General features: G+C 51.2%; 58 protein-coding genes, 1 rRNA gene, 1 pseudogene and 1 riboswitch (1 of these 61 running past the window's edge). Of the genes and pseudogenes, 7 read left to right on the top strand and 53 right to left on the bottom strand.

Translation table 11 applies throughout. The features are described from left to right. From ftsH to K0T92_RS22115, 5 genes are all read right to left on the bottom strand, one after another. Window positions 1–1,813, bottom strand: the 5' portion of a protein-coding gene (ftsH, locus tag K0T92_RS22135) for an ATP-dependent zinc metalloprotease FtsH (protein WP_219874668.1). It extends 188 nt beyond the left edge of the window; the window shows 1,813 of its 2,001 coding nt (coding positions 1–1,813); the start codon lies at window positions 1,811–1,813; its stop codon lies beyond the left edge, outside the window. 132 nt (window positions 1,814–1,945) lie between these two features. Then, the gene (gene hpt / locus K0T92_RS22130) at window positions 1,946–2,485 is read right to left on the bottom strand and encodes a hypoxanthine phosphoribosyltransferase (protein ID WP_219874667.1); all 540 of its coding nucleotides are present in this window, start codon (window positions 2,483–2,485) and stop codon (window positions 1,946–1,948) included. Window positions 2,486–2,525: 40 nt separating this feature from the next. Further along, a complete protein-coding gene (gene tilS, locus K0T92_RS22125) occupies window positions 2,526–3,983 on the bottom strand; it encodes a tRNA lysidine(34) synthetase TilS (protein ID WP_219874666.1) in 1,458 nt (485 codons plus the stop codon). A 29-nt stretch (window positions 3,984–4,012) separates the two neighbouring features. Then, window positions 4,013–4,942 carry a protein kinase domain-containing protein gene (locus K0T92_RS22120; protein WP_219874665.1) on the bottom strand — a complete coding sequence of 310 codons (930 nt, stop codon included), beginning with the start codon at window positions 4,940–4,942 and terminating at the stop codon, window positions 4,013–4,015. Further along, window positions 4,926–5,651, bottom strand: a complete 726-nt coding sequence (locus tag K0T92_RS22115; protein ID WP_219874664.1) for a vWA domain-containing protein — start codon at window positions 5,649–5,651, stop codon at window positions 4,926–4,928. The genes K0T92_RS22120 and K0T92_RS22115 overlap by 17 nt, the downstream gene beginning before the upstream one ends. A gap of 266 nt (window positions 5,652–5,917) precedes the next feature. On the opposite strand from K0T92_RS22115, the gene K0T92_RS22110 reads away from it, so the two are divergent. Together K0T92_RS22110 and K0T92_RS22105 are read left to right on the top strand one after the other, a co-directional pair. Continuing rightward, window positions 5,918–6,472 (top strand): hypothetical protein, encoded by a 555-nt coding sequence (locus tag K0T92_RS22110; protein ID WP_219874663.1) that lies wholly within the window; start codon window positions 5,918–5,920, stop codon window positions 6,470–6,472. Window positions 6,473–6,503: 31 nt separating this feature from the next. Then, entirely contained in the window at window positions 6,504–6,974 is a 471-nt protein-coding gene (locus K0T92_RS22105) for a DUF600 domain-containing protein (RefSeq protein WP_219874662.1), read from the top strand. A 154-nt stretch (window positions 6,975–7,128) separates the two neighbouring features. On the opposite strand, the gene spoIIE is transcribed toward K0T92_RS22105, so the two are convergent. The 5 genes from spoIIE to yabP form a co-directional block, all read right to left on the bottom strand. Further along, complete coding sequence (gene spoIIE / locus K0T92_RS22100) at window positions 7,129–9,621, bottom strand: stage II sporulation protein E (protein WP_219874693.1); 2,493 nt, start codon at window positions 9,619–9,621, stop codon at window positions 7,129–7,131. 422 nt (window positions 9,622–10,043) lie between these two features. Then, window positions 10,044–10,604 (bottom strand): S1 domain-containing RNA-binding protein, encoded by a 561-nt coding sequence (locus tag K0T92_RS22095; RefSeq protein ID WP_219874661.1) that lies wholly within the window; start codon window positions 10,602–10,604, stop codon window positions 10,044–10,046. Window positions 10,605–10,742: 138 nt separating this feature from the next. Then, window positions 10,743–11,054: an FtsB family cell division protein gene (locus K0T92_RS22090; RefSeq protein WP_219874660.1), complete on the bottom strand. Its 312-nt coding sequence runs from the start codon at window positions 11,052–11,054 to the stop codon at window positions 10,743–10,745. Window positions 11,055–11,086: 32 nt separating this feature from the next. Beyond that, window positions 11,087–11,725, bottom strand: coding sequence for a spore cortex biosynthesis protein YabQ (gene yabQ, locus K0T92_RS22085; RefSeq protein ID WP_219874659.1), 639 nt, complete (start codon window positions 11,723–11,725; stop codon window positions 11,087–11,089). Further along, complete coding sequence (yabP, locus tag K0T92_RS22080; protein ID WP_219874658.1) at window positions 11,722–12,006, bottom strand: sporulation protein YabP; 285 nt, start codon at window positions 12,004–12,006, stop codon at window positions 11,722–11,724. Before yabP ends, yabQ begins: the two co-directional genes overlap by 4 nt. 172 nt (window positions 12,007–12,178) lie before the next feature. On the opposite strand from yabP, the gene K0T92_RS22075 reads away from it, so the two are divergent. After that, window positions 12,179–13,561 carry a stalk domain-containing protein gene (locus K0T92_RS22075; protein WP_219874657.1) on the top strand — a complete coding sequence of 461 codons (1,383 nt, stop codon included), beginning with the start codon at window positions 12,179–12,181 and terminating at the stop codon, window positions 13,559–13,561. Between the two features lie 436 nt (window positions 13,562–13,997). On the opposite strand, the gene K0T92_RS22070 is transcribed toward K0T92_RS22075, so the two are convergent. From K0T92_RS22070 to urtA, 13 genes are all read right to left on the bottom strand, one after another. Beyond that, window positions 13,998–14,279 carry an RNA-binding S4 domain-containing protein gene (locus K0T92_RS22070; protein WP_219874656.1) on the bottom strand — a complete coding sequence of 94 codons (282 nt, stop codon included), beginning with the start codon at window positions 14,277–14,279 and terminating at the stop codon, window positions 13,998–14,000. A 3-nt stretch (window positions 14,280–14,282) separates the two neighbouring features. Beyond that, window positions 14,283–14,555, bottom strand: coding sequence for an HU family DNA-binding protein (locus K0T92_RS22065; protein ID WP_219874655.1), 273 nt, complete (start codon window positions 14,553–14,555; stop codon window positions 14,283–14,285). Window positions 14,556–14,817: 262 nt separating this feature from the next. Beyond that, complete coding sequence (gene yabN, locus K0T92_RS22060; protein WP_219874654.1) at window positions 14,818–16,296, bottom strand: bifunctional methyltransferase/pyrophosphohydrolase YabN; 1,479 nt, start codon at window positions 16,294–16,296, stop codon at window positions 14,818–14,820. A gap of 155 nt (window positions 16,297–16,451) precedes the next feature. Beyond that, complete coding sequence (locus tag K0T92_RS22055) at window positions 16,452–18,206, bottom strand: putative polysaccharide biosynthesis protein (RefSeq protein ID WP_343223775.1); 1,755 nt, start codon at window positions 18,204–18,206, stop codon at window positions 16,452–16,454. A 172-nt stretch (window positions 18,207–18,378) separates the two neighbouring features. Then, on the bottom strand, window positions 18,379–18,921 hold the full coding sequence (spoVT, locus tag K0T92_RS22050; RefSeq protein WP_219874653.1) for a stage V sporulation protein T: 543 nt from the start codon (window positions 18,919–18,921) through the stop codon (window positions 18,379–18,381). A gap of 242 nt (window positions 18,922–19,163) precedes the next feature. After that, window positions 19,164–20,765 carry a cobalt ECF transporter T component CbiQ gene (gene cbiQ / locus K0T92_RS22045; RefSeq protein WP_219874652.1) on the bottom strand — a complete coding sequence of 534 codons (1,602 nt, stop codon included), beginning with the start codon at window positions 20,763–20,765 and terminating at the stop codon, window positions 19,164–19,166. Next, window positions 20,752–21,162, bottom strand: coding sequence for a PDGLE domain-containing protein (locus K0T92_RS22040; RefSeq protein WP_246628357.1), 411 nt, complete (start codon window positions 21,160–21,162; stop codon window positions 20,752–20,754). Before K0T92_RS22040 ends, cbiQ begins: the two co-directional genes overlap by 14 nt. Beyond that, window positions 21,155–21,793: an energy-coupling factor ABC transporter permease gene (locus tag K0T92_RS22035; protein WP_219874651.1), complete on the bottom strand. Its 639-nt coding sequence runs from the start codon at window positions 21,791–21,793 to the stop codon at window positions 21,155–21,157. Before K0T92_RS22035 ends, K0T92_RS22040 begins: the two co-directional genes overlap by 8 nt. 112 nt (window positions 21,794–21,905) lie before the next feature. Continuing rightward, window positions 21,906–22,601 carry an urea ABC transporter ATP-binding subunit UrtE gene (gene urtE, locus K0T92_RS22030; RefSeq protein ID WP_219874650.1) on the bottom strand — a complete coding sequence of 232 codons (696 nt, stop codon included), beginning with the start codon at window positions 22,599–22,601 and terminating at the stop codon, window positions 21,906–21,908. Beyond that, window positions 22,579–23,358 (bottom strand): urea ABC transporter ATP-binding protein UrtD, encoded by a 780-nt coding sequence (urtD, locus tag K0T92_RS22025; RefSeq protein ID WP_219874690.1) that lies wholly within the window; start codon window positions 23,356–23,358, stop codon window positions 22,579–22,581. Before urtD ends, urtE begins: the two co-directional genes overlap by 23 nt. Beyond that, window positions 23,324–24,415: an urea ABC transporter permease subunit UrtC gene (gene urtC / locus K0T92_RS22020; RefSeq protein WP_219874649.1), complete on the bottom strand. Its 1,092-nt coding sequence runs from the start codon at window positions 24,413–24,415 to the stop codon at window positions 23,324–23,326. Before urtC ends, urtD begins: the two co-directional genes overlap by 35 nt. Before the next feature lie 22 nt (window positions 24,416–24,437). Continuing rightward, window positions 24,438–25,343: an urea ABC transporter permease subunit UrtB gene (urtB, locus tag K0T92_RS22015; RefSeq protein ID WP_219874648.1), complete on the bottom strand. Its 906-nt coding sequence runs from the start codon at window positions 25,341–25,343 to the stop codon at window positions 24,438–24,440. A 105-nt stretch (window positions 25,344–25,448) separates the two neighbouring features. Next, window positions 25,449–26,705 carry an urea ABC transporter substrate-binding protein gene (gene urtA, locus K0T92_RS22010; RefSeq protein WP_219874647.1) on the bottom strand — a complete coding sequence of 419 codons (1,257 nt, stop codon included), beginning with the start codon at window positions 26,703–26,705 and terminating at the stop codon, window positions 25,449–25,451. A gap of 332 nt (window positions 26,706–27,037) precedes the next feature. Here urtA and K0T92_RS22005 point away from each other — a divergent pair, with 332 nt between their 5' ends. After that, entirely contained in the window at window positions 27,038–27,403 is a 366-nt protein-coding gene (locus tag K0T92_RS22005; protein ID WP_219874646.1) for a hypothetical protein, read from the top strand. On the opposite strand, the gene K0T92_RS22000 is transcribed toward K0T92_RS22005, so the two are convergent. The 5 genes from K0T92_RS22000 to pth form a co-directional block, all read right to left on the bottom strand. Further along, window positions 27,366–28,415, bottom strand: a complete 1,050-nt coding sequence (locus K0T92_RS22000) for a lactonase family protein (protein WP_219874645.1) — start codon at window positions 28,413–28,415, stop codon at window positions 27,366–27,368. The genes K0T92_RS22005 and K0T92_RS22000 overlap by 38 nt on opposite strands. 174 nt (window positions 28,416–28,589) lie before the next feature. Continuing rightward, the gene (locus K0T92_RS21995; RefSeq protein ID WP_219874644.1) at window positions 28,590–29,618 is read right to left on the bottom strand and encodes a peptidylprolyl isomerase; all 1,029 of its coding nucleotides are present in this window, start codon (window positions 29,616–29,618) and stop codon (window positions 28,590–28,592) included. Then, a complete protein-coding gene (gene mfd, locus K0T92_RS21990) occupies window positions 29,605–33,132 on the bottom strand; it encodes a transcription-repair coupling factor (protein ID WP_219874643.1) in 3,528 nt (1,175 codons plus the stop codon). The genes K0T92_RS21995 and mfd overlap by 14 nt, the downstream gene beginning before the upstream one ends. 134 nt (window positions 33,133–33,266) lie before the next feature. Continuing rightward, window positions 33,267–33,497 (bottom strand): anti-sigma-F factor Fin, encoded by a 231-nt coding sequence (gene fin, locus K0T92_RS21985; protein WP_219874642.1) that lies wholly within the window; start codon window positions 33,495–33,497, stop codon window positions 33,267–33,269. Between the two features lie 55 nt (window positions 33,498–33,552). Further along, window positions 33,553–34,113: an aminoacyl-tRNA hydrolase gene (pth, locus tag K0T92_RS21980; protein WP_219874641.1), complete on the bottom strand. Its 561-nt coding sequence runs from the start codon at window positions 34,111–34,113 to the stop codon at window positions 33,553–33,555. A gap of 63 nt (window positions 34,114–34,176) precedes the next feature. Between pth and K0T92_RS25170 the strand changes: the two genes are divergently transcribed. After that, window positions 34,177–34,584, top strand: a complete 408-nt coding sequence (locus K0T92_RS25170) for a hypothetical protein (RefSeq protein ID WP_246628356.1) — start codon at window positions 34,177–34,179, stop codon at window positions 34,582–34,584. 100 nt (window positions 34,585–34,684) lie between these two features. On the opposite strand, the gene K0T92_RS21970 is transcribed toward K0T92_RS25170, so the two are convergent. The 14 genes and pseudogenes from K0T92_RS21970 to K0T92_RS21905 all read right to left on the bottom strand — a co-directional run bounded on the left by K0T92_RS21970 (window position 34,685) and on the right by K0T92_RS21905 (window position 48,121). Continuing rightward, window positions 34,685–35,335: a 50S ribosomal protein L25 gene (locus tag K0T92_RS21970; RefSeq protein WP_219874640.1), complete on the bottom strand. Its 651-nt coding sequence runs from the start codon at window positions 35,333–35,335 to the stop codon at window positions 34,685–34,687. A 919-nt stretch (window positions 35,336–36,254) separates the two neighbouring features. Then, the gene (gene glmU / locus K0T92_RS21965; RefSeq protein ID WP_281423185.1) at window positions 36,255–37,655 is read right to left on the bottom strand and encodes a bifunctional UDP-N-acetylglucosamine diphosphorylase/glucosamine-1-phosphate N-acetyltransferase GlmU; all 1,401 of its coding nucleotides are present in this window, start codon (window positions 37,653–37,655) and stop codon (window positions 36,255–36,257) included. A 171-nt stretch (window positions 37,656–37,826) separates the two neighbouring features. Then, window positions 37,827–38,111, bottom strand: a complete 285-nt coding sequence (spoVG, locus tag K0T92_RS21960) for a septation regulator SpoVG (RefSeq protein ID WP_018759486.1) — start codon at window positions 38,109–38,111, stop codon at window positions 37,827–37,829. A 140-nt stretch (window positions 38,112–38,251) separates the two neighbouring features. Next, window positions 38,252–38,644 (bottom strand): RidA family protein, encoded by a 393-nt coding sequence (locus K0T92_RS21955; RefSeq protein ID WP_219874639.1) that lies wholly within the window; start codon window positions 38,642–38,644, stop codon window positions 38,252–38,254. Window positions 38,645–38,695: 51 nt separating this feature from the next. Beyond that, window positions 38,696–39,520: a pur operon repressor gene (purR, locus tag K0T92_RS21950; protein ID WP_219874638.1), complete on the bottom strand. Its 825-nt coding sequence runs from the start codon at window positions 39,518–39,520 to the stop codon at window positions 38,696–38,698. A gap of 83 nt (window positions 39,521–39,603) precedes the next feature. Further along, complete coding sequence (gene ispE, locus K0T92_RS21945; RefSeq protein ID WP_219874637.1) at window positions 39,604–40,458, bottom strand: 4-(cytidine 5'-diphospho)-2-C-methyl-D-erythritol kinase; 855 nt, start codon at window positions 40,456–40,458, stop codon at window positions 39,604–39,606. Window positions 40,459–40,817: 359 nt separating this feature from the next. After that, a pseudogene (locus K0T92_RS21940) lies at window positions 40,818–40,994 on the bottom strand (small, acid-soluble spore protein, alpha/beta type); the annotation flags it as partial. Between the two features lie 155 nt (window positions 40,995–41,149). Further along, a complete protein-coding gene (veg, locus tag K0T92_RS21935) occupies window positions 41,150–41,422 on the bottom strand; it encodes a biofilm formation stimulator Veg (RefSeq protein ID WP_219874636.1) in 273 nt (90 codons plus the stop codon). Between the two features lie 151 nt (window positions 41,423–41,573). Then, window positions 41,574–42,461: a sporulation peptidase YabG gene (yabG, locus tag K0T92_RS21930; protein WP_219874635.1), complete on the bottom strand. Its 888-nt coding sequence runs from the start codon at window positions 42,459–42,461 to the stop codon at window positions 41,574–41,576. A gap of 137 nt (window positions 42,462–42,598) precedes the next feature. Then, on the bottom strand, window positions 42,599–43,486 hold the full coding sequence (gene rsmA, locus K0T92_RS21925) for a 16S rRNA (adenine(1518)-N(6)/adenine(1519)-N(6))-dimethyltransferase RsmA (RefSeq protein ID WP_219874687.1): 888 nt from the start codon (window positions 43,484–43,486) through the stop codon (window positions 42,599–42,601). A gap of 62 nt (window positions 43,487–43,548) precedes the next feature. After that, the gene (gene rnmV, locus K0T92_RS21920) at window positions 43,549–44,127 is read right to left on the bottom strand and encodes a ribonuclease M5 (protein WP_219874686.1); all 579 of its coding nucleotides are present in this window, start codon (window positions 44,125–44,127) and stop codon (window positions 43,549–43,551) included. A gap of 116 nt (window positions 44,128–44,243) precedes the next feature. Then, window positions 44,244–45,392 (bottom strand): resuscitation-promoting factor, encoded by a 1,149-nt coding sequence (locus tag K0T92_RS21915; RefSeq protein ID WP_343223774.1) that lies wholly within the window; start codon window positions 45,390–45,392, stop codon window positions 44,244–44,246. A 243-nt stretch (window positions 45,393–45,635) separates the two neighbouring features. Next, a riboswitch (cyclic di-AMP (ydaO/yuaA leader) is annotated at window positions 45,636–45,843 on the bottom strand. 184 nt (window positions 45,844–46,027) lie between these two features. After that, window positions 46,028–46,795 (bottom strand): TatD family hydrolase, encoded by a 768-nt coding sequence (locus tag K0T92_RS21910; protein WP_219874634.1) that lies wholly within the window; start codon window positions 46,793–46,795, stop codon window positions 46,028–46,030. A gap of 18 nt (window positions 46,796–46,813) precedes the next feature. Continuing rightward, entirely contained in the window at window positions 46,814–48,121 is a 1,308-nt protein-coding gene (locus K0T92_RS21905; RefSeq protein ID WP_219874633.1) for an HD domain-containing protein, read from the bottom strand. A 273-nt stretch (window positions 48,122–48,394) separates the two neighbouring features. On the opposite strand from K0T92_RS21905, the gene K0T92_RS21900 reads away from it, so the two are divergent. Beyond that, window positions 48,395–48,649, top strand: coding sequence for an AbrB/MazE/SpoVT family DNA-binding domain-containing protein (locus tag K0T92_RS21900; RefSeq protein WP_219874632.1), 255 nt, complete (start codon window positions 48,395–48,397; stop codon window positions 48,647–48,649). A gap of 115 nt (window positions 48,650–48,764) precedes the next feature. Here the strand turns inward: K0T92_RS21900 and rsmI are convergent, their stop codons facing one another. From rsmI to K0T92_RS21850, 10 genes are all read right to left on the bottom strand, one after another. After that, complete coding sequence (gene rsmI, locus K0T92_RS21895; protein WP_343223773.1) at window positions 48,765–49,676, bottom strand: 16S rRNA (cytidine(1402)-2'-O)-methyltransferase; 912 nt, start codon at window positions 49,674–49,676, stop codon at window positions 48,765–48,767. Further along, the gene (locus K0T92_RS21890) at window positions 49,673–50,437 is read right to left on the bottom strand and encodes a tRNA1(Val) (adenine(37)-N6)-methyltransferase (RefSeq protein WP_425517678.1); all 765 of its coding nucleotides are present in this window, start codon (window positions 50,435–50,437) and stop codon (window positions 49,673–49,675) included. Before K0T92_RS21890 ends, rsmI begins: the two co-directional genes overlap by 4 nt. A 162-nt stretch (window positions 50,438–50,599) precedes the next feature. Then, entirely contained in the window at window positions 50,600–50,998 is a 399-nt protein-coding gene (locus K0T92_RS21885) for an initiation control protein YabA (RefSeq protein ID WP_219874631.1), read from the bottom strand. A gap of 44 nt (window positions 50,999–51,042) precedes the next feature. Then, entirely contained in the window at window positions 51,043–51,843 is an 801-nt protein-coding gene (locus K0T92_RS21880) for a PSP1 domain-containing protein (protein ID WP_219874630.1), read from the bottom strand. A 4-nt stretch (window positions 51,844–51,847) separates the two neighbouring features. Then, complete coding sequence (holB, locus tag K0T92_RS21875; protein ID WP_219874629.1) at window positions 51,848–52,825, bottom strand: DNA polymerase III subunit delta'; 978 nt, start codon at window positions 52,823–52,825, stop codon at window positions 51,848–51,850. Between the two features lie 32 nt (window positions 52,826–52,857). Further along, window positions 52,858–53,301 (bottom strand): YaaR family protein, encoded by a 444-nt coding sequence (locus tag K0T92_RS21870; protein WP_219874627.1) that lies wholly within the window; start codon window positions 53,299–53,301, stop codon window positions 52,858–52,860. 16 nt (window positions 53,302–53,317) lie between these two features. After that, window positions 53,318–53,647, bottom strand: coding sequence for a cyclic-di-AMP receptor (locus K0T92_RS21865; protein WP_219874626.1), 330 nt, complete (start codon window positions 53,645–53,647; stop codon window positions 53,318–53,320). A gap of 29 nt (window positions 53,648–53,676) precedes the next feature. Beyond that, on the bottom strand, window positions 53,677–54,336 hold the full coding sequence (gene tmk / locus K0T92_RS21860; RefSeq protein ID WP_219874624.1) for a dTMP kinase: 660 nt from the start codon (window positions 54,334–54,336) through the stop codon (window positions 53,677–53,679). 63 nt (window positions 54,337–54,399) lie between these two features. Then, window positions 54,400–55,965: an aminotransferase class I/II-fold pyridoxal phosphate-dependent enzyme gene (locus K0T92_RS21855; protein WP_246628355.1), complete on the bottom strand. Its 1,566-nt coding sequence runs from the start codon at window positions 55,963–55,965 to the stop codon at window positions 54,400–54,402. A gap of 228 nt (window positions 55,966–56,193) precedes the next feature. Then, a complete protein-coding gene (locus tag K0T92_RS21850) occupies window positions 56,194–56,382 on the bottom strand; it encodes a sigma factor G inhibitor Gin (protein ID WP_219874623.1) in 189 nt (62 codons plus the stop codon). Window positions 56,383–56,605: 223 nt separating this feature from the next. Between K0T92_RS21850 and K0T92_RS21845 the strand changes: the two genes are divergently transcribed. Next, window positions 56,606–57,136 carry a transposase gene (locus tag K0T92_RS21845; protein WP_219874622.1) on the top strand — a complete coding sequence of 177 codons (531 nt, stop codon included), beginning with the start codon at window positions 56,606–56,608 and terminating at the stop codon, window positions 57,134–57,136. Between the two features lie 427 nt (window positions 57,137–57,563). Here K0T92_RS21845 and rrf read toward each other — a convergent pair. Further along, window positions 57,564–57,671, bottom strand: a 5S ribosomal RNA gene (gene rrf, locus K0T92_RS21840); the annotation flags it as partial.

The raw sequence follows: 57,671 nt of genomic DNA, 5'->3' as shown, positions 1-57,671 counted from the left end.
GCTTGATTTGTTCGATCTCAAGCGTCTCTTCAGTGAGCAGCGTTTGTGCGATGAGATGAACTTCTTTCGTCTTCTCCGTAAGAAGCTCCTTGGCGCGGGCATAACAAGCGCCAATAATATTCTGCATCTCCTGGTCAATCTCATAAGCGATGGCATCAGAGTAATTCTGCTCATGTCCGATATCGCGTCCGAGGAACACCTGACCTTGCGAGCTGCCGAATTGCAATGGTCCGAGCTTGTCGCTCATTCCGTATTCCATGATCATAGCACGAACGATAGCTGTAGCTTGCTTGAAGTCGCTGTAAGCGCCAGTACCGATTTCGCCAATGAAGATCTCTTCTGCTACACGGCCGCCGAGCAGCCCCGTAACTTTATCGAGAAGCTCTTGCTTCGTGTTCAGCATGCGATCGCCATCTTTAGGCAGCATGATGACATATCCGCCTGCGCGTCCGCGCGGGATGATTGTTACTTTATGCACTTGATCAGCATGCTCAAGGAAATAACCGACAATCGTATGGCCTGCCTCATGGTAGGCAACAATCCGTTTCTCCCGGTCGCTAACGACACGGCTGCGTTTCTCCGTACCTACAATGACGCGGTCGATGGCTTCATCTACCTCGATCATTGCGATATCCTTCTTGTTGCGGCGTGCTGCCAGAAGCGCTGCTTCATTCAGCAGGTTCTCCAGATCAGCGCCAGTAAATCCGGTTGTACGCTTCGCAATGACATCAAGCTTGACGTCCTTGGAAAGCGGCTTGTTGCGCGCATGTACCTTCAATACCGCTTCGCGGCCTTTCACATCTGGACGATCGACTGTAATTTGACGGTCGAAACGGCCGGGACGCAGAAGCGCCGGGTCCAGAATATCAGGACGGTTCGTCGCCGCCACGATAATAATTCCTTCATTCGCACCAAAGCCGTCCATCTCAACGAGCAATTGGTTGAGCGTCTGCTCACGCTCGTCATGTCCGCCGCCGAGACCGGCGCCGCGCTGACGGCCCACCGCATCAATCTCATCGATAAAGATGATACAAGGCGCATTCTTCTTCGCATTCTCAAACAAATCACGAACACGGGAAGCCCCGACACCGACGAACATCTCAACGAAGTCCGAACCGGAAATGCTGAAGAATGGCACACCCGCTTCACCTGCAACTGCGCGTGCGAGCAATGTTTTACCTGTACCTGGAGGTCCGTTAAGCAGTACGCCCTTAGGAATACGTGCTCCGACCACCGCGAATTTGCGAGGGTCCTTCAAAAACTCTACAACCTCGACAAGCTCCTGCTTCTCCTCATCGGCACCTGCCACGTCCTCGAAAGTGACGCGCTTCTTCTCTTCATTGTACAAACGCGCCCGGCTCTTGCCAAAGTTCATCACTTTGCCGCCGCCGCCCTGCGCTTGATTAATCAGGAAGAAGAACAGAATGAAGATGATCACGAAAGGGATGATCGATGTTAAGAATGTGAGCCAGATGCTTGGTTCTTCCATTGGCTCGTTCTTGATCTCAACATTGTTCTTGGCCGCGGTCTCATAAATATCCTTGACCACAAATTCTTCTATATTCGTATGAGTATAGAATTGAACGGACTCAGACCCATTGGGCTTCTTATTATATTCACCAGTGACCAAATAGGAGTATCCGTCAAATTGTAGTGAAATCTTCTTTACGTTATTCTCATTGAGCGCTTGTCTCAATTGATCGTATCGAATTTCGACGGTGGTATCATTTTGGCTGCTGATAAATTGGAAGATCCCAACGGTCACCAAAAAAATAATCAAATAAAATCCAGTGTTACGGATGATTCGATTCATCCCCTACCTCCTCTCAAGACGCTTAAATATTTTACCATAGCATGACTTTCCTTCACAAATACACGGCAAGGGAACGACATGATATGGATAATCGCATCATTCAGGAACAAATCCGCGGCTGCGGACATGCTGCTACTTCTCATAAACTTCAGGCTTTAGAACGCCGATAAGCGGCAGATTGCGGTATTTCTCCGCGTAATCAAGCCCGTAACCAACGACAAATGCATCAGGCAGAATAAATCCCTTATGGTCTGCTTCAAGCTCGACCTTTCGCCCTGACGGCTTATCGAACAACGTCACAAGTGTAACCGACTTGGCATTACGCCTCTCCAGCACATCAATCAGATAGCTGAGTGTAAGTCCGCTGTCGATAATATCCTCGACGATAATAATTTCCCGGCCCTGCACAGGTACGTCAAGATCCTTGATAATCTTGACAACCCCGGATGTCTTGGTGGATTGTCCGTAGCTGGATACAGCCATGAAATCAATCTCCAGCGGGATTGTAATCTTCTTCACCAGATCGGCCATAAAGATAAACGCACCCTTCAAGACGCAAATCACGAGCGGGTTGCGTCCTTCAAACTCCCGGCTTATCGTTTCTCCAAGCTCGTCAACCTTCTGCTGAATCTGGTTAACGTCATACAGAACTTCTTGAATGTCATTCAGCAATGCCGGGACCTCCTATGTTTTTACCTATACTATGAATGAATCAGTGCATCTTATTCGAGACAATATTGTCCGATGCCGGATTTTCCATCCGAATATGCAGGACGCGGGTGGTCGATGGCAGTACCTGCGCCGCGTCAGACCGCCTGACGCCAGGAATCCAGAGCACCTTGCCTTCCCCATCCACCAGAAGCGGAAGAATCTCACGCTGTGACGGAGCAATTCGGTCGTCAACGAACATATCTTGTACTTTTTTGGTGCCGTTTAAACCAAGTACCGCCATACGATCGCCGGGACGGCGATTGCGAACGGTTAGCGGGTATTGAAGAAGCGCCGCATCAAAGATCGCTTCCTGTCTGTTCTTAGGCCTGTCAGCACTTGAAGATGGCAGCTCGCTAAAGATCAGCCTTGCATCCGCTTCAGACACTTCCAGCTGTGCTGCACCTTCTGTGACGATATACTCATATCCGCCGCCAGAACGCTCTAACGATCCGCTCTCTGGTTGGGCACGGATGAACCGCAGCACATCATACTCCCGAACGAACCGGATTCCTCTGCCCGCATCAATGCTCCACGTCGAGGCCGCACCTCTGTCGGCCGCATGCCTGATCGTCTCAATGATGTCGAAGGAAGTGGTTTCCATTTCCAGTCCAACACATTTTAATATTAATTTAATCATTCTCCTTTGTAAAGCGACATGCAGGCTCAGCAGCGCTTCGCGATTCATCTGACATCCTACGCTGTTCTGCCGGACATAGCGGTGAAACGCCGCTTGCGTCTCCCCCTCCATCCACTCGTCCTCTTGCGCTGCAAGCAGCGATAATCGGACAAGCGCATTGGCGATCTCTGGATTATATTGAGCCAGAGCCGGCAATAAATCCAGCCTTACTGTATTGCGGAAGTAATATCGCTGCTCATTGCTGCTGTCTTGACTGTATCGAAGCCCGCGATTCTTACAGAAACTTAGAATGTCTGCCTTGTACATACGTAAGAGAGGCCGAATAAGTTCCACGTTTTTTTCAGTACGCCGAATAGGTATGCCTGACAGTCCTCCCGGGCTTGTTCCTCGGACAATCCGCATGAGTACAGTCTCCGCTTGATCGTCCCCATGATGGGCGATTGCGATCCGCTTGGCCTGGTGCTTCTCGGCTACTTCATGCAGATAAGCATACCGCTTCTCCCTCGCAGCCGATTGCGGATTCATTCCCGTTTCTTCTATATAAGCAGGCAGATCGATGTATGTCGATTCGCAGACAATACCCAGCTCGCCAGCCATTTGCTTCACCGACTCTGCTTCAAGCGCCGACTCTTCACCGCGGAATCCATGATCGACATGGGCCGCGATCAGGGTCAGCCCTTCTTTCGGTGCCAGCTCATGCAGAATATGCAGCAGAGCAACCGAATCCGGCCCGCCTGATACAGCTACCACAATCGTGTCTCCTGCCGCCCATAGCCGCTCCTCGGCAGCAGTCTGCGACACTACGTTCAACCAATCCTCCATATATGTACATCCCTCTCCAATTGGTGCCGCTATAACCCATTCTGCAGCAGCCAGTAGATCGTTGTCGCGAGCAGAGCAGCCGATCCGACAAACAAACCCTTCAGCCATCCAGGCGTTGGGGCCGAGGAGCGCTTGGTCCCGGGACGGTGCATCCACTGCTGCCAAGCCGCCGCCGCTTCGCGCGAGCTGCTGAATTCGCCGTACAGTGCCTTGCGCAGCCAGCCGCCTAACGGCTTGAGCGCCGGGATCGTTCCTGCAAGGCGCAGCAGCTCGTCAGGTGTCCGCATCTGCGGAAGCATCGCCCCGATCAAATTAGCTAATCTGCGGCTGTCATGCAATTGGATACAAAGTACGGCGAAAGAGAACAGATCGTAGCCCGGCTCAGCGATACGCGTGCCGGCATTCCAATATCCACGGTCATAAATCTCCGTGAATTGCCGCACACCCTTGCCAGCAGCGGTGACGCCTCCATAGTCGACCAGATCGACACGTCCGTAATCGGCAACCATTACATTCTCCACCTTAAGGTCGCCGAATATCCATCCTGCCTCGTGAAGCTCGCCAAGCTTGCCAAGCAAGCTGTAGCCCACAACCGGGAACCAGTCCATGCCATGACGCGCCAAATATTCGGAGAGCGTAGCTCCCCGAATATACCGCATGACATAGAAAGGGTAGTCCTTCCCGTCCATGCCCCGCAAATCATCGACATCGACAAGGAATGCTTCCGTCCGCGATCCGCGCTGCTGCTTCGCAATCGACTGCAGTACGTTAACCTCTGACTGTAAATCGACCGCATCAGCACCAATTTTCAGCGCATACCAGCCTCGATTCCGTTCTACGAGGAATACTTTTCCATTAGCTCCTTCACCAAGCAGCCGTTCTACTCTATAGCTGCCCTGCTTCCACTTGCCCTTCACGACCGTGCCGCGGGGCAGGCTCCATTCAAACGACGTAGTCACTCATCATCCCGTCCGTTCCGTCATTCTTCCTACTACCATAATCGGCTTTTCGGTAAAAATCAATGACCCCCATCAGCGCCGGACCTGTCGGCGTCGTCCCGCGCATCTGCAAACGCGGAAATAATGACGTCATCCCGTTCACATTGCTCGTCCAATCCAGATCAAGCATGCAATCCTCGCCATAAGCCGTGCCTGGAAAATGGAATACCGCAATCTCGCTGCTGCCCTGTCTGGCTTGCAGGCTCAGCACCAGATCGCGAATCGCTTCTTCGACTGCCTGAAGCTTAGGCTTCATGCTTGCGCTCGCATCGATCAGCAGCGCGACACGCAGCTTGCTTGTTTCCCCCAGTTCATCAATGACGCGCACGACCTCCCCGCGCTTATCAGGCGGCAGCGACTCGATTGATGACGAACCAAACACCTGCTTTAACTCCCGTTGAACGGCATGCTGAATCGTTTGCGCCACCGTTTTGCGTGTCAGCATCTGCACTGTCTGCGACAGTTGCTTCGTATGCGCAAGACGGCTCAGACCGCCGCCCGCCCGGGCGATCTCTTCAATCTCAGCTGATCCAAATTCACCAAGATCTCCTTGATCCACAACTCCGACAACATTGACCGTAATGCCCTCCGCATATGCTTGGGCCGCCGCCACAACCGGGCTGATGCCGACATTGGAGCAGCCGTCTGTAATCAGTAATATTTGATTCACGATTCATACCTCCCAAGTGGTGGAATCTACCGATAGTAGTCTCCCTACCATCGTGCCCACATTTGAAAGGATATAACCTCAGGGAGGTTTGCGGGCTTGGATATTTGGGATAATTATATCTATTAATAAATTAAAAAAATTATAATATTTTAATGTTCAATAATCATTATTTCGACAATAATCGACAAGATTCGCTATTTACACAAAGTAGATTCTGCTTTAAATATAGTATGACAACCATTTATTAGAAGGAAAGGGTCGCCACTATGCCTTTTATATTTCCCAGTTTGGAAAACAACAGTTACAACTTCAGCAGTAACCTATCCAGCCATAAGCCGGTGCCAAATACGGCAGCAACGGCTGCCGTTGCGCCACCAGCCATTGCTAAGAAAGACATAGTAACAATCTCCGCCGCCGCAGCCAGTATGCTTGTAGCCGCGCCACAGATCTCCAATATATTATCGCCATCCAAAGCCACGGCCAAGCCTGCTCCAGTGTCGGCATCATCAAGCGCCGGGTTCGTTTATTCAGCTAATCGGATCAAAGACGACAGTATAAACAGTGGCAAAGCTGCAATTGCCTTGCCGACCCGGCTTTCTCCTAATGAACAGATTCTAAGAGCTAAACTCGACTATGACAACGCCCAGAAGATCGGCGATAAGGCCGCAATGAATGCCGCTAGCGCGCTCGCTTCGACGGCCCGAAGCAACGGAGCCACTATTTCTATCAATGTCACTCTGGATGAGGCCATGAGAATCGTTGCGAATAAGCAGATTGCGAAATCAAAGGATGGTACTGGGATCGGCAGATCGTACGATTAGAGCTTTGAAGGGATCCATTAAAGGGGGCACTATGGCAAAGATCTTTGAAGATTATTTCTCGGAATTGCAAGCAGATATGGTCTCGATTTGTATGGATTATGTAAACAATAAGGCAGATATGATATTTATATATGCTTCAAATGAATACGGATTAATTAGTTCAGATGTATTTTACAAAATAAATAATTGTATCGTTGAAAAACACAAGGTGAATAATGCGATTCAAAACGCAGTTAGCCACTCCTATCACCTATATAATGTTTCTAGAGATAGGCAGAACGCAGTGCTCAATATCTGTAATGAAAATATTCGCGCAATAAAAGAACTATGCAAAAAATATAACAGAGAAATGCCTGCAGAAATGAAACTGATTTATGATGTCTCTAAAAATAAATTAATCGCTACGTACTGTTACGAGAGCAAGTATACCCACGATCCAGTGAAAACGGCCGATCATATTTTTGACGAGTGGTTTGAAGAAATGGGTGGGAAACTGTGCTGACAACCGCGCCCAGCGTAAGGGTCAGTGTCTGAGATACGGCAGCGGCTGAGACATATAATAAAAATGCCCGAAAACACCACGTAAGTGTTTCCGAGCACCCGCATCTTATTTGTCAGCGGCTATCTCCCGTTCAATGACGCCCCACATGAGCAGGCTAGCTCACCGTCCTTGGACGCTCAAGCTTGGATATGCCGGGCCAGCGGAAGGTCGCCCATTCCGGCTGATGCTTGTCCACTCTGGCCACAACTACGGTCATATCATCGATAATGTCGCCTTTATGATAGCGCACAACGGTCTCCAGCAGCGCATCGGCGATTTCTTGCGGATTATCGCTGCTGATCTCCTGAATGACCCGCTTCATCCACATTTCTTTATTGGCCGCATGGCCAGGCGCATCATAGATTCCGTCCGTCATCATAATTAAAGTATCGCCAGGCTGGAGCTGTACGCGAATAAGATCGACGTCGATCTCCTGCAGAATGCCGACCGGCAGGTTATTGGCCGATATCGAGATGACCTCTGTCCCCCGCTTGATAAAGCTTGGCGTTGAACCAATCTTCATGAATGTCGTCTTCGCCGTGTACATATCGATCAACGCCACATCGACAGTGGCGAACACTTCATCAGAGGAACGAAGCAGCAGCACGGAATTAACCGATTTGATCGCCAGCTTCTCATCCATACCCGATTGCAGCAGCTGCTGCAAGATGGTGAGCGCCGTGCTGCTCTCAAGCTTCGCCCGCTCCCCATTGCCCATCCCATCGCTGATCGCAACGGCGAATTTGCCATTGCCCAGCTCCACGGTACTGAAGCTGTCGCCCGATAACAGATCGCCTCCCTTGGCAACACCGGCAACACCAGTCTCTACCTCGTAGGCTTTGGCGGAGCCGAATATAACAAGCGCAGGCTCACCGCTTTTCTCCGGATACCTCTCTGACATAACAGCGATTGGCTCTCCCAGTATATCCGTCAGCAGCGGCGCAATAATTTTGCGGCATTCATCGTATCCCCTTCCGAACGTATGGAACACTTCAATCTCGACATTGCCCTCCTCCAGATTCACGACATCAATACCCTGTATTGATAAACCGAGCCCTTCCAGCGCCTCCCGGATCTGTTCCTCCTGCAAATGCAGCTGCTGTCCTTCCCGCTGAATCTCGCGCGCCAAATCCTCCATAACCTGCGATACACCGGACAGCTGCTCCGCGACAAGCTGGCGGGAATCGTTAAGCTGCTTCCTCCACAGCTGATCATGCTTGTACAATTCATACTGCTGGCCCATTACATCAAACACCTGCTGGGATTTCATGCAATGCACCCGCCACTCCTTAGGCCCCTCCTTCTGCCCGATTCTTCTCCCTTCCTCAACGGCTGTCATCATATGGGTCATCATCTTGTACGTATCGTAAAATTTCCCTTCCCAGCATAACTCCTTGCGATGGCAGGAGCTGCAGATCTTCTCCGCTGCCGCATTCATGAAATGACCAACCGTCTCTTCGCGCTTGACGCTCTCATTGACCGTATTCACCTGCCCGAAGCTGCGTGAGAGCTGCCGGAATACTTCAGAGAATTGCGCTACACGCTGGGCCGTTACATCCCGCACACGCCTAGCGTATTCATGCTGTGATTTCACATGCTCTGTTGTGCCGGGCACATACTTGGCAATCGTGCGGACGATGGTGCGCGGTGTTATCAGGAATAAGCTTGCAGCAACGACGGATTCCCATGTTGAGGCCATCACATCTCCCTGGCTGCCGACATAAATAGAGAGAATAGCAGAGCCGAGCAGCATCCCGAATGCAACCGCCATTTTGCCCCCTTCGCGAAGCAGACCGGCCAGCAAGCCGGCAAAAGCGAGCAGGCTCATTTGTACGACCGCATTGAAATCCGCGAGGCTGAGGATGAGTCCTGCCACAACCCCGACCGATGCGCCGAGCGGCGCTCCCCCTACAAATGCGAATAGAAGCAGCATATACCGCGACATGATATGTTCAACGGACAAGCCATATACAGCCCAGCCAACCGCTCCAGTCATCACAGAAGCCAGCAGAATCATGAGACAGATAATTTCCTCATTCTTAAGCGCAGACGTCTTCTTCGTCATAGTGAGTACAGGAATCGCCTGCACGAATACTAGCGTCAGGACGAAGCCTAATGCCGCCTCAACCCCAACCATCATCAGCTCATACCAGCCCAGTGCATCAGCTATTACAACGCCGAACAGCCTAACGAGCAGCATCGAGATAAATACAAGCATAGGGGCATAAGACAGCTCCGAGCGTTCATAAGCTTCCAATCCCTTTAGCAACAGGTACATTACAGCCAGCTCCACAGCGATCCATAGCGGCTCCGCCGTTATGGCCAGGCAGCTGCCGGCGACGATTGACAGCGCGACCGAACGATGGGCATCATGTCTAAGAAAATAGATAACAGCGAAGTAAGAGACGGCGAAAGGCGCAAGCGATTCCAGAATAACCGCACGGCCCAGCAGAAAGCCAACTGCCATGAGCACGAATGTCCATTTTCTGGAGGAAATCATCTGAAAGGCGCGGCGCGCCATCGCCCAATTCATCCCTTTGCGAACTGCTGCCTGCACGAGGCTTGTCCGCTGAACACCCGGGAACATCACCACATTCTGTTTCTCCATCATTGTTAAGACACCGCCTTTTCCCTTATTGGTGTCTCTTATTATAGGAGCTGATTTCTATGAAGTTTGTCAGAAAGCGTTGTCATTCCAAAAGTTTTTTCCGACAAAATCGCCTCTTCCCGCCTCGGCTGGCACCGCTGCAGCAAACGCATACATAGCGCGGCTTTGATCATTGCCTAACGGGGGTAATCTGTATAATCTTCAACAAAAACCGTTATGATGGAAGCTCGCGATGGGGGCTAAACGCCGTCCGAACCTGTCGGGATTGGTGGAGAACACGGGAAAAGTTTTTGATAGACGGAGGAATACTTGCGGGTTCAGGAGCATAAGTGGCAGGCAAGCTGCCGAGAGAAATGAATAATCGCCGGAAATGCCAAAAAAGGCAGAGCCATTAAGGCTCTGCCTGCAAGTCACCTATGAGATTAGTCGCGCTTGGCTCCGCGGCCGCCGCGTTTGGATTCTGTATTCTTCTTCAGAGAAGAGATACGCTCCTCACTATCCTTCAGGAAGCGGGACATTTTGTCCTCGAATGTTGGCTTGCCGTAAGATGGTTTGCCGGATGACTGCTTGAAAGGCCGTCCGCCTCCACCGCCTCCGCCACCTGGTCCGCGGTTAAAGCCACCACCACCGCCGCCTGGTCCACGATTAAAGCTTCCGCCTCCACCGCCGCCACCTGGTCCGCGATTGAAGCCTCCACCACCGCCACCTGGTCCGCGTTCGCGTTGAGGTGGAACAGAACCCTCCGGCCGGTCTATTGCCTGTTTAATCGAAAGTCCGATTTTCCCGTCTTTATCCACATTAATGACCTTCACTGTGACAACATCGTCCAGCTTCAAATGGTCTTTAACATCCTTGACGTAATTATCGGCAATTTCTGAGATGTGAACGAGCCCTGTGACACCTCCCGACAAATCGACGAATGCTCCGAAATGCGTAATGCCTGTCACTTTGCCCTCTAACTTGGCGCCCACTTCAATTGCCATAGGTGAAAATTTTCCTCCCTAACTGTTATGTGAAGCTAATAGCTTCAGAAGTATTAAAAAAATGAGAATACAGCTTACTAACGTGATTATAACCGAACGAGAGAAGCAAGGTCAACAGACGGATACCCGATTGCAAGCCTATTCAACGACAATCTGCTTCTCGCCTTTCTTAACCAGACCCTGCTCCTTCGTGGCAAGCTGTTCGATATATTCCTTATCGTTCAGACGCTCAACCTGCAGCCTCAAATCATTCATCTGCTTCGTGGCCACATCGATCTTGCCCTGCACTTCAGCAAGCTTGATCTCCGCCTGGCCTTGACTCTCCAACTGAGTAATGAATGTATATATCGCCCAGCCCATAAACAACGCGATAACGAAAAGCCAAATTTTAAGCCGACGCTTGGTACCTGATGGTGCAGCTGGTTTGTTCGTCTGGATTGACGTTATCAACGCTTGGACCTCCTGACGTTATAGATAATAGTCTATCTCTTATCGTCCTTCTTCCTATTCTTCCATCTTCGCCACAACTCTGCAGTATAACGGAAAGCAGCCTGGCATCTCTCCTTGATCCTCCACTTCAGGAGCAGCGGGCGGAACCATTGACCGAGCCAATTGCCCACAGGCCGCAAGAGCGGCCGCATCAAGAATAGCACCAAAAGCCAGAGCGGACGAACCAATTGTACCACAATTCTGAATAGGAACATAGTGAACGCGGCCAAAAAAGCAAAAATCAGTTTTGCCAGACGAAATAGAAGCTGCAGCGGCCGGACTACAAGCAGCATGAACATCGTGATGACTAACTGTATAAGCGCCCTCAGCCCCCGAATCAACGCATGTACAAGCTTCTCCACCAGTTTGCTGAACAGCCAGTAATGACAAGCTATTCCAAGCAGCAGCCCCAGAAACACATATGTCCGCACTTCGCCCTCGTTACTTGCGGACAGCACGTGGAAAACGATGAGCGTAGCGGCGATCCAGTAAAGCAAGTCCAGCACCGGAATCCACCAGCGATTGATGCGGAGCTCGTCCGACACGACACGATAGCCGTCGAATACAACACCCATGCCGATACCGGACAGCAGCATCGTCAGCATCGTCCACCATTGTACACTAAGACTCACTTAAACAGCTTCCCCAGAAAACTCTTTGATTTCGTTGCGGTATTCCCGTCCAAATAGGCGAGTGAATGGACGAGCCCCTCAATGGCAACAAGACCTTGCTCCAGACTCAAATGCTTCATATGCAAATTATGTCCGCGGATCGTTAAGAAGCCGAGCTCCGTTTCGAGCAGAAATTCTTCGTTATCGAAGCTTTCCACATTCATGACGCCCGTAATTTCAAGCAGCTTGCGGTTAAGCATCTTGACTTCCTGACGTTTCTGGCCTTTTGCATGATCGTTCATCGCTTCAATCCCCTCCCTCAAGACTAGCCTATGGGAGTAGGACAGGGTTTAGAACCCGCAGGTGCCGGGATTGGTCAAGCAAGGTTCTGCGACCGGTGCTGCATTCATATTCCATAGAGATATAACCGATATAACAGAAAATGAAACTATGCCGGGAAAGGTGGGACAGCAGGTGAAGAAAATCGTATCCTATTCTTTTGTCGTGTGGTTGGCCATAGCTCTCGTATTCCCGTCACTCTCCGTCTCCAGTTACGCGGATAATAGCGAGATAGAAGTTTATTTGAACGGGGTCAGGCAGCAGTATGACCAGCCGCCTCTCGTCATGGAGGGGAGCACATTGGTTCCTTTCCGCGCAATCTTCGAATCTCTCGGAGCCAAAGTAGCCTGGGATCCCGAGACGGGTACAGTAACCGGCAGCAAGAACGGGCTTGCCATCAAGCTGATTGCCGGCTCTACGAAAGCAGCTGTAAACAATAAAGCTTATTCGCTTAGCGCTCCATCTGTCATCAAGAACGGCAGCATGATGGTTCCGCTTCGATTCATTAGTGAAAATTTCGATATGTATGTGAGCTGGAATGCCAAGGAACGGCGCATTGGAATATCGTCAGATCCAGCGATCGATGGACGGACCAAGCGGATGATCAGGGCGATGAGCAGCCATTACGCGGCTAACGGGAAGGCCAAGCCTTTTCTGACAGAACCGCGTGTGACGGGGACTTACGCTGCTGGCGAATTAACCGCCACATTCCACGGCAATGGACTCAAGGCTGCCAACTATATGCGCTACCTTGCCGGATTGCCTGATGATCTGATCAGCGACGAGGCCTTGATTCGGCAAGCCCAGCACGGTGCAGTCCTTCTGGCAAGCACAGACCTGCTCACTCATACACCGTCGCAGCCTGCAGACATGAGTGATGCCTTCTTCAACGCCGGATACAAGTCCACAACGAGCAGCAACATCTACGCCCGCTATGGGGGCAGCGCATCACCGGATTTTTTGGCCGAGACTGTGAAAGGGTATATGGATGACGAAGACAGCAGCAACGTCAGCAGGGTTGGGCATCGCAGATGGATTCTGAATCCTGCGCTGCAGCGGATCGGCTTTGGCTTCGCTATGACGGAGGACAACAATCACTACTACTCCAGCATGCAGGTATTCGACACAAGCCGCAAGGACAAGGTGGAATACACCGAGGTGCTCTGGCCTAATAGAGGCTATTTCCCTACCGAGACATTCGCGGGCAATGTGCCGTGGTCCGTCTCTCTTAACCCGCTCCTCTATGAGGAGCCGGATGGCGACAGCATTACCGTGACGCTCGAACGACGGTCTGATCAGAAGGTATGGAAGCTGGATAGAAAGTCGGACAATCCGGACAATGCCCGCTACTTCCACGTAGATACTGGGGGCTACGGCATTCCGAATGCGATCATTTTCCGCCCGGACGGCATTCAGCGCTATCAGGACGGTGACATTTACGACGTATCCATCTCCGGACTAGTGAACAAGCAAGGGGGGGCAGCCACACTCCGCTACTCTGTGCATTTCTTCGACTGACTAGGCTATCGATTCAAGAGGTATCCTAACCAAGCTGCGAGCTGCGGAGTTAGGCGAAACATGCGAAACGGCATGTATTTGCCCGTTTGTGGCCCCATGAAGGTGAAATGCCTGCCAGAGCGCAGGTATTTCACCTTCGTTTCCCCTTAACGGCCGATTTTCCCTCAAATTCATGCATGATCGCAGGCATTTCAACGTTATGGCGTCTTGTAATCGAAATTCATGCACATTCGCAGGCTTCCTGCTCCGTCGCCCTGCCCTCAAAACAGTTGGAGAAGGGAGTGCCGAGAATCCATATATAACGAAAAAGATGCTTCCAGCCCCACTTCTCAGTGGTTAGGAGGCATCTTTTTCACATCAGTTGGGACTTTTTCGGACAGCCCCGTTGTGTTTGCAGCAGGAATTGTCCCATGGGGACAATACTCTCTAATGCTTGCTATTGCCAATCGAGTTTGTTCTCGGACTGGCGGGATTCTTCACTTAACAAAGTATACATGCCGCTCGCTTCGTCCTTCTTCGTCGTCTCCGTAATTCGCTCTACGCGAACAGTGACGATTTTTTGGCCGAATTGAATTTTGAGCTCATCGCCGGCTTTGACGGTGCTGCTCGCTTTGGCTTCGCGGCCATTGACCCAGACACGCCCTTGATCGGAGACGTCCTTGGCGACAGTGCGCCGTTTGATCAACCGCGATACTTTGAGAAATTTATCAAGACGCATGAATTACTTGATTGCTTCTTTCAGTTTGTTGCCCGCTTTGAAAGCAGGAACATTGGATTCAGCAATAGTGATAGCAGCGCCCGTCTGCGGGTTGCGGCCCGTACGTCCAGAGCGTTTGCGTGTTTCGAACGTGCCAAAGCCGATCAGTTGGACTTTATCTCCACCTGCAAGCGCGTCAGTTACTTCACCCATAAATCCGTTCAATACGGCTTCTACATCACGTTTGGTCAGGCCACTCTTAGCAGCAATGTTGTTGATTAGATCTGTTTTGTTCATCTTTTTTAGCCTCCTAAGGTTTTCTGCGATACTTACATGCCAGGCTTCCTGTGAGCAGAAAACCAGCCTCGTAAGCTTTCGCTTCGTTTTCTGCGACTCTACTGGAAAGCACTTTGTTATGCACCAGCCAAAGAGCAATCTCGTTGGCTGCAGGGTGCGCCTTTCGAAAGATACTATTCTGCTTGATGCTAAAAAAATCCTGCTGTTTCAGCAAATTTTTTGAGAATGGTGTGGAATTGACCCGATTTTTGACGAATTAAGGTTATGGAATTCGCTTTGCTTCCTCCCAAAAACGATCCATCTCTGTTAAATCAGTTTGGTCAAAGGTTCGTCCACTTATACGAAGCTGCTCTTCAATATATGAAAATCTCTTTTTGAATTTCTGGTTGGTTCGTGCAAGCGCCTCTTCCGGATCAGCGTGAATGAATCGAGACGCGTTGACTACAGCAAACAGGAGATCACCCAATTCAGAAGCCTGCTCGTCCGCATCCTTGCTGTCTATCGCCTCACGCAGCTCCCCGAGTTCCTCTTGGATTTTGTCCAGTACCGGATTAATATCATCCCAATCAAAACCTACCTTGGCCGCTTTCTTCTGAATCTTGTAAGCTTTCATAAGTGCTGGCAGATCAGGAGGAATACCGTCCAGCTTCGATTGCAGCGCAGGGTCGATACCCTTGCGGCGCTTCTCCTCCGCTTTCATCTGCTCCCAGTTCTGAAGCGCTTCCTGCGCATCGGCAGCCCCTTCTTCACCGAAAACATGAGGGTGGCGGAACAGCAGCTTCTCATTCAGCGTTTCTATCACATCATAGATGGAGAAGGAGCCTACCTCCTCTTCCATTTGGCTGTGAAGCATAACCTGCAGAATGACGTCACCAAACTCCTCGCGCATCCCGTCCGGATCATCATTATCGAGCGCTTCAATCGCTTCATAGGTCTCTTCGATAAAATTTTTGCGTATGGACTGATGCGTCTGCTCGCGGTCCCACGGACAACCCTCAGGACTGCGAAGAATAGCGACGATTTCGTGCAAGCGGTCAAACGAACGGTTCTGAAGTGCTTCGCCATTGGATTGCGGAATCCAGATCAGCGACAAGTTGCCGTATTCCTGTATCCGATCCAGCTCGTACAGCGGCACCGTAATAATTCGCTCCTCGCCAGGAACGCCAAGCGCATGCCCAATCGTGACGGGATGATCATCGGGATAGCGTTCCATCAACGTCAGCTTGACATCAGAGGCCGTGTATTCGTCGTACACCTGACCAATGAGGGTGTGCAGCTTGGGCTGGAGCAGAGACGGCTTCAGCTCAGCCGCATCCAGCAGCTGGAACCCTTCGATGGGATCGAAGCCGAGCCTCGTGAATGCCTGATCGAGAAAACTCTCCCCGCCTAAGACTGTAAGCGCGACCCCTTCCTGTGGACAGCGCTCGCGCAGAAGCTGTACTGTACGCTCGGCTACCATGGGGTGTCCGGGAACGGCGTATACAACAGGCTGCCCCTCGGCCGCCCGCGCAAGCAGCGCCTCCGCTATCGCCGCGTAGACATCCGGGAATGAGTCGAGCTCCTCGTACAGATAGTCAAATGACGTATAAGATAATTGGTGCTCGTTAAAAAGCCGCATCGTCGGATGCTTGTCCGTTCGCACATAACGATGCTCCGCCGCCTGCAGCCTCCGCCAAATTCCAATCGTCAGCTGATCCACATCGCCGGTGCCAAGACCAACGACAGTAATACTCGGTTGCATATATGTATCCTCCTTTATAGTTAACGCTTTCAGGCGTTGAAAAGTTACACCGGTACACTCCGCCCGCCTATTGAGTGCTACAGGCGGCTATTCGGACCCAAGGGCAGCCAGTTGACCCAGGGCAGGGTCTACGGCTGAGTCTACGGCTGAGGCGGCTATTCGCCGCGGGGCAGCAGCCGCCAGCGGCGAAGCCTGGCGGCGATAGCCTCGCCGCGGGGCAGCGCGCGCAGGTCGCGCGCCCGTATACCGCCGCTGCGCAGCGCGGCGGCAAAGAACAGCGCTGCGCCGAGGGCGGTGCCCCCTAGCGCAAGCACCGCAGCTGCCGCCCTCGGCGGCAGCGCAGGGCCGAGCAGCGCCGCACCGCCGCGCTCGGCCAAGACCAGCGCCGCGGCCATGACCGCGAGCGCGAGTCCCATGCCCGCAGCATCGCGGGCGGGCATGGCTGCTGCGCCTGTGGCGCGGCGCACAGCGACCGCGCTCAGCAGGGCAGCCGCAGTGAGCGCGGCAATGCCTGCGCAGGCCGCGCCAGCGATGCCATATGGCGGCACCAGCACCGCGTTTAGTGCCGCTTTGAGCGCAGCTGCAGCAAGCATGAACAGCATCGGCCCGCGCACCTGGCCGAGGCCTTGCAGCACTGCTGCCGCGATAGCGTTAACTGTACCTGCCAGCGCAGTACAGGCAACAAGAGCGAATGCCAGCGTTCCGTTATCGTCCGCATACAGCATCACATTGATGGGCTCCGCCAGAATAACGAGCCCCACAGCAGCGGCTGCGCCTAATGACCACGCGGTCCGCATCGTAATATTCGCGTGCTGGCGCAGCCCCGACCCATCACCGCGCACACGCGCTGCCGCCAAAGCCGGAACAAGCGCAGCGCCTATGGCACCGGCGACCATTACGACCAGCTGCACAAGCGGCTGGCCTCTGCTGTATAAACCGAATGCCGCCAAGGCATCGGCGTCGCCAACCGTGTCGCGCAGAAGGCGCGGCACAGTGAACGCGTCAACCACACTGAGCGCGGGAACAGCAAGTGCCCCCAGCGCCACAGGCAATGCCAGCGCCGACAATCGCCGCACAATCGCCAGCAGTCCATTCCGTTCATCTTGTTCATCTAATAGCTGCCACTTATCAGCCGAAGATTCAACGCTTGCCGCACTCTTCTTCTGCCTGCCGCTCCGCTCCCGCTTCTCACGAAGCCAATACAGCCCCATAACCGCGAGGCCGACCGCTCCGCCGATAGCCGATCCGGCTGTTGCCCCGGCAGCGAGCTCCGGATCCGCCCAGCCCAGCTGCCAGCCTATTGCAAGCAGCAGAAGCATTCCCGCCACGCGCACACTCTGCTCAGCGAGCTGCGACACTGCTGAGGGCAGCATCCGTCCCAGTCCTTGATAATAGCCTCTCAGAGCAGCCATAAGCGGCACAACCCATAAGGCTAGCGCCGTCATCCGAATAGCCGGAGCCGTCCCCTTGTCACCAATCCATCCCGCTACCAGGTCGGCGCCAGCCCACAGCAGCACGAAGCCTGCCGCTCCACTGATCGACAGCAGCAGCGCACTGGCCCCCAGAACCTTGTAGGCCCCCTCGCGGTCTCCGGCCGCCTCTCTCTCTGCGACAAGCAGCGAGACAGCAACAGGGAATCCGGCCGTCACTGCGGCCAACAACAGCTGATACAGCGGATACACCGCATTATAGATCCCGAACACGCGGTCACCGGCAATGTTTTGCAGCGGGATTTTCTGCAAGGTACCGATCACTTTGCTCACCAGCATCGCGATTCCCATTACCGCTGCGCCTCTCCACAATGAGGCTTTGCCTAAACGGCTGTCCGGTTGCCCTGACATCCCTGTGGGTATCGGAGCTCCGGTACTGGCGTCAGAAGCAGCCGCCCTCTCGTCCAGTCCACGTTCCACTGCTTGCACCTGCCTATCTCTTCTCCTATCCCCCATTATACCCCGTTATGCTCATAATCGCACAACAATCAGCAGGGCAGCAGCCGCCCTGCCACCGCCCTTGAAACGCTGATCAGCCAATCTCCAAAGAAAAAAGCTCCCTTGAAGAACATCTCCAGGAAGCTTCGCTTTGTTATTGTTCCATCTGCTTGGCAAGAAAGCCCGCTGCCGTCTCAACCATCTTGATTTCCATCTCGGACATCTTCACACTGTCGTCTTTGCTTAGCAGAACGACCGTACCGATGGGATCTCCTCCGGCAACGATGGGGGCAGCTACGAATGAGCTGAAGGTTTCTCCGACATCCTTGACAACCTCGAAGGAACCGCCGGCCGATTCAGACAGCGTCTTCCGATTCTCCATGCATCCTTCCAGCAAGGCGCCAATCTGCTTCTCCAGATACTCCTTCTTTGGCGCACCCGCAAGCGCAATAATATGATCACGGTCGGTAATCATGGCGATATGGCTCGTACTCTCGGACAGCGACTCCGCATACTCCTTGGCGAAATCTCCAAGTTCTCCAATAGGTGAATACTTCTTCAGAATAACTTCACCATCACGGTCAACGAATATTTCTAACGGGTCGCCTTCGCGAATACGCAATGTACGGCGGATTTCCTTTGGTATGACCACCCTGCCGAGATCATCAATGCGGCGAACAATTCCAGTTGCTTTCATATTCTAGTTGCCCCACTTTCCTTGAAGGTTTGAATTTGACTGGGATACATCATGCTTGTCTATCGCTCAAGAGGAGAGGATCCTTGAAAATGGTGAATTCGAATCTGACCATAGTATTCATCCCCTCCCAGATTCTTATGCACGGCTCAATCCCATGCAAACCATGATTCCACCGCAACTTCCGGCAAATTCCAATTCCAATGGAGCCCTTCTGCTCCTGCTGCGCATCCCCATATATTGGATCAGCGCCCCCGCCGCACATCCGGCTTCCGTGCTTCTTCATCCTCTTCAGCCGAAGTACCTGGTCCACGCATCATCAGCTTCCAGATCAACTGCGCCGTCTCCTGTACCGTGCGCGGACGCAAGCCCTTCACCCCATGAAGCAAGCGAAAAGGACGGGCAAGCCGGGGCAGATGGAGATCCGCCTTCGCGATCAGCGCATCATCGTACAACAGGTCTGTCGTTCCCGCCGCCAGCAACCGCCCCTCCTTCAACAGGAGTACCCTCTCCGCCCACTCTGCCGCAAAATCAACATCATGCGTCGCGACCATCAGCGTGATACCAAGTCCATGCAGTTCATCGAGCATAGCCTGCAGATCGTCCCGGCTCTTAGGGTCAAGAAATGCCATCGGCTCGTCGAGAATAATAATCTCCGGCCGCATCGCCAGTACACCGGCAATGGCCACACGACGCTTTTGACCATAGCTCAGCTCGAACGGCGACCGACCCCGCAGCTCGCAGATGCCCATTGTACGAAGAGCATCGGCGACTCTCTCCTTTACTTCCGATTCCGGCAGTCCCAAATTACGCGGCCCGAATGCGACGTCCTCTTCGACAGATGTAGAGAAAATCTGGTCGTCAGGATCTTGATAGACGACACCGACACGCTGGCGCAACCTCATCCCCGACTCGCGTGTCCATCGCTTACCTAACACTTGAACCTCTCCGCTTGACGGCTCCTCCAGGCCGTTAAGAAGGGAGATCAAGGTCGATTTTCCCGCTCCATTCGGTCCCATCAGCACCGTCTTAACGCCCCGTTCAATCGTAAAGGATACCCCGCGAAGCGCTTCAATATTACTGCCGCCGTAAGAATATGAGGCATCGCGCACCTCAATGGCCGCACTGCCGCCCCCTTGAATGCTTTCCCCATGATGACGGGACATCCCTCCGCCAGAGAATCCGCCTCGTGCCGAGATCGACTGGTGTATGCGTTCACTGCGGTGAAAGGCACGCAGGAACAACACGCCGAGCAGTTCCCCGAAGCGTTTATAAGTTCTGCGGCTCCACAGCCAGCCCCTCAGCTCCAGCCCCCGCGAGCGCTGTGCGCTCACCATGCTGGCCGCCTCCTCCTTGAGCAGGAAGAAATACCGCATCATCAGCCCGATAATCTCAATAAAAATCGCTGAAACTCCCAGGGATCGCAAGCTTCTGATCAAATCAAACAGGGGAGTAATGAAGAGCAGATATGTAAGTAATACATTTGCGCAGACCATCTTGAGCAAAATAACCGTCGCGCTGTCCATACCCTCCTGCGTCGCCGTCCATGGCCCGATCTCCATAAACGGCGTGCCAGCACCCTGGAACGGAATGAACACAACGGCCCCGAGTCCGAATGGCACAATAAGCAGCAGGCGCTTCACCATATGTCGAAGCGGAACTCCTGACCAAAGGGCGATAAACAGAAAACATCCTGCTGCCCCCGTAAGAGCCGCAGGATTGCGAAAGAACATTATCGTAGCGAGCAATGCCAGCACAGTCAACAGCCGGCGATTCACCTGGCGGAGGAAGGGCAGCTTTGCAGGGACGTCATTGTGCGTGGCTTTGATCGAATCAGTTGACGACATCCGTATCGCCTCCACTGCCGCTGTTCCTGTTGTAGTCACGCGAAACCGCCCATAGCGCAGCCAGCATAACGAGTACGCCAATGACACCAGCAGCGCCTACCTTAAGCGCATTGCCCGGCAAGCCGCCTACTTCATAATCAGGAATAGGAGCCCATTGATGCACCGCGCCAGCCGTATCGAGGAATCCGTGATCTTCAGCGACACGCTCCAATCCGTCAGGCGAAGATGACGCCCAGGGCGATAAGAGTCCCGCTACCGCCAGGGTTGCAGTCAGCATAATCGCCCACTTGGTCCTGTTTATGGTCAGCACATAGGATTTCGCGTTCTCCGGCCCAGAAGCAGCATTCCCCGGTTTCCCCTGATCATCCAATCGCTTCTTATCCATTCCATCAAGCATGGCCCGCCACCCCCTTGGCTACGGATACCTTTCGCTCAAGCAGGTACCCTGTGACCAGTGTCGTGATAACACCCTCGCCAATGCCGATCAAGCTGTGCCAGCCAAGCATGGCTTTTAGCGCCAGGCCAAGCTCGAACGTCCCTGACCATGCCAGCAGCAGCGCCACGCCAGCAGATGCAGCCACAATAGACAGCCATGCCGCGAAGAACGTTATGAGAGCCCTGCCTCTGCCTCGCAGCAGCAGCATACCCGTACGGTATACCCCATAGCCGACAAAACAGCCTATGAAGCCGGTACACAGAACATTGGCTCCCAATACTGTAATGCCTCCATCCTGGAACACAAGCGCCTGAACGCAGAGAACGGCTGCCATTATAATTGACCCGATCCACGGACCGAACAGAATGGAAGTTAGTGCCCCGCCCAGAAAATGGCCCGAGGTCGCTCCCGCAATCGGGAAATTAATCATCTGCGCCGCAAACACAAATGCGCCCATCAGCGCGATCATCGGCACTTTCTTAGGCTCCATGGCCAATTTCGTCCGCCTCAAGCTGTATGCTGCCGCACCTGCGCCAATTATCGTTGTCGTCATCCACACCTTTGCGTCGAGAAATCCGTCCGGTATGTGCAAGTACATCCACTCCTTAAGAACCTTGGCCCAATGCCACTATTTCTTACAATTGTCAGGGGCCCTGCTCCCTTTTGTCAATGTGTATGTCAGGTTTTATTACACACCCAACCTGTTAGACCGTCAAATAGCGGCGAATGACCTCATCGCTCAACGACTCGCAATTGCCCTCCCATGCTACCGAGCCCTTCTCCAGAATGTAGAAGTAATCGCCAACACTCTTCACGAACTCCAGGCTTTGCTCCGCGAGCAGTATAGCTGTCTTGCCGTCCGACTTGATCGAGCGGATAACATCCCGGATATCGTCCACAATAGAAGGCTGAATCCCTTCGCAAGGCTCGTCGAGCAGCAGTACCTCCGGCTGGGACGCCAATGCTCTCGCGAAGGCCAGCTGCTGCTGCTGCCCCCCGCTCAGGTCGCCGCCGCGCCGTCCATACATCGTTGGCAGCACCGGAAATTTCGCGATGGCAGACTCAGGAACCACACGCCCCTTCTCCGGGGATGCTTCCAGACCAAGCAGCAAATTCTCGAACACCGTCAGCTGCGGGAAGATCTCCCGCCCTTGCGGCACATATCCAATCCCCCTCTTGGCCCGCTGTCCCGGCGTTCGTTTCGTCAGATCATCGCCATAGTAGGTTACGCGCCCTTTGCGCGCCTTCAGCACGCCCATGATGCTCTTCATCAGTGTTGTTTTGCCTACTCCATTGCGCCCGAGCAGACAGACCACCTCTCCCTGCTTCACCTCAAGCGTCACATTGCGCAGTATGACACTCTCGCCATAACCTGCTTCAAGCTGTTGAACGGCCAGCATCAGCATCCCGCCTTTTCCCAAGATAGACCTCTGCCACCCGGTCATCGCGCTGCACATCCTCCATCGAGCCTTCCTTGAGCAGCCTGCCCTCATGCATGACCGTTACTTTGCTTGCAAAATTGCGGACAAATTCCATATCATGCTCCACGACAACAATAGACTGGGTCTGGCTGATTGTCCGAAGCAGCTCGCCGGTCTTCTCTGTCTCATTGTCCGTCATGCCAGCCACAGGCTCATCCAGCAGCAGAATTTCCGGCTCCTGCAGCAGCATCATCCCGATCTCAAGCCACTGCTTCTCGCCATGGGACAGACCTCCAGCCCTCCAGTAAGCCTTCTCCTGAAGTCCGATCATCTCCAGCTGCGCTGCAATCCGCTCCTGCTCCTCCGCATTCAGCTTTGCCCGCAATGCCGCCAGCACGCTGCGGTTCTGCCGCATGGCAATCTCCAGATTCTCGAACACGGTTAACGTTGGGAAGATCGACGGTGTCTGGAATTTGCGTCCGATGCCAAGCTCGGCAATCTGATGCTCTTTCTTGCGCGTAATATCAATCTTGCCGCCGAACAGCACTTTGCCGACCGTCGGCTTCACCTTGCCGCAGATGACATCCAGCATCGTTGTTTTGCCTGCGCCATTGGGTCCGATAAGGAATCTCAGCTCCCCCCGCTCAAGCCGGAAGCTCATCCCTTGAACAGCCTTGAATCCGTCGAAATCGACCGTCACCTCATCGCACTGCAGGATAGCTGACTCCATCCCCATCTTCATGCACCGTCCTCCCCTTTCTCAGCCACTTGAATTGCCCGAACAATCCAGCCGCACCCTTAGGCAGGAATACGACGACAATAACGAACAACGCCCCCATGAAGAACAGCCAGGCGTCCGGATAGGACTCGCTGAACACACTTTTCGCAGAATTGAGCAGAATCGCCCCAAGCGCTGCGCCCACCAAGGTGCCGCGACCGCCGATTGCCACCCAGAGGACCATCTCTATCGAGGGCACAATCCCCATCATCGACGGCGAAATAATGCCTACATGAAGAACGAAGAGCATACCCGCCAGCCCCGCCAATCCTGCGGATATGCTGAAGGCGACCATTTGATAGACAGCAGGATTATAGCCGATGAATCGGACGCGGTTCTCACCGTCGCGGATCGCCCGGAGCACTTTGCCGAATCTGCTCTTCACAAGAAACCTGCACAGCACATAAGCCGCAATAAGCGCAACAACGGTCACCCAGTAGAGGGTCTGCTTCGTCTCCGGAGAGGCTAGCGATTGTCCGAACAGCTTGCCGTACCCCGTTACGCCATTCGTACCGCCCGTGTAGGCCTGCTGTCCAATAAACAGCGTTACTGTAATGATAACAAGCGCCTGGGTCAGTATCGTAAAATAAACCCCGCGGATCCGATTCCGGAATGTAAAATATCCCAGCACCAGCGCAAGCAGCGCAGGCAGCAGTATGCCTGCAGCGAACGCAAAGCCGAAGCTGCTGAACGGCTTCCAGAACCACGGCAGCGCGGTCAGTCCGCTCCAATCCATAAAGTCCGGAAGGCGGCCGCCGCTTGCCTCCAGCTTTAGATACATCGCCATCGCATAACCGCCCAGACCGAAGAATACCCCGTGCCCCAGACTTAGAATGCCGGTATAGCCCCAGATCAGATCAAGACCCAGCGCAACAATGGCGAAAGCGAGAAACTTGGCAAGCAGATTCAGCCGAAAATCACTTAAATATAGCGGTGCGCAGAACAGCGCCACAGCCGCAGCCGTATATCCCGCAAGCAGCCAGAGCCGCTGAGGCGACATCAATCGCTTATGCATGTTAAAGTCCCACCTTTATCTCTTAATCAAGCGAACGTGAACGCATCGCGATCAGCCCCATCGGCCTCCACTGCAGGAAGGCGACGATGCATAAGAAGACCAAGACTTTGCCGAGAGAGGCCGTCGTCCAGTATTCGAACAGCGTATTCGACATCCCAATGCCGAAAGCGCCGAACACCGTTCCAACCAGCTTGCCGACACCGCCCAGCACAACAACCATGAACGCATCTACGATGTAATAGGTGCCAATCGAAGGCCCGATCGGCCCCATCAGCGTGAGTGCGCAACCAGCAATCCCCGCAATGCCGGAGCCGATAGCGAATGTCACCGCATCGACCCGGCGCGTAGAGATGCCAAGACATGCGGCCATCTCGCGATTCTGCATGACAGCCCGCATCCGGCGTCCTGAGTGACTGCGGTAAATATATACGTACATCGCGAACAAGCACAAACAGACGAGCGCGATAATAAACAACCTTTTGTATGGCAGAACGACATCTCCCATAATTGTCACACCGCCATTGAGCCAGGACGGGCTGGTCACGCCGACGTTCGGCGCTCCGAAGATCGTGCGTGCAAGCTGCTGCAGCATGAGGCCGATCCCCCATGTAGCAAGCAGACTGTCGAGCGGACGCCCGTACAGGAAACGAATCAATGTCGTCTCCAGCAGCAAGCCCATCAGGAATGCTACGATGAAGCTGACAGGGATAGCAGCAACGAAATACCAATTGAACATCGAAGAGGGCATATATGAAGTGAATAGATTCTGGACGACATATGCCGAGTAGGCGCCAATCATAATCAGCTCTCCGTGAGCCATATTAATGACCTTCATAAGTCCGAACGTAATCGCAAGACCAAGCGCGATCAGCAGCAAGATGGAGCTGACGCTAATACCATTGAACAGTTGAAGCACTATAACATCCATACCTTCACCCCTGAGAGAACAGCTTCAGATATGACAAGAGGAAGTATCCGAGTATCAAGCGCCGAATACTCCCCCTGCCATCACCTGCCTAGAAAGGTTAACCTTTTAGTTGCCCGAGCTTAGACTGCCCGCCCATTCATATCCCTTCAGATACGGATCCGGCTTGACCGGATCACCGGAGTTCCACAGCTCCTTGAACTGTCCGTCTGCCTGCACCTCGCCGATACGAACCGTCTTATAGATATGCTGGTTATCGCCGTCGATCTTGATTTTGCCTTCAGGCGCGTCCCACTCCAATCCCTTAGCCGCTTCCTTCACCTTCGCAACATCAACAGAGCCAGCCTTCTCTACTGCCGCTGCCCACAGGTAGACAGCATCATAACCTGCTTCAATAGGATCCGCCGTTACGCGGTCGGCCCCGTACTTCTTCTTGTAGTTCTCCACGAAGGTCTTGTTCGCCGGCGTATCTGTCGTCTGGTAATAGTTCCAGGCCGCAAAGTGGCCCTCCAGCACATCGACGCCAATACCGCGAATTTCCTCCTCTGCTACCGATACAGACAGCGTAGTGAGATCCTTCGCTGTAATTCCCGCATCCTTGAGCTGCTTGAAGAAGGCAACATTGCTGTCTCCGTTAAGCGTATTGAAGACGACATCCGGCTTCGCCGCTTTAATCTTGCTTATAATCGTCGCATAATCCGTGTGGCCCAGCGGGGTATACTCCTCGCCTGCAAGCTCGCCGCCTTCGGCTTTCAGCTGTTCCTTAATAATTTTATTGGCTGTACGAGGGAACACATAATCAGAGCCGAGCAGGAAGAATTTCTTCCCTCTGTTCTCAAGCAGCCAGGTCACTGCCGGAACGATCTGCTGATTCGTCGTTGCGCCTGTATAGAAGATATTCGGCGATGCCTCCAAGCCTTCATATTGAACAGGATACCAGAGCAGCCCATTCAGTTCTTCGAATACAGGGAGCATTGCTTTGCGGCTTGCGGAGGTCCATCCTCCGAACACCGTTGCAACTTTGTCCTCTGATATAAGCTTGCGTGCTTTTTCTGCGAAAGTCGGCCAGTCCGATGCGCCATCCTCAACGACAGGCACGAGCTTTTTCCCAAGCACGCCCCCTTTGGCATTAATCTCATCGATCGCCATCATTTCCGCTTCCTTAACAGAAACCTCGCTGATCGCCATCGTACCGCTAAGCGAGTGGAGGATACCGACCTTGATCTCGCCGTCTCCACCGCCAGCCCCGCTGGTTTCCGTTGTACCCTCACTTGTCGACCCCTTGTTGTCATTGCTGCAGCCTGCTAATGCAATACAGAGTGCTACCAGTAGTAAAGAAAGGCTTTTCCAAACATTTTCTCTCATTCTCCCACTCCCCAGGCTATTTTTTTCTCTATTCCGAACGTTTCGCACATCAAGCGCTCCTTTGTTCGTTGATTCATTATAGATTCACGATCTCTTACATGTCAATATATATTACATCAAATTGTGGATATTCTTGTTTTTTAGTGGCGCTTCGGTTATTTTTATCGATATAAATAACATATACTTAACATAAATGATGGATTTCGTCTCTTTTTGTCTTGAAATGACGAACTTTCTGCGCCACATATGACATATATGTAACATAGTCGGACTGTGGAGACGAGGCTTCATTTTAGTGACTGACCCGACGACAACGAGGGAAGCCTGCGTAGATGCAGGAATTTCGGTTAAAAGAAGCCCTGGAAGGCAGAATGCCTGCGATCATGCAGGAATATGCAGCGGAAATGATTGATAGGGGCAAAAAACAGAAAAATGCCTGCACTTTGGCAGGCATTTCAATTTTAGCTATCCAGAACGAGAGAAAGCCTGCATTTTCGCAGGCATGTTCGCCGTTTATGGGCACGCTCCGCTGCACCGGAGGTGTTCGCACCGTGCTCGCAGATGCCAGAGCGGTGCTGCGCTGTATGACAGCGGTCGGGTATTTCAACAGCCTGCCACTACAAAGTGGGTTTCGGAGGCTTAGACGACTCTGCCTCCATCTTAAACGAATTGAATACACACGGGCGCCGCCCCATTAATAATGTGACTCGTCTCCAGCAGTCGCCCTGTTTCCGGATCAATGCGAAACACAACGACCTCATGGGTATCCTGGTTAGCAGCAAGCAGAAATTGATCATCCGGTGCAAGGGCGAAATTTCGCGGTATCCGCCCGCCGCTTGGCACGTGCTCCACCAAGGCCAACAGCCCCTCGTCATCGATTCGATACACTACAATACTGTCATGCCCGCGATTAGAAGCATAGAGATAACGGCCACATCCCGTCACATGGATATCTGCGCTTGTATTCTCACCATCGAAGGATTCTGGCAGCGCTGAGATGATCTGTATCCTTACAAGCTCAGAATCCTCAGCACGGAATGAATAGACAGCAACCGTACAGTCGAGTTCATTCAGCACATAGAGAAGCCTGCCGCCGGAATGAAAAGCAAGATGACGCGGCCCTGCTCCTGAAGCGGTCACCGTCTCCCTGTGAAGGATCAGCTTTCCCGCTTCGCGATCAAGCCGATAATGCACGAGCTTGTCGATTCCGAGATCGGCCACAATCACATAGCGGTTAGATGGATCCATGATAGAGGAATGAGGGTGCGCCTTCTCCTGACGGTCGCTTCGGGGACCATGGCCTTCGTGGGCGACATTGTCAGCAATAGGCCCAATGGAGCCATCCTTTTCTACGCGATATAACACCACATTGCCGCCGAGATAGTTCGTAACGACAAGGAATTCCTCCTCCCCGTCAAGCATCACATGACAGGGCGCGGAACCATACGTTGTGCGCTTATTAAGCAGAATAAGCTCTCCGCTGCTCTCGTGAATAGCGAAGCTTGCGACAATTCCATCGCCATCAGACGCTTCGCTAACCGCATATAAACGCGTCCTATCACTGTTCAGTGTCAAGAATGAAGGATTAGCGATACCCGCCATCCCGAACCGCTTCTCCAGCTTGCCTTCATCATATTGAAACCGATACCCTGTTATCCCTTCTTCATCCTTCGCAGCGTAAGAGCCGACATACAACAACCTTTCCTTCATGCAGCCTTCCTCCTTCAATGGCATTCTTCTTATCCACTCACTATTACCCTTCATATGCACAGCAATCATCTCATTGATAAAAAAGAAGACAAGCCGTTCCGATTACCCGGAGGGCTTGTCCTACTTGCCTTGCTTGTCCCGCTTATCTTGCTTGTTATCCTGCTGAATCGTGAATTATTTCGTCTCTTCAGCCTTCTCATCCGTCTTGCCCGTATTGTCTTTGGCCGCATCATCCGTTGCAGGCGCTTCTTCTTTCGGCAGATTGATCTTTTCAATCAGACCTGGAAGCTCCTTCGTCATGAACTCGTTCATTCTCTCTGAAGCAATTGCCTGTCTCAGGCTGTTCTTCGCTTCTTGAGACAATTTATCAAACGCTTGTTCTACGCGCTTCTCTACTTTAATTACGTGGTAACCATCCGACGATTTAACCGGATCGCCGATTTTTCCAATCTCTTGCTTGAGGGAAGCTTCTTTGAATTCCGGTGTCCAATTGCGGGCTTCTACATCCTCATACAGACCGCCATTATCCTTGGAGCCTGGATCTTCCGAATATTGCTTGGCGATCGCATTCCAGTCGCCGTTCGCTTCCAGCTTGCTTTTCACTTCCTTGGCGATTTTCAGCGCCTCTTCATCCTTGCGCACTTCTGCGCCGGTTTCTCTCTCGGTTGTTTTCACCAGAACATGACGAACACTTACAATACTGAATTCAGCCTTGGCTTTCTCGTATTGCTTCTTCACATCATCATCTGAAATTTTGCTATCCTGATCCTTCGTCACGCTGATGACCATTTTGTAGAAATTTTTCATGTCGTCACCGGACAGGTTCGATTCTTCCACTTTCTTCTTCAGCTCTTCATTCGCTGCACGCTGCTTCTCGAATTCCGTGTAGAAGCCGCTAATTTCTTTTTCAATCTCTTCATCCTTCTTATCTCCAAGACGGCTGTTCAGCACTTTGTAGCCGATATACTGATTAAGAAGCTGCTCCTTGAATTGCGGAATTGTGAAATACATCTCTGAACCTGGCTGAAGAATACTGAAGAATGCCAGATACTTGTCGAATTCCACCTGTGTTACTGTTCCGTCCTTATAGGTCGCGATGACCTCTCCTTCGTCTTTCTTGCCGCATCCCGTCGCAAGCACGACGATAAGAAGAGCTGCCAGCGTAAGCAGGATCCCCTTCTTCCAAAAGTTAGTGCGCAACATCCTGTAATTCCCCTTTCGAATGGTTAGTATCTCTAATGTGAGTCAAGAACCGTTCCAGCAGCTCAAGCTTCTGCTCCATTGTAATGCCCTTTCCTCGCAGTTGAATCAGAGGGCATGGCTCATTGCCGGTTGAACGCTTGAACCGATTCTCGAATTGCAGACAGAGCTGATCCACCTTCTTCGTGTCCATGCGCTGCTTCTCGCGCTCTGCGAAACGCACGATAATATCGTCGCTGCGTCCGCTAATCTGCTCAATTCCGCATATCGCTCCGAACACCTTCAAGCGGGCTACTGCCAACAGATTGTCTACCGACTGCGGCAAATCGCCGAATCGATCGACCAGTTCCTCTCTAAGATCATCCGCTTCCTCGAACGATCTTATCGCCGCCACCTTTTTATATATCTCTATCTTCTGTATGCTATCGTAAATATAAGCTGAGGGCAAGTAAGCATCGATGCTCATATCGATAACCGTGCTCACTTCTTTCTCCGGCACCGCCTCATGGCCCTCCATATCCGCCTTGCGCTTGGCTATCTCATCTGCCAGCATCTGTGAATATAGATCAAATCCGACCGATGCGATGAAACCATGCTGCTCTGCGCCGAGCAGATTGCCTGCACCGCGAATAGACAAGTCCCGCATCGCAATCTTGAATCCGGAGCCGAGCTCTGTGAACTCCTTAATAGATTGCAGCCGCTTCTCGGCGACCTCCGTCAGCACCTTATCCCGCTGATAAGTAAAGTAAGCGTAGGCAATGCGATTAGACCTGCCAACACGGCCGCGCAGCTGATACAGCTGCGATAACCCCATTTTGTCCGCATCATGCACAATCAACGTATTCACATTCGGGATATCGACGCCCGTCTCAATAATACTGGTGCTCACAAGCACGTCCGACTCTCCATCCAGGAAGTCAAGAATCGTCTTCTCCAGCTCCTGCTCGGACATCTGACCGTGGCCGACCGCTACACGCGCATCCGGCACCAGCATATTGATCTGCTCCGCCATCTGTGTAATGCCCTGGACACGGTTGTACAAATAGTACACCTGGCCGCCCCGCGCCAGCTCTCGCTCAATCGCTTCACGAACGAGGGACGGGCTGTATTCAACGACATAGGTCTGAACCGGGAACCGGTTCTCCGGCGGCGTCTCAATAACCGACAGATCACGCACACCCAGCATAGACATATGCAGCGTGCGCGGAATCGGCGTTGCAGTGAGCGTCAACACATCGACATTCGTCTTGAGCCGCTTGAGCTTCTCCTTGTGGGATACGCCGAACCGCTGCTCCTCATCGACGATAAGCAGGCCGAGGTCTTTAAATATGATATCCTGTGACAGCAAGCGGTGCGTTCCAATTACGACATCAACTGTGCCTGCCTTGATGCCCTTGATCGTATCATTCTGCTCCTTCTTGGAGCGGAAACGGCTCAGCACCTGGATGTTGAACGGAAACTCGGAGAATCGCTCCTTGAACGTCTCGTAATGCTGTTGCGCCAAGATCGTCGTAGGAACGAGGATCGCAACCTGCTTCCCTTCGATAGCCGCTTTGAATGCTGCACGAACCGCTACCTCTGTCTTGCCGTAGCCGACATCACCACACAACAGACGGTCCATCGGACGGGCAATTTGCATATCCTTCTTGATCTCTTCAATAGCTCTCATCTGATCTCTGGTCTCGTCATACGGGAACATCGCTTCGAATTCCTGCTGATACGTCGTATCCGCACCGAAAGCAAATCCTGTCGTTGCCTGACGCTCCGCATACAGCTTAATCAGATCATCGGCAATATCCTGCACAGAAGAACGCGCCTTATTCTTGGCCCGTACCCAATCACTTCCGCCAAGCTTGTAGACCTTCGGATCCTTCTCCTCCGAACCGACATATTTCTGAATCATGTCGATCTGTTCAATCGGAACCGAGAGCTTGTCGCCACCCGCATACATGATATGGATGTAGTCCTTATGGATCCCGGCGATTTCAAGCGTGCCGATGCCCATATATTTTCCAATTCCGTGATTCTGATGAACGACGTAATCGCCGACCTTCAGCTCGGTATAGCTCTTGATTCGCTCCGCATTATCCAGCTTCTTGTCTACACGCCGCGCCTTGCGCTGCTTCTGCGAGAACATCTCGCCTTCCGTAATGACGACCAGATGAATCGAGGGCAGCTCGAAGCCTGATTGCAGATTGCCCTCAATCAAGACAGGCGGTTCAATGCCATAATCGTAGAGAACCCGCCGCATCCTGTCCATTCGCTCCGCATTGCCGGCCATCATCATCACATTGGCTCCGGATTTGCGCCAGCGCTCCATCTCCGCCTTGAGCACATTCATCTGGCCGTGGAAGTTCTGCATTGCCCGACTGACAACATTAAGAATATTCTGCGGCTGGGTATGTGGAATCTGCCGTAAGAAAAGAGACAGAAACACCGTCTGGAAGGGACGATGATAGAGCACATCATCCGACGGACAGGCCAGAACAAAGCCCGGCAGCGACTTCCCGTTCTGAAGCAAGTGCGTCGCCCATTCCGCTTCATCCCGCTCCAACTGCTTGCCCGTCTCGATCAGCCGCGTCGGTTCATCGTAGATGAGCAGCGTATCCTGCGCAAGATAATCGAATAGGGTCTGCCGTTCAGGATAAAGCAGCGAGATATATTTATAGATTTCCGGAAAATATTGATGCTGCCGCAGCTGCTCAATCTCGGCGCCTATATCAGCGCGCAGCCGGTCTTTAGCCGACCGGTCTGTCATCTTGAGCAGCTGCTGCTCCAGCAGCTCAGACGCATGCTGAGCTGCGCTCGCGAATCTTGGCGCATCCGCTGCCAGCTCCTGGCAAGGCGGCACGACATAATGATCCAGCTTATCGATCGAACGCTGCTCGATTGGATCGAACGTTCGTATAGAGTCGATGTCATCATCAAACCATTCAATGCGGAAAGGGTGGATCGTTGTCAGCGGATAGACGTCTACGATACCTCCGCGAACACTCATCTCGCCCTTGTTCTCGACTTTATCCACACGTGTATAACCAAGTCCGACCATCTGCTGCAGGAAGGATTCCATCGGGAGTGTCTCTCCCACACGAAGCTCAATTCTTGCGCCGGCCATCGCTCCGCGTACAGGAAGATAGCGCCGAACCCCGGAGAAAGGCACGACAACAACACCGCGAAACCCTTGTGACAGCTGGATAAGCACATCCATGCGCTGTGCGAGCGTTTCCGGACTTGATATCGCCGCTTCAGCTGCTACCAGCTCATTGGCCGGATAGAGCAGCACCTCGTCGGGGTTCAGACATTCCGCCAGATCCTCGGCAATCTTCTGAGCAGCGAACATATTATGTGTTACAACAACGATTGGCCTTGCTAACTCTCGCACCAGCGCAGCAATCATCACTTGACGCGATGAGCCTGCGAGTCCGGATACAAGCTGTTCGCGCATCCCTTTTTGAATTCCGGATAAGACGGACTGGAAGTCTGTATCCGCGGCGTATGCCTCTAATAACGCTTTCAACGCTCTGGCACCTCATTTCATCCACAAGCCAAGTACGGTCATTTCTATGTCGACGGCAACCGTTCATCCCGTCACAAAAGGAGCCTCGGCCGTGCGCCAAGACTCCTCGCTGCTATTCATTCTTACCTTGCTTGCTACTGAAGGGGGCTTGTCACAAGCAGCAATTCTGGATTGCTTTCAAGCGCTTCGCGACAATAATCACACACAACCTTTACCGTGACATCTCCATTCGGATTATACGCTATTATATCGCTGCGTTCTTCAGGGGTCAAGAAATGGAAGCCAAGCTGCAGCTCCGATATTCCAGCGCTCTCGATCGATCCCATCGCCGTTCTGCAGTGCCGACAAATATAATTTACAGCCATATGTATGCCTCCTGAGCGGTTGTTATACCCTCAGTATGCCCGAACGTGCCCAATTCTAACGGTTGAATTTGGCCATCGTCTGGTCAAAAGGATTTTTCAGCGCAAACTCAAGGGAGTCGCAGGTATCCTCGATCATTGCCTTCACCTGGTCGCCTTCGCTTCTCGGGAAGTTGGCCAGCACATAATCCGCGATATTCATTCCTGGCTGCGGACGGGAAATTCCCATTCGCACCCGATTGAATACTTGCGTGCCCGTATGCGCAATGATGGACTTAATTCCATTATGTCCGCCTGCACTGCCTTGATAGCGGAGTCTGATTCTCCCGCACTCCGTATCGAGATCGTCATAGACTACAATCATATCGGCCAGGTCGGCCTTATAGTAGTCCATAAATCCCCTTACCGACTCACCGGATAAGTTCATATACGTCATCGGCTTAATCAGTACGACCTTTGTGCCAGCGACATTTCCTTCCCCGATCAGCGCCTTGCATTTACTTTGAGTTATGTTGATCCCATGCCGCTTAGCGAAGGCATCAACCGCCATGAATCCAATATTATGACGAGTCCCTTGATAAGTCGTACCCGGGTTGCCTAATCCGACAATCCATTTCATGCTGAAATTCATCTCCTAAAAGTTTATACGAGCTTCAACCACTGCCTGAAGCAGAGGCTTCTTTTGAACATGCAGACCTCTCTCCGTACAGCGATAGAGCTTGAAACCGTTGTGAGTTGCCGCTGTAATATGCAGCTTAAACGAAAAATAGCTCACTTTGCAAAAAAAATGATGAAATATTTTGTAATAATGCAACGAATCATCATTGTCGATTGTCATATCTATATAAACGGCATTGAGCCATACATTGAATTCAAAGGAGAGTTTTCGATGTATCTAAACGGTCAACTGATTTTTGATGACACGCATTTCGACGATCATCGCGAGTGTCATGTACCTATTCAAATTTATTTGCAGAAGGAGCACAGTGACATCGGCTTCATTGAACAGTATTGTTCGGACTACATCAAGGTCAATAATATTTTCTACGGTCGGAAGGAATATACCTTTGTTTCTCGCCCAGGCTATTAACAATAATTTTGTCATCAGACGAACTTATTCCTCATAATGCAATACAGGAAAGGGCTGCCTCGGCAGCCCTTTCCTGTATTTATCTTTTATCATTACGATGCTATTCGGTATGCACAGCGTCCATGTTCGCTTCCTTTGCTCGTTGGTCGGCTTCCACCGATTCCACCGCAGCGTCCTCAGCTTCTTCCTCTGTCAGGTCTTTCTGCGGCACAAGAACCGTTACCACCACCTGTTCAGCATCAATGCGGGTAGTGACCCCTTTAGGCAGCAACAGATCGCTAACGAGCAAGTTATCGCCCATTTGAAGTTCTGTCACATCAATTTCGATGGCCTCCGGAATTTCATTCGGCAAGCACTGTATCTCCAGTTCATGAATCATGAGCTGTAGGATGCCGCCCTCCCGAGCACCTTGCGCCTCACCTACAACTTCAATACGAACCGGTGTTTTCACCGTCTCATTCATATTAATCTGATGTAAATCGATATGAACGACACTCCGTGTCAATGGATCTCGCTGAACCTCCGTCAACATGACAGGCTGCTTGCCAACGCCAGGCACTTCTATTTCGAGCAGCGCATGGGGATGTGAACGCAAGAGGCTTAGAAGCTCCTTCTCATCTACTTTAATTGGCCTAGGAGTTTCTAGCTGCTTGCCGTATACGACACCCGGAATAACTCCTTGCTGCCGCAGCTTGTTCAATTGACCTTGTGTTCCTACAGTTCGTTCCTCGGCTCTTAGTGCAATAGCCATATATGAAACCTCCTTGTAAATCGAGTTCCATATATTCATACCCAATGCCAAGCCGAATTAAACAATTATTTCTGCCGCAGTTCCACGAGCAGCGCTTGAAGTCCGCATCCATCAGGCTGTACGAGATAGTCTGGCGGGTATGCGCCCAACGCCAGCGAGCGCTTCAGCTCAGCCTTGTGCTCGGCAGAAAAAAAATCCTGCGAAAGCGCAGGATTTTCGGCCAAAAGAAGCCCTAAGAGGTAGAATTGCTGCGATTAGGCAGGAATTTACGGCTGAATTGACTGATTAGGACAAATGCCAGTGAAATGCCTGCACTTTGGCAGGCATTCAGCCTTCAGCACGCCGGAACACAAGAAAACCTGTAGTTTCGCATGCTTGTTCACTGTTTATTGAAGCGCTGCCCTCAGCAGGATACAGAGATTTTCGAACCCCTACTACCGCCACAGCTGATTTGTTTGAAAACTCTCGCTCCTCTAACCGTCAAAGGCAGTGTTATCGTACTGCGCGAATCCGCTCCCGCCATAGGCGGTTACTGCACGGCGTTTCTGGTTCACTGCTACTTTAGACAGTTACTGCACGGCGTTCTGGTTCACTGCTACTTTAGACAGTTACTACACGGCGTTCTGGTTCACTGCTACTTTAGGCGGTTTACTGCACGAGTTCTGGTTCACTGCTACTTTAGACAGTTACTGCACGAGTTCTGGTTCACTGCTACTTTAGGCGGTTTACTGCAGACGTTCTGGTTCACTGCTACTTTAGACAGTTAATGCACGAGTTCTGTTTCACTGCTACTTTAGGCAGTTTACTGCACGACTTTCTACTTTACTGCTGCTTTAGGCGATTGCTAAGCTGCTTTTGGTTATTTACGTACTGCTCCGTGTTTAGCGCACCGCTTCTTCGTTTATGTGAATGCTACATGTTAGTGGTTCTTACTGTTCTCTTTCCTCGCCTTGGCGCGTCCGCGAAGCTTCTCCGCATAGCCAGGCTTATTCACTTGGCGCTCACGGGCGATAGCAAGATCACCGGCTTCTACGTCATGCGTGATCGTAGATCCCGCTACAACATAGGCGCCGTCACCCACCTTAATTGGCGCGATCAGATTGACATTGCTGCCAACGAACGCATTATCTCCAATCTCGGTCACAGCCTTATTGTAGCCGTCGTAATTGACAGTTATAGCGCCGCAGCCAATATTAACGTCCTTGCCGACCTTAGCATCGCCGATGTAGCTGAGATGGGACACTTTACTGCCATCGCCCAGCTCCGCGTTCTTCAGTTCAACGAAGTCGCCTATTTTGCAGCCCACACCCAGCTTTGAAGCAGGTCTGAGATTCGCATAGGGGCCAACCGCACTCTCATCTCCAATAACGGCCTCCACAGAGACAGAATGCTTAAACACAACACCGTTCCCTATGACCGTATCCGTGATGTCCGCTTGCGGTCCAATGATGCAGTCCTCACCAATAACAGTGCTGCCTCTGAGCACCGTGCCCGGGTAAAGAACCGTGTCAGAGCCGATAACAACGCCAGCCTCAATGTAAGTAGCAGCCGGATCAATGACCGTTACGCCATTCACCTGATGCTTACGCACAATACGCGCACGCATTAGCCCTTCAGCCTCTGCCAGACCGATGCGGTCATTAACGCCGATACCTTCAGCAAAATCGGAGGCGCAGTAAGCCTGTACCGTCTCTCCACCGCTTCTCATAATCTCCATGACATCGGTCAGGTAGAACTCCCCCTGCGCGTTGTCGTTCTTAACCTGCTTGAGCGCTTGGAACAGCTTCTGATTGTCAAAGCAGTACATGCCCGTGTTAATCTCGCTGATGAGCGCCTCCTCAGGCGTGCAGTCCTTCTGCTCCACAATACGAAGCACGGAGCCTGCATCATCACGGATGATCCGGCCCAAGCCTTGCGGATTCGGCACAACTGCGGTAAGCACCGTCGCTGCCGATTTCGTTGATAGATGCAGATCAAGCAAAGCTTGAATCGTCTCAGACGTAACAAGAGGCGTGTCCCCGTACAGAATTACGGTCGTTCCCTCTTCATTGCCCAGCAGAGGCTCTGCCTGCTGTACAGCATGTCCTGTGCCCAGTTGCTTCTCCTGGAGCGCAAACTCCGCACCGTCGCCGATATAAGCCTGTACCGCTTCAGCCCCATGGCCCACTACAACAACCGTACGTTCGCACCGGGCCTCTTGCACGGTCTGCAGAACATGGCCAACCATTGGTTTGCCGCATACCGGGTGGAGCACCTTATATAGTTTCGATTTCATCCGCTTGCCCTGTCCTGCAGCAAGCACGATCGCCATCATTTTCAATTCAAGTCCCTCCTGGTTCAACGAGCTGCCCTCGTAAATTCTCTATTGAATATAGCCTATTCGGGAACAAAAGAAAAGAGAGCCAAAAGGCTCCCTTGTTCTTCATGAACCGAATCTATCGATTCACGGTACTTATTCAGTTCCAACTCATGTGCTCCTAGATAACGTCAATTACGCTCCTTCTTCAATAACTTCTTCTTCCGTTGCCGCACGCTCGTATTCAGCGAGTACTGCAGCTTGAATCTTCTCACGGGTAGTCGAAGAAATAGGATGGGCGATATCGCGGAATTCTCCATCAGGAGTCCGCTTGCTGGGCATTGCTACAAACATTCCATTGTTACCGTCGATTACACGAATATCGTGAACGACAAATTCATTATCAATGGTAATGGAGGCAATGGCCTTCATGCGCCCTTCGGAATTTACACGGCGGAGTCTGACATCGGTAATTTGCACTTATGTTCACCACCTTTGCCTATCGAAGACTTGGTGTATAATTCCACATTCAGATGCAAAATCCTTCATGTTTTTGGTAAAAACTTGCTCGTTTTTAAAATATTTTTTTCCAGTTTAGCCATTTCGATTAGATTCGACTTTTATTCGACTTCAATCGATACAATCAGCTCTATTTCGACAAGGACGTCTTTGGGCAACCGCGCTACTTCTACGGTAGAACGGGCTGGCTTGTGGTCACCAAAATACGATGCATAGATCGAATTCACAGCCCCAAATTGGTTCATATCTTTAATAAAAACTGTCGCCTTGGCCACATCGGAGAACGTCGCTCCCGCTTCAGCCAGCACAGCCTCCAAATTGCGAAATACCTGATGCGTCTGCTCCTCAATTCCACCCTCTACAAGCTGTCCGTCGGCATCCAGTGGAATTTGTCCGGAAGTGAACAACAGATTGCCAAGCTTGATCGCTTGCGAATAAGGTCCAATGGCAGCTGGCGCCTTGCCCGTGGATACGATTTGCGGTTGATGTTTCATGATCAGTACATGCCTCCTCTGAAATTTTCATCTTCACTAACCTGAATTAGCCTAGCCAAAAAAGTTCCCCGGTCTAATTGCCGTTTGCTTCGTCTTCATATCGACCTCAGTCAAATTCGCCAAGGAAACATAATCCTCCAGCAGCCTCTCCTCGGTTCCGACCTCGGCCGATTCGACGAATACGCCTACGCCTGCTACTGTCGCATTGAATTCGTACAGCAGGTCCATCATGCCTTGTATCGTGCCGCCCGCCTTCATGAAGTCATCAATGATAAGCACGCGGGATTGCTCTCTGAGCGCTCTACGGGCAAGTGACATCGTCTGGATGCGCTTGTTGGAGCCGGATACATAATTAATGCTGACTGCCGAGCCTTCCGTTACCTTATTGTCCCGCCTTACAATTACAACCGGCAGGTTCATGCAGGCTGCTGTAGCGTAAGCAAGCGGTATTCCCTTCGTCTCCACTGTCATAATGACATCGATATCCGAAGATGCAAACGCGGTTGCAAACATACGCCCCACATCGGCGAGCAGACCAGGCTGTCCCAGCATATCGGTCATATACAAATAGCCGCCTGGCAGCACCCTCTCAGGCTGCTCCAACTGGCGGCAAACGTCTTGTATAATCGACAACGCTTGATCCCGATTCATCTTGGGCGTATATTTGACGCCTCCGGCAGCGCCGGCATGCGTCTGGAGCTCACCGAGCCCCTCATCCTCGAATACTTCTTTTATGATAGCAAGATCTTCACTGATCGATGATTTCGCAGACTGGTAACGATCAGCAAAAGCTGTCAGTGAAATTAACGTATGGGGGCGGGTAAGCAGGTACTGTGTCATTTCTACTAACCTAGCGCTTCGTTTCAACTTCTTCACGATGTTCTCCCCTTAGCTAAATCCGAATAATATAATGACAATATACCATTTTCATACGGATTTAATCAAGGACAACGTCCCATTCATGTTAGCATTCTTACCACATACACTTCTTTACAGAAACCACGCAGTCCATTGTATATCCGGGACACCTTCGCTTCCTTGCTGACAAGACCGAATACGGTCGGCCCGCTGCCGGACATCAGAACACCATCAGCCCCAAGCCGCTGCATAATTTGCTTCAGCTGAAGCACCTCCGGGTAGTACTGCAGCGTGACCGTCTCCAGCACATTGCCCAGGTTGCTAATAATGCCGGGGAATGAACCGCTCGATATTGCCGACAGCATCGCTGCGGTGGAAGGATGCTGCTTCAGCTCTGAAGCGCGAAGCTTGCCATACACATCCGCCGTCGAAACGTTGATTGGCGGCTTCGCAAGAATGACCCAGCATTGCGGGGGATTATTAATCCGCTCCAGCTTCTCTCCGCGCCCTCGCGCAATCGCTGTGCCGCCTGTCACGCAGAATGGCACATCAGAGCCGAGCTCGGCTCCGAGCGTGCACAGCTCGTCCTCCGAGATGCCAAGCCCCCACAGCCGATTCAAGCCTCTCAGCGTCGCCGCTGCATCGCTGCTGCCGCCTGCAAGGCCGGCTGCCACCGGAATCTTTTTGTCCAGATGAATATAGACCCCTTTGCGGACGTCATAACGATCCTTAATCAGCTTGGCCGCTTGAAAAGCCAGATTCTTCTCATCCAAAGGAATATAGCCCGCTTGGCTCGATATGATGATCGTGTCGCGCGGAAGCTCTTCCATCTCAAGACGGTCAGCCAAATCGACCATCGTCATTATCATTTCCACTTCGTGGAATCCATCTTCGCGTTTGCGCAGCACATCAAGCGATAAATTGATTTTGGCCGGCGCCTTCTCATAGACCTTCATTCATCTTCACCCGTTCGGTTAATCTTCAAATCTGCAATCCTTTCTTTATATATTAACAAAAGGACATAAGAAAAGCTAAGATGTCCTTCTGCGCTGCTCCCGCACACGCCTGAACATCTTAGCTTAATGATCCAATCGATCCTTTATTGCCTGTAGGAACTGAATTGTCCCGCCTGCTGAATTTGCTGCTGTACATAAGGAATATTCCCTGCATATTGCCCTGCTTGAAGCCCCGTCTGAGGCTGGCTGGCCTGCGATGGCTGCTGTGCCGCTTGCTGCGGCGGCTGGGCCCTATAAGACGCAGGCTGAGGCCGCGCAGCAGACTGAGCATAGGTGACAGCCTGGGACTGCTGCTGCACGTTCTGCTGCGCTGCTGCTTGCTCTGCAAGCTGAATCGCCCGCTTGACCATATTTCCTGCGTCCTTCGCCTTTATGCCCCCCCAGCCCTCGCGCTGAATGGTGTCATAGAATCCAAGGTCCTTCGCCAGCTCGTTCTTGAGCTGCTCACTCATGAAGCTTCGGCGTCTGCGGCTCATATCATACATCCTCCTTCGTCCAATGGGTTGCCATTAGTATGTGTTAAATCCGGTTTCTCATACAGCAGGCGCGGTTCTTCGTCCCATGGACAGAAAAAAAGAGCACAGCCTCAAGCAGCCGCACTCCCATTGTATTGCCTTGCAATTATTTGTGGTTACTGCAAAAACGAAATGCGCACCTGACCATCATCGCTATCTACAGTCACTTCAACCGACTCGGTTAAAATATCCGCATAGCTATAGGAGACCCGTTTAAAAGCATGCTGCTCCTGGTCGAGTTTGACAATGAAAACAGAAGGGTAGATTTCTTCCAACACACCGGTCCGTTCGATGGTCTTTCGGCGACCACCGTTTGCTCGAAGACGTATTTTGGAGCCGACATGGGCTTCCAAACTGCGTTTGATCTCCAACAGCGCATTTTTTGCCATTATCCACTACCACCTCTTTCCTTGTCCATTATAACCAAAGAGGTGGAGTTTGTCAAAAAATTATTATTATAACAGCGAACCAAATATGTTGTCAATAAATAAAAAGCTATTTTTTTCGGTTGTATGAATATTCCATCCGTAACAAGGCATATTATAAAGTTGCTTTTACACCGGACAACGTCTTGGGCTTAGGCAAACCGACCCGATATTTGCCAAGCGTCTCAATACCGCCGACTCCGTCAATACCGCTAATTGTGCCCTGAATGACATCCGAAAGGTTGATTGTCTCCCGGATTGACGTGTAGCTCGCCTTGATAGCCACGTAGACAGGATCAAGAGCATGGATGAGAACACGGCCCGGCGAACTGGCAAAATTAGACCCGGTCTGCAGCAGCGCTTCATAATGGGACTGACAGGCGCCTGCAATGACGATGAGGCCATCACGATTCTTCTCATACTCCCGGGCAACCTTCACTGCATTAACGAAATTCTGCGAATTTTTGTAGCTGGTTAAGCTGTACAGATCCTTGCTTATCCGGTTCTTGAGCACGCCGTCATGACCGGTAATCACAATAATATCCGGTTTCAACTGCAGAAGCAGCCGATAGACCATATCCGGCATTTGCGACTCATGCACATGAAGTCCATAAGCAGGCACACGCATCTGCGTGTACAGCTGCATGCTTTTCTTCAGATAGTTGCTGTCCCCGTCCAGATGAAGCACTTTGCCCGGCACTTCAAAATACGGCTGGTTCTGATTCGAAGCCCGCCGCAGCTCGCTCTCATTCTGCTGCACCTGCTGTTCACGCTGCTCGCGCATCCGCTGCATCGACTCATCAACTTTGATTCGCACTTGTTTCGCTGCACCCGTAACTTCCGGATCACGGACAACGGACAAGTCGGGAATCGGCGCGTCTGCTATCAGCCGGTAGTCCGTGCCCTTAATTACAGCTGCTTGTTGATGTTGATCTATGGTCGCAATGCGAAAAATCACGTCCCCGCCGTATGATTTACGGACGACCAGGTCCCCTTGCTTCATGGGCAAATCACCTCTTCGTCTATCTTATGGGCTGACAGGGCTAATGGTGCATCACTCTACTCTGCAAGGTCAAAATAATAGCTGCCCGCAACGGTACAAAGCAGCGCTTTGAACCATTGTCAGGCAGCTAATATGTTCTAGGCCTCCGGCAAGCCCGCATCCAGGAGCGCACGGCTGAGGAGGGCATACTCCGCTAGCGACAGCGTCTCGCCCCTCCGCGACGGATCAATGCCGCAGCTCACAAGCAGCGGTCCCAGGGACTCGCGATGAGCTTTGCCGACGAATGCCGTCAAATTGTTAGCGATCGTCTTGCGGCGCTGTGCGAAGCAGGCCTGCACTGTGCGGAAGAAATGAGCCTCATCAGCTACATCCACAGGCGGCTTGTCCCGCACAGTCAGCTTGATAACCGCAGAATCGACATTAGGCTGCGGGATGAAGACGGTGTGCGGCACGATGCACACTAGCTCAGGCACACAATAATACTGTACGGCGATACTGAGACTGCCGTATTCTTTGCCCCCAGGCTTGGCGGCCATCCGCTCTGCAACCTCCTTCTGAATCATGACGACGATATGCTGGAGCGGCAGCTTCTCCTCCAGCAGCTTCATAAGGATAGGAGTCGTCACATAATAAGGCAGGTTGGCCACAACACTCACACCGCTTAGACCAGCGAACTGCTCCGCTATAAGCGCCTCCAGATCGAGCTTGAGCACATCACCGTGCTCAACATGCACATTTGGCGCATCAGCGAGTACATCACGCAGAATAGGGATGAGACGGTTATCGATCTCCACAGCGGTTACACGGCCAGCAGCTTGCGCCAGCTGCTGCGTTAAAGCACCAATACCAGGACCGATCTCCAGCGCCCCCTTCGACTCATCCAGCTCGGCAGCAGATACGATCTTGCGCAATATATTCTGGTCGATCAGGAAATTCTGTCCGAGACTCTTCTTGAATGAGAAGCCATACTTCGAAATAATATCCTTCGTTCGCTTGGGCGTCCCCACATCAGCTTGTGCAGACATCGCTCCCGCTTGGCTGCTCCTCTTGTTATCGGCGGCTGTATCTTCAACTCCGCTTCCGTCCATTATACTGCTCCTCCTTCGAGCTCACGCTCCATCTGTTCATATGCCCGCAGAAATTCCTCTCTCGTGATTCGGAATACCGAGCAGCGCTTATAGAACTGCTTGCCATTGGCATAGCCGATGCCAAGCAGCTTGCCCATCCTGAGACGCCTGTCCGATGCCTGAGGATGGACGAGCAGCCCCGCGGCCATCAGATCGTCCATAGATATCGCCAGGCCAGCCTCGTCCCCCTGAGCCTCCTCCGAGATCGTCTCCGTGCGCACATTAGCCAGCGCTCTCCTGATGGCTTCAGGTGATGCGTTCTCCACGCCGATATCACCCTTGTACAGCGCATCCTCCTGAGGCAGGAACGCATGCTTGCAGCCTGGGACATGCCGCGAGACAATCTTGCGAATGCGTTCGCCTGCATGATCCGGGTCCGTAAATATAATAACGCCGCGGCGTTCCTGTGCCAGCTTCACCCGGCGCAGCACATCCTCGCCAATAGCTGAGCCGCCAGTCTCAATCGTTTCGGCTTCGACAGCACGTTTAATCGCGACCGTGTCGTCCTTGCCCTCAACGACAATGATTTCCTTCATCATCTCCACCATTCATTCCCTTCAGACAAACATACAAAAAGAAGAGGCATCGCCTCTTCTTATGATGGCATATTTAGGTTTGAATTACGATATGAATAAATCACAGCTTTATCGTGACATTATATGGAGTCTGGCTTCTTCGGACCGATAACGTACACGGTATATCCCCGCTTGCGGCCAAACTTCTCAGCATACGATTCACTGTCGAAATACACATCGATCTTGTTCCCTTTAACAGCACTTCCCGTATCCTCTGCACGACGGAAGCCGATACCTTCGATGTAGACCCACCAGCCAATCGGAATGACCTTAGGATCAACAGCGATCGTACGTCCCTCTTGAACACGCGCACCCGATGCGGTAATGCCATATTGCGGATGTTTCTTCCCCTTGCCCGTCGAAGCCACACCAGCCGAATAAGCTGTTAGTGTTACGTTCGACAGCACCTTCTTCGCCTTCAGGTTCTTGCCGCTCTTCGTTAATGTCGAGACGCTGGGAGACTTGGAGCTTAATACCGTTACCTTAGGCTCCAGCTTCTTCGTTCCGACAGCAACGATTTTATTCACCGAAGGGGTCTCTGTGGACTTGGTAACAAGCGTCTGAGAGATGAGAACTCCGTCAGCAAAAACACTTTCGAACCGCTTGCGGATCGTCCCCTCTTTGCCGGCCTGCACCATCTTCTCTTTACCCTTTTCTAGCTTGGGGTCTTCCTTCTTCACAATGGAGAAGGCTACTTTGTGCTCACTTTCGGAGTACTTCTTATCGATACGGATGACCGTTACGGTCATATTCGGTTCGATTGCAGCACCCAAGGAAGGGAACACTTTGTCTAGATTGCGTATCGATATGTCAGCTTGATCGATCGCCGCCTGAACCGTTCTTTCTGTCGTGTACAACGTTCTTACCTTGCCGTCAGCCTTCACGACCAGCGGATATGCTTGGTCGATTACAATTCGGTCGCCGTCCTTAACACCCGCATTAAGCGGAATGGACACTTTATCGTGCGGTCCGATCTTGATGGCTTGTTCATCCAGTAGGCGTTGAAGGACCCATTGCTTTGTCGTAACAATGGTTTCTTGTCCGTTCACTACTACGGATACGCTTTTGTCAGCCGTTCCGTACAACAACACCAGAAACATGAAAGTCATAGCGATTGAGATCATAGCGCTTAGTACAATTAAACGCAAGTTCTCATGCTTCCATCGCAATGCGAAAGACATGCTGGATGATCGTTTACCATGGGTGTCCTTAAGCTGGAGTGCGCCCACTTCTTCGGTCCTCCTTCATAGCCCCGCCGTCGAATTTGCATGATTACATTTGACGGTACTATTTGTAGTTTGTTAGCGTGCAAGCACGCTACTCCTATTTTCCTCCCTATGCTCACCTCCATGTAACACCCTATGTCGTCGCTTTACGTAATATTCAAAAAATAAAAGAAGCCCGACGACAGAGGATCTGTTTCGTGGCTTCCCATAATGACATATAGGAACATGGATTAGATGCACGAGGTTGATCTCTCTTATTTACGCTGACGAGGTTAGCTGTCGGATTCGGGCGTAAGAGTCGCCCTATTCGCTATGACGCTATAACTGAAGCTGCGCCACTCGCAAAATTCACCCCAAGATAGGAATTCAATGTTGACAACTACTCGCTCATGGCGAAAGTCTTGCACACTTGGTTCCCCCGCTCTCCGATCCGGAGATTAAGCGTTATTGGAAAAGGAATACAGGTATTGATATGCTCTGAGATGAATGATACCGTCTTTTACGCCTCATTGTAAAGAAGCGATTAATGACGATTTTAACGAATTTTTAGGAAAATCGCGTCAAAAACAAGCATTTTCTCGAACCAAAATCAGTTTTTTCACCGGAATAGTCCCAAATCCTTGCTTTCAAAGCCGTTTTCAGGAGATGTTAAAACATTTCTTTGCATTTTCGCTCGTTATTTTTGAAATTTCTTCCACAGTTTTGCCTGTTATCTCCGCTGCCGCTTCTGCAACAAGACGAACGTAAGCGGACTCATTTCGCTTCCCTCTAAATGGATGCGGTGCCAAATAAGGGGCATCTGTTTCGATGAGAATCCGATCCAGAGGAACCTGCCTGAGAACCTCCTTGGGTACTCTTGCATTCTTGAAGGTGACCGGCCCGCCGAACGAAATATAGAAGTTCATGTCGAGACATTTTTTAGCCGTTTCCCAGCTGCCCGAGAAGCAATGCATCACCCCTCCGACATCTTTCGCGTTCTCTTCCTTCAATATATGTACGATATCCTCGTGGGCATCGCGGTTGTGGATAACGATCGGCATGCGCTTGTCTCGGGCAAGTCTGATCTGCTCACGGAACACCCGTTGCTGGACATCCTTCGGCGAGGTGTCCCAGTGGTAATCCAGACCAATCTCGCCGATGGCAACAACCTTCTTATGATCGCACAAGGAGGCAATCCAATCGAGATCCTCCGGAAGCATAGCGATGCTATCTACCGGATGCCAGCCCACAACGGCATAGATGAAATCATATTTCTCGGCAAGTGCCATTGTTGTCGGGATGGTCTCCCGGTTAAAACCGACATTAATGAGCGTCTCGATACCCGCAGCGCGGGCTCTTTCGATAACCTCCTCACGATCCTCGTCGAATTGATGGGAATCTAGATGGGTATGCGTATCAATTAACATGAGTGAAGAAGCTCCTTTCTACATAAAACCAAAAAATTCGCGGATATGCGGCTTCATTTTATGTGCTGTTTCACGAAGCGGCTCCTCAGGGTAATACAGATGGTATTTGCCTTGATGAAGACCTGTGATAGAACGAATAATATCGGATTTGGCCGAAATTTCGGACAGTCCGTCCTCATTGTCCAGCAGAAGAATTGGAGGCTTCTCATTCTCTGCTGCCCGCGTCCCCCGGCGATATACATCATACGGCATATCGTATGGAAAGTCGATTTCCAGGTGATAGTCGGGATTGAGTCCGATGGCAATGAACTGTTCGCGTATTTCCTCCCACAGCTCATCATCAGCATTATCCATTGCTACATATTTATATAACCTCCGATGCAAGAAACGCCTGCACAGATCAGACAAGAGCATATCGGACTCGCCACTCCATTGCATGAAGGCGGTCTGGACGAGCGCTTCATCCAGGGAGAGGTAAGCTTCTACATCCAGCGTGCCGTCCAGCAGCTGAACGAGCGGCCCAATCATCCATTGAAATGTGTAACCACCCCCGTATAGCTCTTTCGCTCTGCGAAATATTTGCCTAAGTATGATCTCCGAGCTTCGGGTCACAGGATGAAAGTATACCTGCCAATACATCTGATAGCGCGACATCAAATAATCTTCAACGGCGTGCATCCCGCTTTCCTTAACTACAATCCGTCCTTGATGCGGTCTAAGCACGCGGAGAATACGATCAAGATCAAAGGTGCCGTAATTAACACCGGTAAAATAAGCGTCCCGCAGCAAATAATCCATCCGGTCGGCATCCATCTGACTGGATACCAGGCTGATTACAATGGGCTGATGATACGTCTTGCGTATGACCGCTGCAACCCGCTCCGGTAAGCTTGTATCGAACTCGCGGAGCACTGCATTCACTTCTGTATCTTCTAATAAGATACGACAGGTCCAATCCTCATGATGAGTGTCGAATACCTCCTCTATAGAATGAGAGAACGGGCCGTGGCCAATGTCATGCAGAAGCGCCGCGCAGAGGGAGACGAGCTTCTCCTCCTTCGGCCAGTCCGGATAGCCGCTGCGTTCGAATTGCGAAATGATTTTGCGTGTAATCTCATATACACCGAGCGAATGAGAGAAGCGGCTATGCTCCGCACCATGGAAAGTAAGGTACGAGGTTCCGAGCTGTCTGATCCTCCTAAGTCTTTGAAACTCTTTCGTATTAATGAGATTCCAAATCGTCTGATCCTGGACATAGATGTATTTGTGTACCGGATCTTTGAATACTTTCTCTTCTGCTAACGGTCGCTGCTGCTGTTTCGACATTTTAAGCCCTCCTTCGTTCAATTTTTCGACACACATGTCGATTATTTGTCGAATGATGTCGTTTTTCCATTTCCAAAACACACGCTGATGTTGTACTCTAAATGATGTGCATTATACCTTATCACCCTTGATTACATGAGGAAAATTGGTGTTTTTTGCTTGTAAATCTAGGTTGACTATTATGGGAAACGTTGGTATTATAGAAACAAGAACTTAATAGAATTTTGTCGAATCGTGACGAATTAAGGAATCTGAGAGGGGACATGATAGATCATGATGAAGTCCACTGGTATTGTCCGTAAAGTTGATGAGCTGGGCCGTGTAGTTATTCCGATCGAATTGCGCCGTACGCTGGGTATCGGAGAGAAAGATGCACTTGAGATTTATGTAGATGGCGAGCGCATCATGTTGAAGAAATATGAGCCTGCATGCATCTTCTGTGGCAATGCTGAGAACGTTTCTTACTTCAAAGGAAAGATCGTTTGTAACGTTTGTTTATCAGAAATGCCTACACCTGTCACAAAATAAGAGACAAATCCAGAATTATAGGTTATAATACATTTACCGCACTTGTTAATTCTAACCTTTTTAATACTCCTTACTGCCTTCCTGATTCTTGAACCCAATCAGGAAGGCCCTTTTTTTATTTCCTCATAATTTCATTATAGACATCCCGCTTAGGCAAGCCCCGATCCACGGCCGCACGTTTGATTGCTTCCTTACGGTCGCCCGTCTCCTCTTCATAGCGGCTGACATGTTCCGCAATATCCAGCTCCGACCACCACGGACGTTCGTCCTCATCAAGCCCAGCCGCATCTCGGTCAGATCCTTCACCTATAACCAGACAATATTCGCCGAGTGGAGAATGTTCGCTGAGCCATTCCAGGCATTCCGATATCGTCCCCCTTGCTGCCTCCTCATGCCGCTTCGTCAATTCTCTTACCATCGCAACTGGCCGATCGCCCCATTGCTCCAGCATGGCAGTCAAAGTCTTCACCACCCGATGCGGCGATTCATAGCAAATAATCGTTCCTTGCTGCTTCCGATTGCGCAGCAGCCATTCATTCAACCCTTTCCGCTCGCGTGGCGGAAACCCCAGGAAGGTGAACCGCTCCGTCGGCAATCCGGATATAATAAGAGCAGATAATGCCGCATTCGCTCCAGGAATCGGTACAACTGCAATTTCCCGTTCTACTGCTGCCTTGACCAGATCAACACCAGGATCAGAGATTGCAGGCAGACCGGCATCGCTCACGAGCGCAATGGATTGCCCTTCTTCAAGAAGACGAATTAATTCAACGCCGCTCGCCTCTTTATTATGCTCATGATAGCTGACCAGCCTGGTCGATATTTCGAAATGCGTAAGCAGCTTTCTAGTCTGCCTGGTATCCTCCGCGGCAATGAGACCTACCTCCTTCAGCGTGCGGATTGCACGGAACGTCATATCCTCCAGGTTGCCGATTGGCGTACCAACCAGATACAATGTCCCGCTCTCTCTTGTCACCTTCTCGCCGCCACTAGCTGTCATAAAGCTGCGCTGCACATTCATCATCATTCCCTCGTTCCCGGCTCATTGTCTCCGTAGTAGATTTTCATCATTTCCTCTGTATAATGCCTCTCGTGGGTATACACGATAAGCGGTGGCATAAGCCTTACCTCTGGCTTGCCGTCCTTGGCCGCCTCGATCAGAATCATATTCGCTTCCGCCCCCAGATAAGGATGGACGAATCGTATTCGTTTCGGCTCAAGCTTCCATTTTCGCATAGCCTCTATAATTTCAATCATCCGCGAAGGCCGATGCACCATGGAGACACGGCCACCGGGACGCACCAGCCGAGAGCAGGCAGCAACCATCTCATCCAGAGAACCATTGATCTCATGCCTGGCCATTGCAAAATGCTCATTCTCGTTCTGGTCACCGCTTCCGGCAGGCATATAAGGGGGATTGATCGTTATTGCATCATAAGCCCCATGGCCGGTCTGCTCATGAAACAACCGCAGATCGCCTTCACAAATGCGTATCCGATCGCCAAGCTTGTTCCACTCCACGCTTCGTCTTGCCATATCTGCAAGCCGCGGCTGAATTTCCACCCCATCAATCATCGCCTTTGTTCTCGTCGTCAAGAGCAGGGGCACAACACCGTTCCCTGTACACAAGTCAAGAATTCTTCCCTTCGGCGGTACACCTGCGAATCGTGCCAGCAGAACAGCATCCATAGAGAAGCTGAATACCTCCCGGCTCTGAATAATGTGCAATTGATGCGTCAATAGATCATCCAGTCGTTCATTCGGCTCCAGCATAACTTCCATCGACATAATAACGTGATCCTCGCTTTCCTTGTTTAACTGCCGTTATGAAGGGGTTGTTATTCCCAGAATAAACGAAACTACAGGCCCCATACAAGCACAGCCCTATGCCTGAGCTTGTTAATTCCCCACACAAGCAAACAAGACTCCAATGAAGGAGTCTTGTTCACCTTACTCTTTATTAAGGAAGGAAAGACAGAATAGACAGTCGCCTTCCGTTCGCAAATGACCATAATACAAATTGCAAATATGAAATCCCTCATGATACAACCGGGCGAGATTATCGTGGCCCTCGCCAACAGCAGCGAAGTCTACTGGTTCTTCATCTGATATTTCTGCCGGCAGCGTATTGGCCGCCTTAGCATTCACGGCTACCGGTTCAGCTATGGGCTGATGGATCGCATTCTCGCGCTTTAATATTTTGCGGAGCTGCTGGTTTTCTATACTTAATCGCTGATTCTCTTCAAGAAGTGCTTTTACCTTCCCCTTCAGCGACCCAAGCTCACCATGCAGACTCCCCATATTCGACTCCAGCACATCCATTTGAGTAAAAATATCCTTTTTTCTCACATTCCCACCTCAAAAGACTGATCGGCTCTGGACTTGCTATTGCATTATTTAATTACAACATCGTCAAGCGACAGTTCCTTAGGCTTGCCGCCTTCGAATAGCTGGACATACACGGATTTCGAACCCGCATTAATTCCTGTTACTTTGCCTTCGCCATAAGAGGTAATAACTACCTTGCCGACAGCAGGCATCTCTTCACGAACACTTTCATAATTGTCATGCTCGTACTTGAGACAACACATAAGTCTGCCGCACAGTCCAGATATCTTGGTCGGATTAAGCGACAGATTCTGATCCTTCGCCATCTTGATGGAAACGGGCTCGAAGTCGCCAAGCCAAGAGGAGCAGCATAGTACACGGCCGCAAGGGCCGATACCGCCGAGCATCTTCGCTTCATCACGTACACCGATTTGGCGCAGTTCAATCCGGGTACGGAATACGCTGGCTAAGTCTTTGACAAGCTCACGGAAGTCGACGCGTCCTTCGGCTGTAAAATAAAAAATAATTTTATTGCGATCGAACGTGAATTCAACGTCAACCAGCTTCATCTTCAGCTGATGATCCTTAATCTTCTCCAGGCAAGTGGCAAAGGCATTCCGGGCTGCTGCCTTATTCTCCTCAACGATCTTGGCGTCGTTGTCACCAGCAATACGGATAACCCGCTTAAGCGGAAGGACAACATCCGATTCACCGACTTCTTTCTGTCCTACCACCACTTTACCGTATTCGATCCCTCTTGCAGTCTCGACAATGACATGCTGTTCCTTGTCGATCGGGAATTCAACCGGATCAAAGTAATAGATTTTGCCCGCTTTCTTGAAGCGGACACCAACGACGTTATACAATCAATCACCCCTCCTGTATACGGATTAGCAGTTGTTCAAGCGCTAGTTGTGGCGACACGTGCGCTCTCATCCGCTTGCCTGCTTCAAGCGTATACGCAATACAGTTGACCCAGCCTTCTACTGAGCGTGCGAATGCATGCTTGCTGATCCAATCAATCTGATCTATAAAAACGACTGCTTCTTGTCTTCCAGCTTGAAAATGAATCATGTCTTTATACCATAAAACGAGTAATGCCAACAGCAGCTGAGGCTGTTCGCCAAGATTCGTCTTGAAAACTTGTTGATGGGCGGACAGCATAGCCGCGGTGAATCGGGTTCCACTATCCTTCCCTAATTGTATCACTACGTTTCTCATTTCTGCAAACCCATTCTGCTGGATGATCTCCCGGCATGCCTCCAAGCCTGATGCGAGATGAACCGCTGCTCGGACAAGCAATTGCGGAAAGCCTTCCATGACCAATGTCTGCAGCATCGCTTCCGGAGCTAATGGTATAAAAGGTACTAATTGCGTCCTCGAGCGAATGGTAGGCAGCATCGCTTGTCCATTCTCTGTAAGCAAAATAGCCACAACCGATGATTGCGGCTCCTCCAGAAATTTCAGCAGACTGTTGGCAGCCTGCAGCGTCATCGTCTCTGCCCGCTGCATAATATACACCTTGCGCTGCGAGCCTGTATTTCGATAGGCCAGCTCCTTCTGAAGCTCACGGATCTGATCGATCTTAATCGAACTTCCGTCTGGTTCCAAGATATGGAGATCCAATTGATTGCCATGCTCGAACTTGCGGCATTCCAAACATTGACCGCAAGCGTCATCTCCGCCGCTGGTGCAGAACAACGCTTGGGCGAATGCACTTGCCATCGCCATTCTGCCGCTGCCCTGCGGACCGCTGAATAAATAGGCATGCGATACTTTGCCACTCTTCAGCGCATAGCGTAAAATTTGCTGTGCTTTGGGCTGCTTGGTTAATTCTGCAATGCTCATACAGCTCTTTCCCCTCCGAATACCACTGCTCGCTAGAAAAACAAATTGATCAGCATGCCGCGAATATCTCCGATCTTCCCAAGCAGCTCCATTCTGCCTTCCTCACTCTCAAGCAGTTCCTCACCCATCGCAATGAGAGTGGAATCCAGCTCATCAAGCAGCTTATACCGTTTCGTACGGCCTCGACGGTCAAATCCTCTCGTTTCCTTCAGCCCAACACCACGCCCCAGCGTATCCTCCAGAAACTGCTTCACCATCTGCCGGTAAAGCTTGAGCTCACGTACTGTCATAGAACGGGTAAGCCGTTCACCCTGATTATGAATATCCTGAAGCTTCTGCTGAAGCTGCTCCATCGTTCGCTGCTCATCTTGGTGGCTCATCACATCAGCGAAGTTTCTCGCCTGTACCGGCTTTGCGCCGATATCGGCCCGTGCACGATCTTGACCGAGAGGACGCCAGCCTGGATTAATCTTCATCGCTACTCACGCCCAATCAGAAATGTTCAAAGCGTTCAACAGGCACAACGAACACTGCCGCTCCACCAACCTGCACTTCAACCGGAAAAGGAATATAAGAATCTGTCGTACTGCCCATTGGAGATACCGGAGAAACGAGCTGATCGCGCACCTTACAGTTGGATTTGATAACCTGCATCACATCGGAAACGCGTTCATCTTCAATCCCGATCATGAACGTCGTATTACCGGCCCGCAGAAATCCACCTGTGCTTGCAAGCTTCGTCGCTCTGAAACCTTCACGAACGAGAGCATTAGACAAACGGTTGCTATCCTTGTCTTGTACGATCGCAATCACTAATTTCATCGGATACCCCTCCTGTTGAAATGAATGTACTATACTTGTTTGACATCGCCTGCTAATAATCCTTCAAATCGGGCAATTATGATCGCTACAGCATCATCTAATACTAGATTAGCCGGCCGATCAGCATCTATGGACACAATACGGTTCGGCTCACGCTGCAGCAGCTTCATATAGCCTTCCCGAACGAGCCTGTGGAATGCAAGACCCTCCAGATCCAGACGGTTGATCTCCCGATCTGACGCTCCATGAATACGAGCAAGTCCTGCCTCAGGCGAGATATCCATAAACAACGTCAAATCCGGCATTGCCCCTTCAACAGCGAACCGATTGATCGACCACACCTCATCAATGCCAAGACCTCGTGCGTGCCCCTGATAAGCCAGACTGCTGTCCACGAACCGGTCACATATAACGATATAACCTTCATCCAGCGCTGGTATCACTTTCTCAACCAAATGCTGTCTTCTTGCCGCCGCATAAAGCAGCGCCTCCGTCCTGGCCTCCATCGCTGTATTTGCTTTATCGAGAATAACGCCCCGAATCTGCTCTGCAATGGGGATTCCTCCAGGCTCGCGCGTAGTTATAACACGCAGCCCTCTTTCATGGAGAATACGAGCTACACCTTCTATTAAAGTTGTTTTACCGGCACCTTCGCCGCCTTCAACCGTTATAAACAATCCTATATTCAAACGAAGAACTCCTCTATCTCTTAATACCTCTATCATAACAAAGCCAACCATAGGCGTAAATGTCTAGCTATCCGCGATAACTGCTAATGACTGCATAGTTGGATCGGTGGCTCCTTGGCATCTTGCACCGTGCAGAGCAAGCTTCTGAATATAGGACACTGTTCTGGCCGTAATCGTTTCACCCTTATATAGAATCGGTATGCCCGGAGGATAAGGAATAACAGCTTCCGCAGCAATTCTGCCAACTGCCTCGGCAACAGGTATTCGTTCCGTTGTACTTAAATCTATCCCCCGCCTGCTAAAAACGATTGGCTTCGATATTCGCTCGGACTCTTCTCCGAGTGTAATCCAATCCGCTTCATTCCTCTTATACTCAAAATCTGAAGCTTCATTAATATAAGCCTTCGGTTCACCTTCATCCGCATTCCTGACAGTATGGATACTACTGTATTCCTGAGCAATTTCACTTAATGCATCTTGAAGCCGGATGATATCCTTCTCGGACACAGCAGCACCAAATAATAAAACAACGTAGAGCGGATCCGCCATCTCTACCCAACAGCCTCTCTTCTCCAGCTGCCGCTGCAATTCATAACCAGACAGAAGACCAGTACGATCTCCAAGAACAATTCGCAATGGATCCATTCCATCAATTATACGATGTTTCTTGCCGTCAACGACCTCCAACAGAGGGCCCCTGCCACCGTCATGCAGCGCCACACCAGGCTTTACACTATGCTTCACATCATGGTTCATGCTCTGCAGCCATTGTTTAAAAGCCTGCGCCCCAAGAATGCCTTTATCAAACATAGATGAACCTAGCACATCCAACATTGCCCGGGCAATATCCAGAGAGGCCATTATAGGATAGGAAGGGCTGGAGCTCTGTATCATCGTCAAAGCGTGCCTTATAGCTTCACGGTCGATTCTCTCCCCTTGCAGATGCAGCATCGCCCCCATAGTAAGAGCTGGCAGCGTCTTATGCGTAGACTGAACAACGGCATCAGCACCAGCTTGAAGCGCTGATCGCGGGAAGGACGGATGATGTCCGTAATGCGCTCCATGCGCCTCATCAACAAGCAGCAGCTTGCCATGATCATGTACAAGCGCAGCATAAGGCGTCAGATCCACATGTGCACCGTAGTAGCTCGGATTTGTCAGCAAGACTGCTCGGGCCTCCGGGTGGCGCCTGACAGCCTCCTCAACATCGGATAGTGCAGGCACACAATCGAGACCTGTTTGCACCTCCCGCTGAGGCATAATGAATACAGCTTGCGCTCCTGCGAGCGCTAGTCCGTTAAGGATGGATTTATGAGCATTGCGCTGAACAATCACCAGCTCACCTGGCTGGCAGCAGCCAAGCAGCATGGCCAGATTGCCTGCTGTACTGCCACCGACAAGGAAGAAGGTTTCTTCCGCGCCGTAGCATAAAGCCGCCAGCTGCTGTGCCTCAGCAATGATGCCAGAAGGATCATGCAAATCATCTGTCACCGAAAGCTCTGTCACATCAATTTCCATCAAGCTCCGGAATACTTCTGCAGTCGTTGTCTCTACAGAGCCTAGAAGATCCAGCAGCCGACCATACTTATGTCCAGGTACATGAAAGCTGCTTGGTTGTGTGCGTCTCAATGCAGCTAATCCTTCATACAGTGGAGCATGCCATCGCAAGCCATTATTCGTCATGAGAAGTTGGATCCTTTCCTATACCCAATGCTTGTTCCTTCATCATAACTGATATTCTAATAATCTTAAACGCCAACGCCCCTTATAAAAAAATAATCCTCATCCTTTCCGCATATGCTGCGAAACTAGTGAGGATTAAAGACTGTATGAATAATGCGAGCTAACCAACTGTCATTACGCATTCTTCTGGATCCACAGCCTTTTCAACTGATGAATGAAAAATGGATATTTAGCGTCCTGCACTTCCGTCTTAACCATCTCCAGCTCACAGGCTTCGCATATAAACTCATCAATAATGCGCAGGCCTTCCTGCTTCTCATGTCCGCAGATAATACATAATTGATCCATTCGTTGCTCTTCCATACTATAACACCTCGCGATTCTTCATAATCGTCATTACTACTATTATGCCGTAAATTCTAGCAGGATATACTTGTTTCATAGCCCATTTCAAATAGTAATACATCTTATGTTGGCGACCACTAATTGGTGAACGGAGGCTTGCACTAGTTTTGGAAGGGAAGTCTTCATAAAACGCACCTGTATACCGATATATGTCGTAGCTATTTGAAGGAGCGTTGATTTCATGAGGGGTACGCTTGCTGACCAAGTCAAAGCAACGATATACCAATATCAGCTCGTACGCAAAATTATCGTACGCAAAGAACTGCTATGGAGTCATCTCATTATCGTTCTTGTGCTTTCTATATTTCAGCTCATTATGTATCGTTTAGACGGGGCAATAGCTCTAGGGGCAGGCATCATTGCAACCCAGATCATTCATTTCATCATCATTCGGCTTACACTTATTCGTGTAGATGAACCCGATTACAAACGATGGGGTTGGAGGATCTTCCCTCCTTGGATCGGATACATTCCGATTGCCCATATTGAACTTGCCTTGTTCCGCAGGCTGCACCGTCATCTGCTCTGGCTTGGCTTATGTGCTATAGGCGTCGTATATCCTTGGGCGACCGAAGCACAGATGATAAGTCTGATCAGCTGGCATCTATGGTTTCTTGCTCCGAGAATCATTATGCTTCGCCAATTCCGCAAAGCTAAACGTGATGGCGTGTTACGTATTCAAGCCACTGACGTCAGTTACTATCACCGCTGATACCGCTAATAAGCGATAACAAACAAGGGGCTGTCCCGAAAGTCCTCTATGGAAATTTCGGTTCCCACTAGGCGAAACATGCGAAACAGCAGCCTTTTTCTCATTTCTGACCCCATGAAGGTGAAATGCCTGCCAGCGTGCAGGTATTTCACCTTCGTTTCCTCTTATCGGCCGATTTCCTCTCACATTCATGCATGATCGCAGGAATTTAACTATTTAGGAGTCGCATAACCGAAATTCATGTACATTCGCAGGAATCTTACTCTGTCACGCTACCTTCAAACCACACTTGGAGAAGGTAAAAGCTGCGCTGGAGGAACCTCCCATGAACGATAAATAATCTACTTAGGGGACAGCCCCTTTTGCTTAATGACAGCAACTATGGAAACAACAAAAAACCGACCGTGTACCACGGTCGGATCTTCGTGCTTGGCGACGTCCTACTCTCCCAGGACCCTGCGGTCCAAGTACCATCGGCGCTGGAGGGCTTAACGGTCGTGTTCGAGATGGGAACGCGTGGGTCCCCTCCGCCATC

The sequence above is a fragment of the Paenibacillus oenotherae genome (genome assembly GCF_019443105.1).
GTDB classification, from domain to species: domain Bacteria; phylum Bacillota; class Bacilli; order Paenibacillales; family Paenibacillaceae; genus Paenibacillus_Z; species Paenibacillus_Z oenotherae.
This window is presented reverse-complemented; position numbering and strand designations above follow the sequence as displayed.

Excerpts from the sequence above, each read along its gene's own strand:
- tilS (WP_219874666.1), bottom strand. The coding sequence starts at position 3,983 with ATGGAGGATTGGTTGAACGTAGTGTCGCAGACTGCTGCCGAGGAGCGG.
- K0T92_RS22110 (WP_219874663.1), top strand. The coding sequence starts at position 5,918 with ATGCCTTTTATATTTCCCAGTTTGGAAAACAACAGTTACAACTTCAGC.
- K0T92_RS22105 (WP_219874662.1), top strand. The coding sequence starts at position 6,504 with ATGGCAAAGATCTTTGAAGATTATTTCTCGGAATTGCAAGCAGATATG.
- spoIIE (WP_219874693.1), bottom strand. The coding sequence starts at position 9,621 with ATGGAGAAACAGAATGTGGTGATGTTCCCGGGTGTTCAGCGGACAAGC.
- K0T92_RS22095 (WP_219874661.1), bottom strand. The coding sequence starts at position 10,604 with ATGGCAATTGAAGTGGGCGCCAAGTTAGAGGGCAAAGTGACAGGCATT.
- yabP (WP_219874658.1), bottom strand. The coding sequence starts at position 12,006 with ATGAACGATCATGCAAAAGGCCAGAAACGTCAGGAAGTCAAGATGCTT.
- K0T92_RS22070 (WP_219874656.1), bottom strand. The coding sequence starts at position 14,279 with ATGCGTCTTGATAAATTTCTCAAAGTATCGCGGTTGATCAAACGGCGC.
- K0T92_RS22065 (WP_219874655.1), bottom strand. The coding sequence starts at position 14,555 with ATGAACAAAACAGATCTAATCAACAACATTGCTGCTAAGAGTGGCCTG.
- yabN (WP_219874654.1), bottom strand. The coding sequence starts at position 16,296 with ATGCAACCGAGTATTACTGTCGTTGGTCTTGGCACCGGCGATGTGGAT.
- spoVT (WP_219874653.1), bottom strand. The coding sequence starts at position 18,921 with ATGAAAGCAACTGGAATTGTTCGCCGCATTGATGATCTCGGCAGGGTG.
- cbiQ (WP_219874652.1), bottom strand. The coding sequence starts at position 20,765 with ATGTCGTCAACTGATTCGATCAAAGCCACGCACAATGACGTCCCTGCA.
- K0T92_RS22040 (WP_246628357.1), bottom strand. The coding sequence starts at position 21,162 with ATGCTTGATGGAATGGATAAGAAGCGATTGGATGATCAGGGGAAACCG.
- urtE (WP_219874650.1), bottom strand. The coding sequence starts at position 22,601 with ATGCTGGCCGTTCAACAGCTTGAAGCAGGTTATGGCGAGAGTGTCATA.
- urtD (WP_219874690.1), bottom strand. The coding sequence starts at position 23,358 with ATGGGGATGGAGTCAGCTATCCTGCAGTGCGATGAGGTGACGGTCGAT.
- urtC (WP_219874649.1), bottom strand. The coding sequence starts at position 24,415 with ATGCATAAGCGATTGATGTCGCCTCAGCGGCTCTGGCTGCTTGCGGGA.
- urtB (WP_219874648.1), bottom strand. The coding sequence starts at position 25,343 with ATGGATGTTATAGTGCTTCAACTGTTCAATGGTATTAGCGTCAGCTCC.
- urtA (WP_219874647.1), bottom strand. The coding sequence starts at position 26,705 with ATGAGAGAAAATGTTTGGAAAAGCCTTTCTTTACTACTGGTAGCACTC.
- K0T92_RS22005 (WP_219874646.1), top strand. The coding sequence starts at position 27,038 with ATGCAGGAATTTCGGTTAAAAGAAGCCCTGGAAGGCAGAATGCCTGCG.
- K0T92_RS22000 (WP_219874645.1), bottom strand. The coding sequence starts at position 28,415 with ATGAAGGAAAGGTTGTTGTATGTCGGCTCTTACGCTGCGAAGGATGAA.
- K0T92_RS21995 (WP_219874644.1), bottom strand. The coding sequence starts at position 29,618 with ATGTTGCGCACTAACTTTTGGAAGAAGGGGATCCTGCTTACGCTGGCA.
- fin (WP_219874642.1), bottom strand. The coding sequence starts at position 33,497 with ATGGCTGTAAATTATATTTGTCGGCACTGCAGAACGGCGATGGGATCG.
- pth (WP_219874641.1), bottom strand. The coding sequence starts at position 34,113 with ATGAAATGGATTGTCGGATTAGGCAACCCGGGTACGACTTATCAAGGG.
- K0T92_RS21970 (WP_219874640.1), bottom strand. The coding sequence starts at position 35,335 with ATGGCTATTGCACTAAGAGCCGAGGAACGAACTGTAGGAACACAAGGT.
- K0T92_RS21955 (WP_219874639.1), bottom strand. The coding sequence starts at position 38,644 with ATGAAACATCAACCGCAAATCGTATCCACGGGCAAGGCGCCAGCTGCC.
- ispE (WP_219874637.1), bottom strand. The coding sequence starts at position 40,458 with ATGAAGGTCTATGAGAAGGCGCCGGCCAAAATCAATTTATCGCTTGAT.
- veg (WP_219874636.1), bottom strand. The coding sequence starts at position 41,422 with ATGGCAAAAAATGCGCTGTTGGAGATCAAACGCAGTTTGGAAGCCCAT.
- yabG (WP_219874635.1), bottom strand. The coding sequence starts at position 42,461 with ATGAAGCAAGGGGACCTGGTCGTCCGTAAATCATACGGCGGGGACGTG.
- rsmA (WP_219874687.1), bottom strand. The coding sequence starts at position 43,486 with ATGTCTGCACAAGCTGATGTGGGGACGCCCAAGCGAACGAAGGATATT.
- rnmV (WP_219874686.1), bottom strand. The coding sequence starts at position 44,127 with ATGATGAAGGAAATCATTGTCGTTGAGGGCAAGGACGACACGGTCGCG.
- K0T92_RS21910 (WP_219874634.1), bottom strand. The coding sequence starts at position 46,795 with ATGTTAATTGATACGCATACCCATCTAGATTCCCATCAATTCGACGAG.
- K0T92_RS21905 (WP_219874633.1), bottom strand. The coding sequence starts at position 48,121 with ATGTCGAAACAGCAGCAGCGACCGTTAGCAGAAGAGAAAGTATTCAAA.
- K0T92_RS21900 (WP_219874632.1), top strand. The coding sequence starts at position 48,395 with ATGATGAAGTCCACTGGTATTGTCCGTAAAGTTGATGAGCTGGGCCGT.
- rsmI (WP_343223773.1), bottom strand. The coding sequence starts at position 49,676 with ATGATGATGAATGTGCAGCGCAGCTTTATGACAGCTAGTGGCGGCGAG.
- K0T92_RS21890 (WP_425517678.1), bottom strand. The coding sequence starts at position 50,437 with ATGTCGATGGAAGTTATGCTGGAGCCGAATGAACGACTGGATGATCTA.
- holB (WP_219874629.1), bottom strand. The coding sequence starts at position 52,825 with ATGAGCATTGCAGAATTAACCAAGCAGCCCAAAGCACAGCAAATTTTA.
- K0T92_RS21870 (WP_219874627.1), bottom strand. The coding sequence starts at position 53,301 with ATGAAGATTAATCCAGGCTGGCGTCCTCTCGGTCAAGATCGTGCACGG.
- K0T92_RS21865 (WP_219874626.1), bottom strand. The coding sequence starts at position 53,647 with ATGAAATTAGTGATTGCGATCGTACAAGACAAGGATAGCAACCGTTTG.
- K0T92_RS21850 (WP_219874623.1), bottom strand. The coding sequence starts at position 56,382 with ATGGAAGAGCAACGAATGGATCAATTATGTATTATCTGCGGACATGAG.
- K0T92_RS21845 (WP_219874622.1), top strand. The coding sequence starts at position 56,606 with ATGAGGGGTACGCTTGCTGACCAAGTCAAAGCAACGATATACCAATAT.